The 57671-nt window shown below is 37.1% G+C and carries 52 protein-coding genes, 1 tRNA gene and 1 pseudogene (1 of these 54 running past the window's edge); 19 read left to right on the top strand and 35 right to left on the bottom strand.

Annotated features, from left to right (window positions below; all coding sequences use genetic code 11):
- The 6 genes from NC799_RS12440 to NC799_RS12415 all read right to left on the bottom strand — a co-directional run.
- Positions 1-467 carry the 5' end (the start) of an Rpn family recombination-promoting nuclease/putative transposase gene (locus NC799_RS12440; RefSeq protein WP_272446770.1) on the bottom strand. Its footprint begins 820 nt before the window's first position, so the window shows 467 of its 1287 coding nt (coding positions 1-467); it begins with the start codon at positions 465-467; its stop codon lies off the left edge, out of view.
- 583 nt (positions 468-1050) lie between these two features.
- Positions 1051-2871: a bifunctional diguanylate cyclase/phosphohydrolase gene (locus NC799_RS12435; protein WP_272446769.1), complete on the bottom strand. Its 1821-nt coding sequence runs from the start codon at positions 2869-2871 to the stop codon at positions 1051-1053.
- A 65-nt stretch (positions 2872-2936) separates the two neighbouring features.
- Positions 2937-3059 carry a hypothetical protein gene (locus tag NC799_RS12430; RefSeq protein ID WP_272446768.1) on the bottom strand — a complete coding sequence of 41 codons (123 nt, stop codon included), beginning with the start codon at positions 3057-3059 and terminating at the stop codon, positions 2937-2939.
- A gap of 13 nt (positions 3060-3072) precedes the next feature.
- Positions 3073-3657 (bottom strand): DUF5317 domain-containing protein, encoded by a 585-nt coding sequence (locus tag NC799_RS12425; RefSeq protein ID WP_272446767.1) that lies wholly within the window; start codon positions 3655-3657, stop codon positions 3073-3075.
- A 230-nt stretch (positions 3658-3887) separates the two neighbouring features.
- Positions 3888-5201: an ATP-binding protein gene (locus tag NC799_RS12420; protein WP_272446766.1), complete on the bottom strand. Its 1314-nt coding sequence runs from the start codon at positions 5199-5201 to the stop codon at positions 3888-3890.
- 484 nt (positions 5202-5685) lie between these two features.
- Positions 5686-5886 carry a cold-shock protein gene (locus NC799_RS12415; protein ID WP_272446765.1) on the bottom strand — a complete coding sequence of 67 codons (201 nt, stop codon included), beginning with the start codon at positions 5884-5886 and terminating at the stop codon, positions 5686-5688.
- Positions 5887-6027: 141 nt separating this feature from the next.
- On the opposite strand from NC799_RS12415, the gene NC799_RS12410 reads away from it, so the two are divergent.
- The gene (locus tag NC799_RS12410) at positions 6028-6669 is read left to right on the top strand and encodes a YczE/YyaS/YitT family protein (protein WP_272446764.1); all 642 of its coding nucleotides are present in this window, start codon (positions 6028-6030) and stop codon (positions 6667-6669) included.
- 27 nt (positions 6670-6696) lie between these two features.
- On the opposite strand, the gene NC799_RS12405 is transcribed toward NC799_RS12410, so the two are convergent.
- From NC799_RS12405 to NC799_RS12395, 3 genes are all read right to left on the bottom strand, one after another.
- Positions 6697-7296, bottom strand: a complete 600-nt coding sequence (locus NC799_RS12405) for a YitT family protein (RefSeq protein ID WP_272446778.1) — start codon at positions 7294-7296, stop codon at positions 6697-6699.
- Positions 7297-7397: 101 nt separating this feature from the next.
- Positions 7398-8525, bottom strand: coding sequence for a copper resistance D family protein (locus tag NC799_RS12400; RefSeq protein ID WP_272446763.1), 1128 nt, complete (start codon positions 8523-8525; stop codon positions 7398-7400).
- Between the two features lie 188 nt (positions 8526-8713).
- Complete coding sequence (locus tag NC799_RS12395) at positions 8714-8908, bottom strand: hypothetical protein (RefSeq protein WP_417006683.1); 195 nt, start codon at positions 8906-8908, stop codon at positions 8714-8716.
- Between the two features lie 354 nt (positions 8909-9262).
- Between NC799_RS12395 and NC799_RS12390 the strand changes: the two genes are divergently transcribed.
- Entirely contained in the window at positions 9263-9631 is a 369-nt protein-coding gene (locus tag NC799_RS12390) for a four-helix bundle copper-binding protein (RefSeq protein WP_272446761.1), read from the top strand.
- Between the two features lie 73 nt (positions 9632-9704).
- Here NC799_RS12390 and NC799_RS12385 read toward each other — a convergent pair whose 3' ends face one another.
- From NC799_RS12385 to NC799_RS12360, 6 genes are all read right to left on the bottom strand, one after another.
- On the bottom strand, positions 9705-11114 hold the full coding sequence (locus NC799_RS12385; protein ID WP_272446760.1) for a SpoVR family protein: 1410 nt from the start codon (positions 11112-11114) through the stop codon (positions 9705-9707).
- A 123-nt stretch (positions 11115-11237) separates the two neighbouring features.
- Positions 11238-11588 carry a rhodanese-like domain-containing protein gene (locus tag NC799_RS12380; RefSeq protein ID WP_272446759.1) on the bottom strand — a complete coding sequence of 117 codons (351 nt, stop codon included), beginning with the start codon at positions 11586-11588 and terminating at the stop codon, positions 11238-11240.
- 232 nt (positions 11589-11820) lie between these two features.
- Complete coding sequence (locus tag NC799_RS12375; protein WP_272446758.1) at positions 11821-11976, bottom strand: hypothetical protein; 156 nt, start codon at positions 11974-11976, stop codon at positions 11821-11823.
- A 76-nt stretch (positions 11977-12052) separates the two neighbouring features.
- Positions 12053-13426: a dipeptidase gene (locus NC799_RS12370; protein WP_272446757.1), complete on the bottom strand. Its 1374-nt coding sequence runs from the start codon at positions 13424-13426 to the stop codon at positions 12053-12055.
- Positions 13427-13486: 60 nt separating this feature from the next.
- A complete protein-coding gene (locus NC799_RS12365; protein WP_272446756.1) occupies positions 13487-13954 on the bottom strand; it encodes an S-ribosylhomocysteine lyase in 468 nt (155 codons plus the stop codon).
- A 168-nt stretch (positions 13955-14122) separates the two neighbouring features.
- Positions 14123-14890 (bottom strand): YhcN/YlaJ family sporulation lipoprotein, encoded by a 768-nt coding sequence (locus tag NC799_RS12360; protein WP_272446755.1) that lies wholly within the window; start codon positions 14888-14890, stop codon positions 14123-14125.
- 285 nt (positions 14891-15175) lie between these two features.
- Here NC799_RS12360 and NC799_RS12355 point away from each other — a divergent pair, with 285 nt between their 5' ends.
- The gene (locus tag NC799_RS12355) at positions 15176-15412 is read left to right on the top strand and encodes a YhdB family protein (RefSeq protein ID WP_272446754.1); all 237 of its coding nucleotides are present in this window, start codon (positions 15176-15178) and stop codon (positions 15410-15412) included.
- Positions 15413-15534: 122 nt separating this feature from the next.
- Here NC799_RS12355 and NC799_RS12350 read toward each other — a convergent pair whose 3' ends face one another.
- From NC799_RS12350 to NC799_RS12335, 4 genes are all read right to left on the bottom strand, one after another.
- Positions 15535-17100: a bifunctional GNAT family N-acetyltransferase/carbon-nitrogen hydrolase family protein gene (locus tag NC799_RS12350; protein ID WP_272446753.1), complete on the bottom strand. Its 1566-nt coding sequence runs from the start codon at positions 17098-17100 to the stop codon at positions 15535-15537.
- Positions 17101-17397: 297 nt separating this feature from the next.
- Complete coding sequence (locus NC799_RS12345; RefSeq protein WP_272446752.1) at positions 17398-18606, bottom strand: anti-sigma-I factor RsgI family protein; 1209 nt, start codon at positions 18604-18606, stop codon at positions 17398-17400.
- Entirely contained in the window at positions 18603-19346 is a 744-nt protein-coding gene (gene sigI / locus NC799_RS12340) for an RNA polymerase sigma factor SigI (protein WP_272446777.1), read from the bottom strand. The genes NC799_RS12345 and sigI overlap by 4 nt, the downstream gene beginning before the upstream one ends.
- A 438-nt stretch (positions 19347-19784) precedes the next feature.
- Positions 19785-20609: a S1C family serine protease gene (locus NC799_RS12335; protein WP_272446751.1), complete on the bottom strand. Its 825-nt coding sequence runs from the start codon at positions 20607-20609 to the stop codon at positions 19785-19787.
- A gap of 1214 nt (positions 20610-21823) precedes the next feature.
- Here NC799_RS12335 and NC799_RS12330 point away from each other — a divergent pair.
- A complete protein-coding gene (locus NC799_RS12330; protein WP_272446776.1) occupies positions 21824-22378 on the top strand; it encodes a beta-class carbonic anhydrase in 555 nt (184 codons plus the stop codon).
- Between the two features lie 121 nt (positions 22379-22499).
- On the opposite strand, the gene NC799_RS12325 is transcribed toward NC799_RS12330, so the two are convergent.
- The gene (locus NC799_RS12325) at positions 22500-23327 is read right to left on the bottom strand and encodes an aldo/keto reductase (protein ID WP_417006684.1); all 828 of its coding nucleotides are present in this window, start codon (positions 23325-23327) and stop codon (positions 22500-22502) included.
- A gap of 254 nt (positions 23328-23581) precedes the next feature.
- Here NC799_RS12325 and NC799_RS12320 point away from each other — a divergent pair, with 254 nt between their 5' ends.
- The gene (locus NC799_RS12320) at positions 23582-24028 is read left to right on the top strand and encodes a MarR family winged helix-turn-helix transcriptional regulator (protein ID WP_272446749.1); all 447 of its coding nucleotides are present in this window, start codon (positions 23582-23584) and stop codon (positions 24026-24028) included.
- A 40-nt stretch (positions 24029-24068) separates the two neighbouring features.
- Positions 24069-27176 carry an MMPL family transporter gene (locus NC799_RS12315; protein ID WP_272446748.1) on the top strand — a complete coding sequence of 1036 codons (3108 nt, stop codon included), beginning with the start codon at positions 24069-24071 and terminating at the stop codon, positions 27174-27176.
- Positions 27177-27389: 213 nt separating this feature from the next.
- On the opposite strand, the gene NC799_RS12310 is transcribed toward NC799_RS12315, so the two are convergent.
- Complete coding sequence (locus NC799_RS12310; RefSeq protein ID WP_272446747.1) at positions 27390-28460, bottom strand: undecaprenyldiphospho-muramoylpentapeptide beta-N-acetylglucosaminyltransferase; 1071 nt, start codon at positions 28458-28460, stop codon at positions 27390-27392.
- Positions 28461-29808: 1348 nt separating this feature from the next.
- Here NC799_RS12310 and NC799_RS12305 point away from each other — a divergent pair.
- Both NC799_RS12305 and NC799_RS12300 read left to right on the top strand, forming a co-directional pair.
- The gene (locus tag NC799_RS12305) at positions 29809-30087 is read left to right on the top strand and encodes a hypothetical protein (protein WP_272446746.1); all 279 of its coding nucleotides are present in this window, start codon (positions 29809-29811) and stop codon (positions 30085-30087) included.
- A gap of 26 nt (positions 30088-30113) precedes the next feature.
- Positions 30114-30521, top strand: coding sequence for a spore coat protein (locus NC799_RS12300; protein WP_272446745.1), 408 nt, complete (start codon positions 30114-30116; stop codon positions 30519-30521).
- A gap of 244 nt (positions 30522-30765) precedes the next feature.
- Here NC799_RS12300 and yhbH read toward each other — a convergent pair whose 3' ends face one another.
- From yhbH to NC799_RS12285, 3 genes are all read right to left on the bottom strand, one after another.
- Positions 30766-31923, bottom strand: coding sequence for a sporulation protein YhbH (gene yhbH / locus NC799_RS12295; RefSeq protein WP_272446744.1), 1158 nt, complete (start codon positions 31921-31923; stop codon positions 30766-30768).
- Between the two features lie 169 nt (positions 31924-32092).
- Positions 32093-33358, bottom strand: coding sequence for a 2-oxoglutarate dehydrogenase complex dihydrolipoyllysine-residue succinyltransferase (gene odhB, locus NC799_RS12290; RefSeq protein WP_272446743.1), 1266 nt, complete (start codon positions 33356-33358; stop codon positions 32093-32095).
- On the bottom strand, positions 33355-36207 hold the full coding sequence (locus NC799_RS12285) for a 2-oxoglutarate dehydrogenase E1 component (protein WP_272446742.1): 2853 nt from the start codon (positions 36205-36207) through the stop codon (positions 33355-33357). The genes odhB and NC799_RS12285 overlap by 4 nt, the downstream gene beginning before the upstream one ends.
- 559 nt (positions 36208-36766) lie before the next feature.
- Here NC799_RS12285 and NC799_RS12280 point away from each other — a divergent pair.
- Positions 36767-37579: an undecaprenyl-diphosphate phosphatase gene (locus NC799_RS12280; RefSeq protein ID WP_272446741.1), complete on the top strand. Its 813-nt coding sequence runs from the start codon at positions 36767-36769 to the stop codon at positions 37577-37579.
- A gap of 105 nt (positions 37580-37684) precedes the next feature.
- On the opposite strand, the gene NC799_RS12275 is transcribed toward NC799_RS12280, so the two are convergent.
- The 3 genes from NC799_RS12275 to NC799_RS12265 form a co-directional block, all read right to left on the bottom strand.
- Positions 37685-39580 carry a PrkA family serine protein kinase gene (locus tag NC799_RS12275; protein WP_272446740.1) on the bottom strand — a complete coding sequence of 632 codons (1896 nt, stop codon included), beginning with the start codon at positions 39578-39580 and terminating at the stop codon, positions 37685-37687.
- 566 nt (positions 39581-40146) lie between these two features.
- A complete protein-coding gene (locus NC799_RS12270; protein ID WP_272446739.1) occupies positions 40147-40620 on the bottom strand; it encodes a tRNA (cytidine(34)-2'-O)-methyltransferase in 474 nt (157 codons plus the stop codon).
- 197 nt (positions 40621-40817) lie between these two features.
- Positions 40818-41681 carry an amidase domain-containing protein gene (locus NC799_RS12265; protein ID WP_272446738.1) on the bottom strand — a complete coding sequence of 288 codons (864 nt, stop codon included), beginning with the start codon at positions 41679-41681 and terminating at the stop codon, positions 40818-40820.
- 197 nt (positions 41682-41878) lie between these two features.
- Between NC799_RS12265 and NC799_RS12260 the strand changes: the two genes are divergently transcribed.
- Complete coding sequence (locus NC799_RS12260; RefSeq protein ID WP_272446737.1) at positions 41879-42319, top strand: cell wall hydrolase; 441 nt, start codon at positions 41879-41881, stop codon at positions 42317-42319.
- A 32-nt stretch (positions 42320-42351) separates the two neighbouring features.
- Here NC799_RS12260 and NC799_RS12255 read toward each other — a convergent pair whose 3' ends face one another.
- The 4 genes from NC799_RS12255 to NC799_RS12240 all read right to left on the bottom strand — a co-directional run bounded on the left by NC799_RS12255 (position 42352) and on the right by NC799_RS12240 (position 46727).
- Complete coding sequence (locus NC799_RS12255) at positions 42352-43362, bottom strand: DUF3231 family protein (protein ID WP_272446736.1); 1011 nt, start codon at positions 43360-43362, stop codon at positions 42352-42354.
- Between the two features lie 103 nt (positions 43363-43465).
- Entirely contained in the window at positions 43466-44596 is a 1131-nt protein-coding gene (gene queG / locus NC799_RS12250) for a tRNA epoxyqueuosine(34) reductase QueG (RefSeq protein WP_272446735.1), read from the bottom strand.
- 28 nt (positions 44597-44624) lie between these two features.
- On the bottom strand, positions 44625-46331 hold the full coding sequence (locus NC799_RS12245; protein WP_334313864.1) for an ABC-ATPase domain-containing protein: 1707 nt from the start codon (positions 46329-46331) through the stop codon (positions 44625-44627).
- Between the two features lie 322 nt (positions 46332-46653).
- Positions 46654-46727: transfer RNA gene (locus tag NC799_RS12240), tRNA-Gly, on the bottom strand.
- A 387-nt stretch (positions 46728-47114) separates the two neighbouring features.
- Between NC799_RS12240 and dat the strand changes: the two genes are divergently transcribed.
- A complete protein-coding gene (gene dat, locus NC799_RS12235) occupies positions 47115-47966 on the top strand; it encodes a D-amino-acid transaminase (RefSeq protein ID WP_272446734.1) in 852 nt (283 codons plus the stop codon).
- A 57-nt stretch (positions 47967-48023) separates the two neighbouring features.
- Here the strand turns inward: dat and NC799_RS12230 are convergent, their stop codons facing one another.
- Both NC799_RS12230 and NC799_RS12225 read right to left on the bottom strand, forming a co-directional pair.
- Entirely contained in the window at positions 48024-48866 is an 843-nt protein-coding gene (locus tag NC799_RS12230) for an STAS domain-containing protein (RefSeq protein ID WP_272446733.1), read from the bottom strand.
- 163 nt (positions 48867-49029) lie between these two features.
- Positions 49030-49455: a DinB family protein gene (locus NC799_RS12225; protein WP_272446732.1), complete on the bottom strand. Its 426-nt coding sequence runs from the start codon at positions 49453-49455 to the stop codon at positions 49030-49032.
- 189 nt (positions 49456-49644) lie between these two features.
- Here NC799_RS12225 and hpaB point away from each other — a divergent pair, with 189 nt between their 5' ends.
- The 5 genes from hpaB to NC799_RS12200 all read left to right on the top strand — a co-directional run bounded on the left by hpaB (position 49645) and on the right by NC799_RS12200 (position 53322).
- Positions 49645-51078, top strand: coding sequence for a 4-hydroxyphenylacetate 3-monooxygenase, oxygenase component (gene hpaB, locus NC799_RS12220; protein ID WP_272446731.1), 1434 nt, complete (start codon positions 49645-49647; stop codon positions 51076-51078).
- 245 nt (positions 51079-51323) lie between these two features.
- Positions 51324-51914, top strand: coding sequence for a hypothetical protein (locus NC799_RS12215; protein ID WP_272446730.1), 591 nt, complete (start codon positions 51324-51326; stop codon positions 51912-51914).
- 75 nt (positions 51915-51989) lie between these two features.
- Complete coding sequence (locus tag NC799_RS12210; RefSeq protein WP_272446729.1) at positions 51990-52274, top strand: transposase; 285 nt, start codon at positions 51990-51992, stop codon at positions 52272-52274.
- Positions 52211-52831 (top strand): transposase, encoded by a 621-nt coding sequence (locus NC799_RS12205; protein WP_272446728.1) that lies wholly within the window; start codon positions 52211-52213, stop codon positions 52829-52831. The genes NC799_RS12210 and NC799_RS12205 overlap by 64 nt, the downstream gene beginning before the upstream one ends.
- A 113-nt stretch (positions 52832-52944) precedes the next feature.
- Positions 52945-53322: a hypothetical protein gene (locus NC799_RS12200; RefSeq protein WP_272446727.1), complete on the top strand. Its 378-nt coding sequence runs from the start codon at positions 52945-52947 to the stop codon at positions 53320-53322.
- A gap of 54 nt (positions 53323-53376) precedes the next feature.
- Here NC799_RS12200 and NC799_RS12195 read toward each other — a convergent pair whose 3' ends face one another.
- Entirely contained in the window at positions 53377-54039 is a 663-nt protein-coding gene (locus tag NC799_RS12195; RefSeq protein ID WP_272446726.1) for a hypothetical protein, read from the bottom strand.
- 646 nt (positions 54040-54685) lie between these two features.
- Here NC799_RS12195 and tenpIN point away from each other — a divergent pair.
- Positions 54686-55156: pseudogene (tenpIN, locus tag NC799_RS12190) on the top strand (type III toxin-antitoxin system TenpIN family toxin); the annotation flags it as partial.
- A 70-nt stretch (positions 55157-55226) separates the two neighbouring features.
- Here the strand turns inward: tenpIN and NC799_RS12185 are convergent.
- A complete protein-coding gene (locus NC799_RS12185) occupies positions 55227-55478 on the bottom strand; it encodes a hypothetical protein (RefSeq protein ID WP_272446724.1) in 252 nt (83 codons plus the stop codon).
- A 126-nt stretch (positions 55479-55604) separates the two neighbouring features.
- On the opposite strand from NC799_RS12185, the gene NC799_RS12180 reads away from it, so the two are divergent.
- Both NC799_RS12180 and NC799_RS12175 read left to right on the top strand, forming a co-directional pair.
- Positions 55605-55799 carry a hypothetical protein gene (locus NC799_RS12180; protein WP_272446723.1) on the top strand — a complete coding sequence of 65 codons (195 nt, stop codon included), beginning with the start codon at positions 55605-55607 and terminating at the stop codon, positions 55797-55799.
- A gap of 289 nt (positions 55800-56088) precedes the next feature.
- Positions 56089-57414 carry a TrkH family potassium uptake protein gene (locus tag NC799_RS12175; RefSeq protein ID WP_272446722.1) on the top strand — a complete coding sequence of 442 codons (1326 nt, stop codon included), beginning with the start codon at positions 56089-56091 and terminating at the stop codon, positions 57412-57414.
- Positions 57415-57671 lie beyond the last annotated feature (257 nt).

Genomic DNA, 57671 nt, shown 5'->3' with positions numbered 1-57671 from the left:
TATGCCATCCCTTTTTGTAACGGATCTCGATATATTCCAGCCCAATAGTAAATTGAACGCTTAATCATATCATATTTGTTTGTGAATTGAATTTCCACATTAATACTCTCATCTGCATCGGTAACAACTAATAAATCAAGTCTTGATTGCTTATCATCAACATATTCTCCGCCCGATTCTGTGTTCGTAAATGAAATATCTTTAATTCGGTTTCGACCTGTCGACTGCAAAATTGCATTCAAAAAAACAACCGTTATCTCTTTATTCTTTTCATTTCCAAAAAGCTGTTTAAAAGCATAATCTACCTTTAAATCCATTAATCGTTCAAGTGGAATTCGTTTGAGTAGTTTTGTTCTTTTGTTTTCATTTGATTTAGAGAACTGTTTACTGTAGTCATTAGGGTCTTCCTTCACCTGTTGAACAGAGAATGGTAGAGGCTCCATTTTTAAAAATGCAGTTTGAGGCATAATAACACATCCCTTTACGTTTTGAGGACTGACTGAGATATGTTTCTATAAATAGAATAGCACAAAAGAACACTTCGAACAAGTGTTCTTTTTTATTTATTTCATAAAGTTATTTGCTCTACAAAAGATTACCCTTTCTAGTTAAGAAAAATTTTAGATACTCGTGGGCATAAGGGTGGATAGGACGGATGGACAGGTCCCTCGTCCCATTTTCTTATATGAAGATTTCGGGTAGTGCCATTGTGAAGAATTGCACTTAAAGTAATTGGTGCTTTTGTTAAAGATTCGACTTATGAAATAATTAAATTAAAGAGGCTTGGTTCTAAAATCAGAACTGAGTCTCTTTTGATTTTTACTTGTAGTATAACTGACACTTTATCATACAAAATAACAGATTGAGAATATTCATTCCCACTCTGCTAAAAACATTGCTATTTATCTTTCTATTTTAACCACCAAAATACCGTAAATATTGATATATCAACAAAAATAAGGGCACAAACCGCATGTGATCTCGTACCCTATCTATATTGTTATTTTACTGTTTTGCACCCTTAAAGGGAACCCGTTAACAACAGGTGCTTTAGCTTTTTTTCTCTGATACTAATTCTTCAGGTTTTTGAATTTTCTCTTTGATATAGTCGATAAATCCTTCCACGTAAAACGGGTCAAATTGTGTTCCTGCACATGCTCGAAGCTCGTCAATAGCTTCCTCAAATGACTTTGTTTTTTGATACGGTCTTTCGGTTGTCATTGCGTCAAAGGAATCAATGATACATAAAATTCTTGCCAACTTAGGAATTTCTTCTCCCTTAAGTCCATGTGGATAGCCTCTACCATCATAACGTTCATGGTGTAGTTCGACTAGTGGCACTATATCTAGGAACTTCTTATTTACGGAAACTATATCTCTTCCCCAAATCACGTGCATTTTGATTAATTCCCATTCTTCTTGTGTTAGCTTCCCTTTTTTATTTATTACTTCTCGGGGAACTTCTAATTTCCCAATATCATGAATGAGTGCACCAAGCATTAATATTTTTCTCTCATAGTCTTCTAATTCAATTTTTTTACTAAATTCAACGGCATACATAAAGACTCGTTTACTGTGTCGGTATGTATAGACATCTCGCGCAAGAAATAACTTTAATTGCTGCTCCATTTCTTCCATTGGTTCCTCAATGCTGATGGAATCAATTTCTTTCCCATATATATGTGTATTGTTTTTCCCTTGTGCTTTTGCATAATACATCGCTTGGTCGGCATGGCTCAAAAATTCCGAACTATTTAAAATCTGCTGGTTCCATTCAATGATACCTGCCGAGAAAGATAAACAACCATACGGAAGTAGTTCGACTCCTTCAAAGTACGTATCATTTACTTTTTTCCTTAAGCAATCGATAAAAGCCTTAGCTTCAGACTCATTTGTATTAGACATTAAAATGACAAATTCTTCGCCACCATATCGGGCAACAATATATTCTTTCTCATTACATTCCTTTTCTATCAACTCTCCAAAAAACTGCAGAAGATGATCCCCTTTAAGGTGTCCATAACTATCATTGTATTTCTTAAAATCATCGATATCTAGCATGGCCAGACTAACAGTTCCTTTTGTTCGTTTAACCTCGTCCATTTTTTCAGATAACACTTCTTTAAAATACCCGTGATTTTTTAATCCGGTTAAGTGATCAATATTGGCTTTATTTGATATTTCTTTATATAACTCAAAGTGCTGTCTAAAGATAAATGAAAGTAAGATAGTAATAGATACAAATAATGACAAGCCGAAAATTGGATGTTCCTGAAGTAATCGACCTAAGACTAAAGATAATAATAATGTGCTACTATAAGCCTCTACTGTGCCAACAAGCATACCCTTAAGTAAATAGATAAAATTTTGACGTTTCTTTATCCAAAAGAAAATCCCTATGAGTAGAACGTTGGCTACAAAGTAAACAAATAATGCTAGGAGATATGATGGAAGCATTGTAACTTCAACATCACCAACAATCCCACCAGATAACGTGAAAACATAATAAGCGGAACTAATCATCATACAATAAATAGCAAAGTTAAAAGCATGTCTTAACCAATGAATATTTCTTTCATAGCTAAAGTGGATGAAACTACAATACAATAAAATTGTTAGGGTTGTTTCTAATCCAAATACAAATAGACTCGCCAAATATATGGCTGAGTCCATGGATAATGCATTACCTTCGGGTGGTAGGACTATTATATAGTGAATGAGTACCAAAGTGGCCCCAATTAACCCGTAACCAAGTACCCAATCTTGTAGACTATAAAATGTTAAGTTCCCGAAAGCAGCAAATATAATGGCACCAATTAAAACTACGAAAGACAGATAAATATTCTCTCTTCGCAATAAGTTTTGTCTCATAAGTATCACTCTTTTGTTTATATATTAAGTGTACGGAGGGTGGAAAGCACCCCCCTTTGTTGTTATTAATTTCCGCCTATAAGTCTGAATCCTGAAGTCAATCCACCGACTAAAGATGCGATGATTAAAATGTTAATTACAACCCCTGTTAATTTGATTCCCATTGAACTGTTCATAGCTTTTTTCATTTTAGTTTCCTCCTTATATTGTTTGAGATTTAATAGAATTTAATTTTTCTTCGTTTTTATGTGCTAGCATTTTTTCTTGGATGTAAAGAAAGATACCTATATTCATAATTACGTCGCCGATACTGATCACTTGTGACCTAGGATATGGAGAGGTAATCGGAATAATGTCGCCAAGAAAAGGTACTAAAGTTGACTCTGTTAACAGAGCATGTTTTGCATAATACCCGTTCTTAATTGCTTCCACGTACATCGGATCTAGAATAAGAGATGCTTCCTCTGAAACTGGCATCCTTCCACCATTTACTGCCATAACGATGAAATTCAGTAACACCCCGGCAAAAATTATGTAAAAACCTTGTTGATCTCGGTTGGTCCACAGAAAGAATAGTCCGATAATATAAACTAATACAAAAAGATAATTGCTTATACCACCCAACCAACTAAATTGGTTTTGAAAACTAAACGTTATAAGTTGGACGAGCAACAATATCGGAAACACCCAACCGTACTTAAATAACTTAGGATTGGTAATCCAGCTCAAGCTACCTTTTCTAAGAAGTCCGATGACTAGAGAGATAATAATTCCATCAATGACCATTAACTTTGCCACCCATTTATTTTTTAATCACTAGTAATTAACTATCTCTACTATAATCAAAAACTAAAAATATAGCAAATTGATTAATAATACGACATTTCCCCAAAAATAGGTCTATCATTCTACTAATACCCCCTATTTTTTACAAATTACACAGGTTAAATTACCCAAGTCGCGCAAGCGCCTTTACAATAAATTAACATATTTTTACAATATTTGTAAAAATATGGTTATAATTCATCATTTTCAGTGTCCCTATACTCCACTATAGGTAATTTAATGGTAAACGTTGTTCCTGCTCCCTCTTTACTTTGTAAATCTATGGTGCCACCATGACTTCTAATGATATTAAAGGAAATAATTAGTCCTAAGCCAGTGCCTTCTTTCTTCGTTGTAAAAAACGGTTGACCAATATTCCCCAAAATGTCTTTTGGAATACCTGGCCCCTCATCTTTAATTGACAGAACCGCAAGATTATCATTTTTCTTAACAGAAATATGAATTGTACCATTTTCCATCACTTCTATTGCATTTTTCACTAAGTTAATAATGACTTGCTTTACCTTTGTGTCATCACAATAAATAAAAAGTGGATCATCATCAATAGTTGTTTTTATTTGGATACTCTTCATGACTGCCTGTGAATTTAATAGAACTCCTACCTCCGTAACTAAGCTAACTAAATTATGCTTTTCCCGTTGTTTTGAATGCGGCTTTGCTAGAAGCAATAATTCACTCGTAATTTGTTGGATTCTATCAAGTTCTTGATCGATAACTTGATAGAATTTCGTATTGGTTTGATCCTCTTTTATTAACTGAAAAAAACCCTTTATCGTTGTTAGCGGATTTCGTATTTCATGACATATCCCCGCAGCAAATTGCCCAGCAAAGGTTAACTGCTCTGACCGTAAGCGTACGTTATCTTCTATTTTCTCCAGGTTTATTTGTTTAACAATTGATGGAGAGGAATTTGTTTTGTCTTTATATAAATTGGAAGGGACTAACTGGTTGTCTGTCATAAAGTATTCATAATTAGCTAAAAGCTCTGTTAAGAAAACTCCCGAAATGTTATTACCATCGTAGGCACAAACAGTAAATAGTTTGTTTTCACTTGAATATACATCACAATTTTTTTCATACTGCAACAAGCCATCAGACGGATTTGTTACCACTTTCCCCCAAGTTCTAACTGGATGATTCTTCTTTATCGCAGTTTCAATTAATTGTTTTATGGTTGACAAGGTAGGGAGGTTCGTGCCATTTTCCCTGTAAAGATATTCATCCGATACGAAGGTAACGTTGTTGATTAACGTATCAGATAGATTATTTTCTTTTAAACGCAAAACAATAAAATCTATTATTTCTTGTGAATCAGCATAAATTACACCCTCATTATTCTCAATGCCTTCGACGATGTAGTTTACAGCATTTTCTATATACTTTCTTTTGTCATCGTAGACATAAAGAATATGGCCACCTCGAGACAGACTATTATGATACTGAGTAATATTTGACTCGCCTATTTCGTCATTTAACAACACCATTTTGATAGCCTTCACCTTTCTTCTTTCAATAATCAAAATTTTCGACATATTTAATTTAGTATATCAAGGAATAATAAAGTTTAAAAGATTCTAAACTTCAGGAAATCCTCCTAATCAACCGTCTTACTACACATAACCTACGAACAAAAGCGCTGAAGCTTGACGTGGCTACCGCTGAATGTTATCTATACTTGGATTTTTTAAAGTTTCTTATCTTTAAAAAAGATACTATTAGCCTGTACTACTTAACAAGTATATTCCAATTTATGTCCATCTCTTGAAAAGGGTCAACAAGACATCGGCAAAAATTGTCCAATAAGAAAAGCGAAAATCGCTCCTTGCCCAGCCTAAGGCAAGCTTAGACAGCTCTTGCATTTTTTATACTTTCTTATCAAAAAATAAAGACAGAGGGCTTTTCCACCCTCTGTCTTTAGAACTCTATCATTGAAGAGAACAAATGTTATCATTTGTGTAAAGCATGTTGTTATGCTTTACGTACATTAGCTGCTTGAGGCCCACGTTGACCTTCTTCAATATCAAAAGTTACTTCTTGGCCTTCATCTAAAGTTTTGAAGCCTTCTCCTTCAATAGCTGAGAAATGTACGAATACATCTTCTCCACCTTCACGTTCGATGAAACCAAAACCTTTTTCACTGTTAAACCATTTTACTTTTCCTTGTTCCATTAAATTGTTTCCTCCTAGCTGTAACAACTATATAAAGATTGCAATGTTACTTGCAATCTTATAATAGCCTAAAAAGGTTAATAATATACACAATTAGGCTAAATTCATTTACATATTCCTAAAACTTTGAAGAGATAATAAATGGGGAATTACGATTTTTACAAATCAAAAGGTCATAAAGGTGGGATTCACATTAGCTTAACAAAAAGAATCTTCAGTTACATACTTGGTCTTGTTGTTCTTTCATTCGGGATTACCTGCACCATTAAAGCGGGCATTGGCACGGGGGCGTGGGATGCTTTAAATGTTGGCCTTTCAAAGCATTTATTTACGGTAGGAACTTGGGTTATTCTTGTTGGCTTCATTCTCATTCTAATCAATGCGATCTTACTAAAAGCAAAGCCTGATTTCTTTGCGATTTTATCGATTGTTATTGTTGGATTAGGAGTTGATTCCTGGTTATTACTCCTCACTTCATTTTCCATTGAATTTTTCATATGGCGTTACCTCATTTTTGGTGTTGGCGTTTTTTGTTTAACACTTGGAATTGCTATTTATTTGCAGGCAAATTTTGCACCTGTCCCGATTGATAATTTAATGATTGCTATTCATAAACGGTTTGGACTTCGCATGGGTGCAGCAAAAACGGTTGGTGAATTACTCGCACTTACTTTAGCCATCGTTTTCAAAGGTCCGATAGGTGTAGGTACAATTATTGTGACGTTTGCCATCGGTCCTCTTCTTCATTTTTTACATCCTCTTGTTCAAAGAATCGTTAAATAAAAAGCAGGCATTAGCGCCTGCTTTTTGTTATAGTTCATTCTTATCAACGTATGTAGCTTTCCACGTGCATAAGCTTGTAAAGATACCAACAAACAGGATAGTAACAATCGACAATAGAAATGCATCAAAAGAGATTAGTAATCCACCAAGACTAATGACAAAAGCATCTACCACAAAAATTAAAACCCCTACATTGACATTGATTTTAGTTGCCAGTAATTGTGCTAATAAATCAGTCCCACCTGTACTCGTTTGATATCTAAGCATGATTCCGATTCCGATACCAATCAAAATTCCGCCAATTATCGAGCTAGCAATTGGAGGTAGCCATTCATCTGTGAGATAAGGAAATGGGGTAGATGACAAAAAATCAATTGAAAATGAAGAAAACAACATTCCATGCATACTGTTATAAAAATACGCACGCTTGTACACCCATGCAATCGTAAAGATAGGTATACTAATGAAAATAATGAACAAACCAGCTTGAACGCCTGTTAAATAGTTAGCAATCAATCCAAGTCCAATAACGCCCCCATCAAGCAGGTGGTACGGGACTAGAAATATGTTTACCCCAATCGATAAAAAGATACTCCCTATAATAATTGATGCGATTTTTTTTGTTATAAACACAAGTACCCATCCTTAATTTTGTGGACATGTACTATTCATATGTCAGCTACTACACGAAAAAGACCATAATTTTAAAAAAGTTTAGATTGGCTTTCCTATTGAACAGCAGAAACAATAGCAATAAAACTAGTTACAATGAACACTACCCCAAAGACAATCGAAACGAGCGGCGATTCTTTTTTCCGAGCCGAATAAACCATCAACCAGGCTGCAATCAAAGAGCAAAGTAAAAGTAAATATTGTTTGATTTCAAAGACCAAATCGACCTTAATAGGCAATGGTGGTTGGCCACTGTTTATTGCTTGTAATAATGGGGAATATCCAGTTGATTTAACTAATAGATCAACCTGATGCGGCGGATAGTCTAGCTCTAAGAATGCGGTGACAATTAAGACTAGTAATATGAAAATACTTTCTGCCCTTATCCATTTGATTGGTAGATAGGAAGCATTTTCGTTTAAACGGTTTCTAAGAACAATGGAATTGATAAAAGCAAACACGAGCAATGGGATAAAGATAATATGTTTTAACAGGAGCGTTAGCCCATAATTAACCACTAAACCATTTTTATACTCATCTACTATGGAAGCGTTTGGGTCATCATAGGAATTGATATCAATTGCCATAGTAATTAGACCGGCAATGATTAGAATGAACATACATATCAGTGCTAGTGGCGAGAAAATTTTGAGAAATTTAGACCAATTTGTTGCATCCTTTGAAAACCATGCAACGATTAGAACAACACCTGCCCAAACGACTACTGCTAAGAAGTGGAAGGAGTGTGATAAGAATCCTACCCATTTCGTAATAGACGATGCATGACCTGCATATCCAGCCGAAAAAATTAGAAACGACGTAAGGATGAATGCATTCCAAACGGCAGATGGTTTTTTCTCCAAATCATTAAAAAGTAGATATAAGAGTAATACAAGAGATGTTAGTGTTGTAAACATCCAAGCTTTCCCAATCTCAAAGGTTAGGATAACGCTTTTTAAAGCAACGAATAATCCTACATCACCGCCAAGAATTGTCCCGATTTCAAGTAATGGAAAAAAAGATAAAACAGGAATCAATATAACGACCGCTATTCGAGTATTGTTTGGAAAGTAAATGAATGGTTTACTTGTCTTAGGTATGGCTTGGAGTACTAATGATCCCATAAGCAAAGCAAAACATATGTACAAAATTATTTCAGTTGCTACAACGAATTGATTAATCATTACTGTCTCTATTTCCCCCTCTGAAGCTAAAAAAAGCTAAGAGATTGTTATCTTTTGGAAACGTTACCCGTACTTGGTCAAATACCAATTAGATTATATCCACTTATAAGGTAGAAAACAAGCGAAACTAAAAGAGTTCTTTAACAGGAGTATTTTTTCTACTTGGAGCTTTTATTTATCCGCAGATTTTAGGAAAACCATACTATATAGACAACTAACGCAACAATCGAGCCTAGAATCGCGACAATATAAATCAAAGACAAGTGACTAATATTCTGTTTGGCAGCTTGGTTATAGCCTTCATCACTTTTCCCCGCAACCAAAAGTGTCAGTACAAGCGCAATAATAGATATTAACACAATTAATATGATTGCTGTCCACAAATTCCCCACCACCCCATTCTTAACTTCTCATCCATTGTATCATGAATCGTGAAAAAACAAGAACAGTCTTAACCTTCCGTGGTTGCAGCTGTTAACGGAAGGAAGATCTTTATGGAAATGTGGATTGTTTTGTTATGATTTGAAAATTTTATAAGAATAAAACTTTTTAATTCGAGATGAAACAGAGCAATGACAAGAAGGCACATTTTCTTCAATTTAACTTTACTTATTGTCCAGGCTTTACGGAAATTATTTAGAAAAAATCAGAAGTAGTGACATTCGCCTAACACCCCTAAACAACAGTCACATAGGCTATAAACGTAACAAAAAACAAACGAAGGAGAGAGGAACAATATGCCACACTCTTATAACCCATATCAAGGAATTCCATATGAAGGTGATACGCACCATCATTTACTAATGTCTGTACAGCATTGTGAAGCAACATGTGAACAAATGATTTCTATGTTAGTTACTAATAGTCAAGGATTCGAGGCTAGGGAACAACAGATTCAGCTTCTCCGTGATTGTTCAGACATTTGTACATTAATGGCAAAATACTTAGCGAGGGGAACCAATCTATCGCTAGCTTTAGCAAACACGTGTGCTTATATATGTGAAATTTGTGGAACAACTTGCTCACAGTTTCCAGATTACCATTCCCAACACTGTGCACAAACATGCTTAAATTTTGCAAACGAATGTAAAGCATTAGCTGGATAAGAAAAGCGCCCGGAGCTAGACAAAGAAAAGTGCAAAAGGTGTTCTATGATAAATCCATAGAACACCTTTTCACTTACAAATACTTCTTCAAAACTTTGTTTCCTTCATATGTGAATAAAACTTCCTTTTCTTCCACAACGGTTTCCATGTGAACCGTTCTCCCCCATAGCTGGTGGATGTAAGGCAACGTTTTCTCAAGATAAGTTAAGTCAAGCCCCACTCCCTCAAAATGGTGTTTCAAATATAATTCCCCATTATGGTAGAAATCACCATTTTGGACAGTAATGTATGGGAAACCTCCATTTAACCGCATCGTAATCAATTGGTCACGAACATTTTCCCAGTTTTTGTCAGTGACCTTGTATTCGTTTCCTTGCTTTTCAAAGAGATACAGATCCTCACGGTCCACAAAATCCTTTGTTAAGTAATTACGTAGGAAGGAAATATCTGACTCAATTTCCCTTACTTCAAAGATTTTCTCCCGACCAGAGCCTGGTTTCATTCCTAATCTTTGCATTTCTTCGGTTGGATTATTATATCGTTCCTCAATGTCTTCAAACATTTTTATCCCTAAATAATAAGGGTTAATTTGTGTCTTAGATGGCTGGACTACACCTGCGTTTAACGAGGCAAATTCAATTGCTTCATCAGACGTTAAATCCATTTCTCTTAAAATACGTTGATGCCAATAAGACGCCCAGCCTTCATTCATTATTTTTGTTTCTAACTGTGGCCAGAAATATAGCATTTCTTTACGCATCATCGTTAAAATATCCCGTTGCCATTCTTCTAAGTGACGACTATATTGTTCGATGAAAAGCAACAAATCTTTTTCTGGTTTTGGTGGGAATGGCTTTCTTTTTTTTCTTGGTTTTGGCGCTTTCGATGGTTGGTCTAATTTCCAAAGATCGTCATATGGTGTAGTTCTTTGAGGCGGTGTGTCATAATCATCATCGTCTTCTAGGTCCCAATCTAGCTTCGGCTTTAATAAAGAAGGATCAATGTGTTCCTGTATAGCAAGAACGGCATCGAGAAATGACTCTACCTCTTGAATTCCGAATTGTTTTTCGTATGCTGCAATTCGGTCTGCTGTAGCAGCCATACTCTCAACCATATCCCTGTTAGTATTTTGAAAGCGAACATTGTTTTTAAAAAAGTCACAATGTGCAAGAACATGTGCTACGATTAATTTATTCTGTATTAAACTATTAGAATTTAACAAAAATGCATAGCATGGGTTAGAGTTAATCACTAGTTCGTATATTTTACTTAACCCAAGGTCATATTGGAGCTTCATCTTATGAAATTGTTTACCAAAACTCCAGTGTGAAAAGCGTGTAGGCATACCGTATGCACCGAATGTGTAGATAATCTCTGGAGGACAAATTTCGTATCGCATCGGATAAAAGTCAAGGCCAAATCCTTCGGCGATTTCTGTAATTTCAGAAATCGCATATTCTAGTTCACGAGCATTTGTCGTCAATTGCGTTTCCTCCTATCTTAGTTCCACTTTATATAACGTATGATAGGAAGGATAAAATGATGAAAAATAAAAAAACTATTAAAGGTTGTTTCCCCTTAATAGCTAAATAAGTATGTTAACAGGTTATCCTTTGCATTTACAGTTAGTTAAAGAGTACCCAACAACACGATATCCTTTATTCTGCAAGTAGCGTATACCTAAGTTTTTTTCCATTTTATCTGCAGCAATTAGATGAATCTCTTTACTGGGAATTTCATGATGATACCTTTTTATATAAGCAATTGGCATTTCAATCGATCCATTGACCTTTTGTTTAGCAGAAACGTTATAATCACGAATATCAACTTTCACGTGCGGTTGAAGCAATTCCGTCTTACCTAAATCGATACAAGGAACCCCTTTGATTGGGAAATATCGTAAATACATCAGATAAAAAACAATACTTAAGACAAACAGAATAACTATTGCAGACATAAGATTCCTCCTAACGACCAATAACTTATAAATATTCGCTTATTATGCTTCATTCAACTTAGTATTATCGTTCGTTTGAAGAAAGATAACAAAAATATCTTATGCCCTAAAAGGTATTATTGTCAACTATATCATCCTTTGGGGATAATAATTTTTCTACTTTTTCTTGCGAGATTTTTGAAAAAAATACTGCTGCTTGGGAATTTTTCCAAGCAGCAGCTAGCTATTAGGGTTATTTGCGCCCAATTGGACCAGGACTATTGCTATTGTTACGTGTGTTATCCTTATAGTTAATTTGTTTTTCCCCATGCTCTTCATCGCCTGGATACATACTTTTGTGGTTCTTTTGTGCTTTAATAAATTTATTAAAATCTTGGATATCTGCCATTTGGCATCCCTCCTGATTATAGTATCCCGCAGAAGCACAGGAGCATACTCAAAAGAAATACCATATGTTTTAATTATTACTTGCAACTTGCAACTTCTTGCCAATAATAAACTAGCGTTTTCATCCCTTTATCGAAATTTTCTAATGGGAAACTTTCATTCGGAGAGTGTAACTTGTCATCCGGTGTACCAAACCCTAACAAGACTACTGGAATTTTATAGATTGCGTCAATCCATTCAACAACTGGAATGGAACCACCCATCCGAACGTAGACAACTTCTTTGCCAAACGCTTTCTCATAACTTTTAGCAGCCTTTTCAATTAAAGGATGATTTGGATCTACTTTGTATGCTTTAGCAGATAATGGTTCGCGTTTAACCGATAACTTAACACCTGAAGGAATGTGATTTTCTAAATGTTTAATCAACAATTCTTGGATTTCATCAGGATTTTGACCTGGTACTAATCGACAGGTTAACTTAGCTGTAGCTGATGAAGGAATAATTGTTTTTGTTCCTTCCCCCTGGTACCCACCGAACAGTCCATTAATTTCAAGTGTAGGTCGTGCCATGGTGTGCTCTTTTGCCGTATATCCTTTTTCTGAGACCGTTTCAGGAACACCAGTTGACTGAATAAAATCTTCACTAGGAACATCTTTAATCAACTGTCTTTCCGCATCATCTAGCGGTATGACATTATCATAAAATCCCGCCACTTGGACAACCTCGTCCACATCCTTCATTGTTGAAAGTAGATGAGCCATTGCCATTAATGGATTTCGAACAGCACCACCATACATTCCTGAATGAAGGTCTGCATTCGGTCCATGGAGGGTAATTTCAAGTCCAGTAAAACCTTTTAGGCCATATAAAATGGTTGGTTGCCCGTTATCAACCATACCGGAATCTGATATGACAGCAAAATCTGCTGAAAACTGCTCTTTTTTATCTGCTAAGATTTCGTATAAATTTTCACTACCAATTTCTTCTTCACCTTCGATACAAACCTTTATGTTTACTGGTAGTTTCCCTTCTGTTTTCATGTAGGCTTCAAACACAGCTAATTGCATAAACACTTGTCCCTTATCATCACTTGAGCCTCGGGCAAAGAGTCTGCCATCTCGAACTTCCGCTTTAAATGGCTCACTATCCCACAATTCTAACGGTTCTGCTGGTTGAACATCATAATGTCCATAAAATAGGGCAGTTGGAACGTTGCTTTTTGCTCCTAACCATTCCCCATAGACGAGAGGATGCCCCTTTGTTTTTTTGATTTCGACTTGATCAAAGCCGATCTCTTTTAAATAATCGGCCACGAAGGTCGCTGCATCTACAACATCTTGCTTATGTACACTACTGGTACTTACACTTGGAATGGCTAAAAATTCAGTTAACTTGTTTAATAACCTTTCATGGTTGTTTTGAAGATAATCTAACACTTTTTTCGACATACCTTCACTTCCCTCATTATCTTGTACTTATCTAAGTGACATTCAGCTCAATCTAACCTTTTATTCGGCAAACACAATAGGCCATTCGTCTTTCCCTTTCAGCATTTCGGCTGCTATTTCCTTTGCCCCTTCAAGACTATGATTCGCAGCCCACCCACACTGAACCTCGTTGCAAGCAGGTACATCTTCAGCAGCTAGCACATCATTCAATGTTTTTTCTAGCGCTACAGCAATATCCTCGAAACTGTCATTATTTAAAATCGCCAAGTAAAACCCTGTTTGGCATCCCATTGGCCCAATATCTAAAACATTATCTAGGTGATTGCGGATATTTTCAGCCATTAAATGTTCAATGGAATGTAGTCCTGGCATATCCATATGGTCTTTATTTGGTTGGCAAAAGCGAATATCATATTTGTATACTTTATCACCTCGTTGACCGGTTGTTACCCCTACTAAGCGAATATAAGGCGCTTTTACTTTTGTATGGTCTAAATTAAAGCTTTCCACGTTCATTTTTTTTACCATTATGCTTAACTCCTTTTTTTCAAAAAAATGTATATTTACGTTAATTGGCGACTGTTGTTATTATTTTATCATAGTTTAAATGTCTTTTCCCAACAAAAGTGCGGGTGCCTTCTCTTGGGATTTTATTATTCAGAGAAAAGCGAGGGCTAGCGCCCTCGCTTTAGATGACTATTTTGCATCAGGAAAAATTCGGTCAATCATTTCACCCATTTGATCAAAGAACCCTTCAACAGGCTCGCCTCGTTGGGCATCTCTTGCATAGTTGTTAGACAAATTAACAAAGTCTGGGTTTGTTGAAACATAGACGTTATCGATATCCTTTTCAACCGATTTAACGACACGGGAGATATTACGCTTTAAGCTATCACTCACATCTCCATTAGTCGTACGATTGTTCGTTTGGTTATCGATTTCTGCTGCGACATATGCGTTATTATCAGTTGTAAACACATAGACACGTTCGATTTCATTCATCTCGTTTGTAATTCTTTCAGCGACACGGTCTGCAACCTCAAAATTATTTTGGTCATTATTAACATTTAGACGTTGGTTATTTATATTTTGGTCGTTGTTATTACGAACGTTTACATTTTCCTGATAACGATTGTCACGTGTGTCTATTCCACGAGTGTTTCCAAAATCAAGGTGCTCATCTGTGTTATCTGCGTTTATTCCAGGATTATAATCACTGTCTGGGTTTGCAAAATCCCCTCGATTTGTTACCCCATCTGCTCCGGGATTATATCTTGCTGGCGTATTGCCGTAACGTGTATTTTGGTAATAATCGGCATAGTTTTCACCAACTGAGTTGTATCGCATTTCTTGGACATTTTCATTGATACTTCCTTGTCCTAAATCTTGACCATTGCCATTCGTTCCACAAGCAGATAACGTTAGAGCTGCTACTGTTGTTAAACCCATCGTTTTCCAATTCATTGGCATTTCCTCCTTTAATTTTAAAGAAGTCCTTGTTATTATGCATCTCAACCTAAAGCCTATACGATATGAGTCAAACCAATGATTGGATAAAAAAAGGATAATTTTGAAAAGAACGTTTTTGCATAATTTTAGTGGTGAAAAGAACAAGTTAGTAGCACACGTCATATAAATAGTTAATGGATGGGTGGCGTAAAGTCATGGAAAAAAAGCCAAAAAAATCAACGGTTGTTCAACTGCATTCGGACCATACTATAAATACCCTTTAAGAAAGGGAGGATTTGCATGTATATCCCGGACTACGATAAAGCTTTGTATTTTACCTTATGGGGTCAGTGGGATGATTTATTAGTGCTAATGGTAAGGACAAACGATGATCTATTGTCCAAAAAAATAGAAATGTTCTTGCATGCCTTTCATTATACAAATAGTGAGCAAGCAGTAATGGAGCGTCACGAAGATCTGCTTCATTATATTGATCACGCAATGGGTCATACCCCAATTGCAGTCATGGAAGTATAAGAATAAAGGAAACAGAACAAAACGAGAGCAGTTTTCGTCTCGTTTTGTTCTTTATTTAACCGCAACTGTGTTCGGTCCTGCACCTCAAGATTACTAAAAATATTGGACACATTCGTTTTCACTTATTTCCCCATAGGCTTGTATACAGTTTCTAAGCCTTTATAATTGATTTCAAATAGGTCACTTCTACGATCTATCAGCTGATTTACTGTGCCAGATTTACGTTGCCGACGCAAAATTTCAAGGTCAACATCCCCAACCACGACCGTTTCGATATTCGGGTGACACTCACCAACAATACCATCACGAGCAAACTCAAAATCAGATGGAGTAAAGATTCCTGATTGGGCATATTGAATGTCCATATTTTCTACCTGGGTAAGATTTCCGACTGTTCCAGCAATAACGGTGTATACTTGGTTTTCAATCGCACGGGCTTGGGCACAGTACCTGACTCGCAAATATCCTTGTCGGTCTTCTGTACAAAACGGAACAAAAATAATATTTGCACCTTGGTCAACGGCAAACCTTGAAAGTTCAGGAAATTGGATATCATAGCATACTTGAATAGCTATTTTTCCACAATCGGTATCGAATACTTTTACCGTATCTCCTGGTTGAATTCCCCACCACTTTTTCTCATTCGGTGTCACATGGATTTTATATTGCTTTTCAATCGTACCATCACGTCTAAATAAATAAGCAATATTATATATGTGCTCATCTTCTTCGACAAAGTGGGAACCACCAATAATGTTAACATTATATTTAACTGCAAGTGATGTAAACAATTCAATGTAATCTTCAGTATAATCAGCCAAACGTCGAATTGCTTTGGATGGGACTTTTTCTTCTAAAAATGACATTAACTGGGTGGTAAAAATCTCAGGAAAAACAGCAAAGTCAGAACCGAAATCGGCTGCAACATCAACGTAATATTCTACTTGTTTTGCAAACTCTTCGAACGATTCGATATCTTTCATCATGTATTGGATAACCGTTATTCGCACAGGGTATGCCGTTTTGAAATGGCGCTTCGTTTTCGCTTGATAATCAATGTTATTCCATTCCATCAAAGTGGCAAATTGGGCAGATTGCTCATCATCTGGTAAATAGCCAGGATTAATCCGCATCACTTGGAACCCATTCATGATTTGGAATGTAAGAACTGGATCATAAATGTTTTGATAGCTCACTTCCTCCACGTACTCCCGTGGACTTAATTCATCTTTATACTTATGGTAATTCGGGATTCTTCCCCCGATAATAATACTTTTTAAGTTTAATTCCCGCGCCAATTCCTTTCGCGCTTCATATAGCCTACGTCCAATTTTCATGCCCCGGAAATTAGGATCAACCATGACCTCTATCCCATACAGATTATACCCTTCAGGATTGTGGTTTGTAATGTAGCCTTCGTCAGTAATGTCATCCCATGTATGTTTGTCATCATATTCGTCAAAATTGACAATTAAACTTGAGCAGCTACCAATTATTTTTCCATCGTACTCAACACAAAACTGTCCTTCCGGAAAAATAGTTAGATGACTTTTAAGATGCTGACGCTTCCATGGTTCCATATTCGGAAAACATACCTTCTGCATTTCAAGCAACTGACCAATATCTTCCATTCGAATATTTCTTACTTCAATCTTTTTCTCAAAACTCGATAAATCGATTTTTGACACAAAATTTTCTCCCTTCTATATCTTCAGCTTCCATTTGTTAAGATAACCGCTGCACCTAAAGATTGTGTAAAAATACAACAAAAAAGTTAAGCGTTCTAATATTTCCTTTCAAAACTATCCTTGTACTTCTTCTATTATACCACTTTACACAGGACTAAAAAAAACGTACGGACTGTAACTTGGTGAAAACTAAAGACGTAATCCAGTCGATTGTATCCGAATTCCTCCCGGAAAATATCAGGGGCTTAGCAATAGAAAAAACAGCCCGGTATGGACTGTCTCATCAAACGTGTTTGTTTATTTAAAAAAATTAAACGGGAACCTTTGCTTTTGTTTATCTTCTTGCTTAGGTAGATAGTCCTCCAACTTTTTTCGAATTCCTGGAGGCAGGTCTTCTAGTTTTTCTTCCAACTCGGTAGGAATAACTGTCTCACCGGTATTTAGATATGGCGCAATTTCTTCTAAATTACTTTTTAGTTTAGGGTCTTTTAACTCTTTTTCTAGTTTCTTTTCTAGACCTGGTGGTAATTCTTTCTTCTTGGTTTCTTTATCATCCTTATTCTGTGGGTTCGGTTGTTTTGAGCTGTTATTTTTTTCATTACTACGTTGTTCAGATTTATTCTCTTTTTGTTCCTCTTTGACTTCTTGCTTCTCTTCTTTTCTTATTTCTTTTTCCTGCTTTTTTTCTTGCTTTTCTTCAAGTTTTTCAGTAGCCTTTTCCACTTTTGGCTTTTGTTTTACAATCGTCCGCTTTTTATTTGATTCTTTGTAATAGGCTTCGATCAACTCTTTTTCTTCTTCATCAATTTTTGCTTCTTCATCTATTTCTTTCTCTTCTACATCCGTTTTAGCTTGAGTAATTGAATCAGCCAATGATTGATTCATCGATACTTTTTTTTCTTCAGCATCCTCACGTACTTCATCAGGTATTTCAAATGTAGCTATTTTCATGTCTTCTTTTGGTTGCTTTTTAAAATATTCATCAATCGTCTCTGTTACTAACTTATTTTTATCTGGGTCTCGTTCATAATGAATTCCAATTAAGACGGTGTTCATTGTTGTCACCCAATTAAGTTCTTTTGACTTAGAAATAATCTGATCTGTTACGTAATCTACTGGATTTCCTTTTAAATTATTCAGTTGTTGAAGTAATAACTCAGCATCCTTATTTAGTGGTGTAATATCCTCCACCATCATATCTCTATCTATAGCTAATTCTACACTCGGATTAATATCAATGTTCACGTAGGCATAGACAGAATTTTGATTGAACATACTGTACACCGGAAAGATTGCCAATAAAAGAATCACAGCAATCGCTACTACTTTCCTTTGAAAAAAGCTTTGTGCAATCACACTTTGATATCGAGATATTTGTTTAGGAGTAAAGGACGTCTCTACCCCAATAGCAACATCTTCAATGGGGGCGGCTTTGTGAAACTGCCCTTGTTGGTCCATAATAACCGTATATCGTTTATGTTGTTTAACAACAATCCCTCTGTTCACTGGCCCACCCCCTTTAAATAATCTTTTAAGTAAACGTAATCCTCACTTAGTACAATGAACATAGCTAATATATACTTCCTATTTCTTTCCAAAGTTTTTTTACTCACATCCACTAAAGGAACAAGCTTCTTAATTGGGACTTTTTTCTTTTTTAAGACATATGACTTTAGTTCTTCATCATCACAAATCATTCTTGCAATTCGGATGGCAGATTCTCTAGCATCTGCATGCTTTGGTGAAATACATGTTAACTCTTCAAAGGTCAATTTATACTCCTGTAGTTTAATGCTTAACTCAGCAATTTCTTCCCGTCGATTCCATTCATCTGTTTCTTGTTGATATAAAGTCTTTGACAGCTTTACTTCGGCTGGATTTTCCATTTGGTCTTCTTCTGAGTAAACATCTAAGGAAGCGACAACAGGTTTGTTGCTTTCTTTACGAATAAAATCAATTACTTTTCGCTTAATAACAAGTCGTGCAAACGATAAAAAGGAACTCCCTTTATCGGCCGAGTAAGAGCCCATCGCTTCATTAAAAGCAAATAAACCAATGCTGAACTCATCATCCTTTGTTTGACTGATGTACCGTTTGCAAACTTCAGAAACAGTTTTCGCGACAAATGGTTGGTATGCTTTTAACAATTGGTTTTGCAACTCTATGTCGCCATGTTGCACCATAAGGACCTGTTGTTCAATTGGCAAACCTCCGTCATCAAGCTGGCGATTTAACAATTTGATCACCACCAGTACTATACATATTCGGGATACTAACATCGTTTTTGACTGTTATATGTATAAATTTAAAAAATATTTTTAGTTGTTTCCCTACTTTTTTCATTATTATAATCTCCATTTATATTTTTCATAGTAATCTTACATAAATTTATAAACTTTTACTAGCAATTTTTAATTACAACTTTGTTAAAAAAATAGTATTATCCAGTACATTTATACTACTTTTTGTAATAAAATTGTTAGGATTGCTTGGGTTATTGTTAGTTTATTAAGTAACATATAAAAAATATGAATAAGAAAAGCGCAGGGCGCCTTGTTAGACTAAGGCAGGCATAAGGCAAGACCTGACGTAGCTGTCGCTAGTAGTTATCCACGCTTGGATTTTCTCTTCTAATCTTTTTTAAAAAGATACTGCCTGTGAATGTACCAAGCAGTATCTTTCTTTTAGTATTTCTCTTGATAGGCTTCGTGGAAATAATCGATAGGTACCGCTAATCCGACGCGACCTCTGTCTTTATCGTTTAATGTAGCAAATACTACTCCAATAACTTGGCCATTCATCGAAATAACTGGACTACCACTGTTCCCCTTATATATAGGGGCATCAAGCATAAGTATTTGCTTATCCCAATCATCTAATTCCGTATAACCAATCACTTCGCCTTCATTGGCAATTCCTTGGAACCTTAGCGGATTACCGATAAAATAAATCGGCTCTTGTTGTTCAAAGGTTGTTTTATCCGCTAATTCCAAGAAAGGTAAATTATTCCCTTCTACTTTGAGTAATGCCAAATCAATATCCGGATAAGTAGCAATAACGTCTACATCAAACAATCCGTCTTCTGGATAGGCTGCCATGATGTTAGTTTCATCCTCGATGACGTGATGATTAGTAAGAATTAACCCGTCCTCAGAAATGGAAAAGCCAGTCCCTCGACTGTTGCCTGCTTCTATCACAACGACAGATTTCTGATACTCTTCGATCACATCTAATGTGGAAAGCCTTGCTGATGTAACAAGAAAATCTATCGCGGGTATTGAAAACGTTTTTGGTATGATGGCAATAACCTGAATAACCATCGCAGAAGCAATTAACCAAATAACCCATTTTGGAAAAATCCGCCTTGTTTTTTGTTGGTTATCACTAGTTCTTTGTTTTATTTTTTTGCGTTGCTGCTCGATCAACTCATACATTTCTTCATCATCTATTTCTTCATACAAATCTTCGTCAATAATATCTTTTTTATCTTCATAGTCTGAATTACCCATCGTTTCACCTCTTAGGACTAAAGGTTAATTCGTTATCTCTCTTTCATTATACCATTTTTACCTTTAATTTCGGTCAACCTTTAGGATGTTTTAACGACAAGCAATTTCAAACAGGAATCGCCATTTCCCGGGAAATATCTCAGTTTTACATTGCACCATTCGACAAGACTAATCTTATCTTTTAAGAAAAGCACAAATTTATTGCACTAATCTATCGGCTATCTTTCCATTCCTCTTTTAATAATTCTGCCTTCTTTTTGCTTTGGAACTGATTCATAGTCAAAACACCTTTCTTTTATATTAAATTAATTTGATTTTGATACAATGAAGACCATTCGATCAATTACTGGACTATTTTCTTTGAATTGAACAACAAAAATAATTTTATACCTACGTAGAAATTCGTTAAAAAACCAATCTAGCTTTCTAAGTTTTCTAAAAAACATTTTATCACCTATTCTTTTTGATTTGTTGCTGTTCAAAAAGATAGATTGAAATCAATAGATTGGATACATAACATCGATTGACTTATCTCTTCTTTTTGAACATCCTCTTTCTGATTAGCTTCCTCTCGTTTTTTTGATGTAGTAAAGTAATTCCTCTCATTGGTATTAACATCATTTCATCTCTCCTTTTAAAAGGTTATAAATTATCTATATTAAAACTTGCATAGCAAGCATTAATCCCGTAAAACACAAAAACACATACGTCCTTGGACGCATGTGTTTTCTCAAATAAGAAAAGCGTAGGCACCTTGGTCAGACCCGAGGGGCTAGGCGCAGAGCTAGACAGCTCTTGGAACTTTTCTCTTATCTTTCAAAAAAGGTCACGGACAGTTATGCGTGACCTTAATACTCCATTTAAAATAAAGACACTATTCCCTTTTTGGAATAGTTTACTTTAAACAATCGTACAGGAGGTCACTCGTCTATTAAATTGATTTGTATTTACAGATACAATCATATGTTTGAACATTGAAATGACCCCTTTTGTGATTTAATGATTTTATTATATTACCTTGATTTTGGTTCGTCAACTTCATTTTTCATAGTATAGCAAATTTTACCTTTTTCGAAACTACTACTGTCAATACCAACCGCTACTGATTTTGTAGCGAAAAGTTAACGATGTTGAATTAGCCCACTATGATTGCATCAAAATCGATTATCGATTATAGTATAAAAAAACATACCGATAAGGGAGATGAGGAATTTATGTTATTGGATGATGTTTTAGCTTATAACAAAAAATTTGTAGAAGATGAACAGTATAAAGCTTACGAGACGGATGTTATTCCAAATAAGCGAGCGGTCATCTTCACTTGCATGGACACACGTTTGGTGGAATTATTGCCAAAAGCACTTAACATCAAAAACGGGGATGTAAAAATGGTCAAGAATGCCGGGGCTATTTTGCGAGATCCGTACGATAGTGTCATGAAAAGCTTAATTGTTGCTACATATGCGCTTGAAGCTGATGAAATCTTTGTGATCGGGCATCACAAATGTGGGATGACTGGCTTCAATCGCGAGAAATTAGAAGGATTACTATCCAAAAGAGACATGCCGAAAGAAACACTCAACCAACTAGAAGCAAATGGGATTAATGTTGAAGATTGGATTAAAGGGTTTGACAAGGTCGAGGACTCTGTCAAAAACAGTGTTGAGGTTATTCGCAATCACCCAATGCTTCCGCCGTCGATTCCTGTTCACGGTCTCGTCATTGACCCTGAAACAGGTGGACTTGATTTAGTCGAAAACGGTTATTAATTAAAATAAGCAATTTGGCAACCTGTATCCTATTCATTTTGTCATGATAGAAAAAGAGCATATGGCTAATCGTATGCTCTTTTTCTATCGATTCTAATTTCTGCTTTATACATCGAAATATTTAATAATTAAATTCATCTGGATGTGGACCAGTGCGTTTATCTTGATTCAATCCATCGACTTTTTTCATATCCTCTTCTGTCAGTTCAAAATCAAAAATATCAGCATTTTCTTTTTGTCTTGTTGGCTTTACGGACTTCGGGATTGTTACAATATCACTTTGATATTCCCATCTAATAATAATCTGGGCGGCTGTTTTATTGTATTTTTCAGCAAGCGATTGAAGGACTGGATCATCTAAATAGCGCGCTTTCGCTAATGGAGACCACGCTTCCACAATAATATCATGCTTTTTACAAAATTCTCTCGTTTCCGTTTGCGTTAATTGTGGATGCAGTTCAATTTGATTGGCCATTGGTTTAATTTCGACATCTGTTAATAAGTCCTCTAAATGATGCGGTAGGAAGTTACTAACACCGATAGCGCGCGCCTTTTTAGCTTTATAAAATTCCTCTAATGCCTTATAAGTTTCTTTGTATTTACCAGGGACTGGCCAATGAACGAGGTATAAATCAACATAATCCAATCCTAGTCGTTCCAGACTTGCTTGAAAGGCTTTTTTCGTATTCTCATAACCTTGCTCATCATTCCATACTTTTGTCGTTACAAAGATCTCTTCTCGTGGAATTCCACTATCACGAATCGCTCGCCCTACTCCTTCTTCATTTTGATAAAAGGATGCCGTATCAATGTGGCGATACCCTATTTCTAAAGCAGACAAAACAGCGTGATAAACATCGGTGCCATCCTCCATTTTATACACACCGAGACCAAGTCTTGGAATTTGGACACCATTATGTAAGGTTGCAGTTGTTGTTAAGCTCATTATTATAACCCCTTCCCTTTTATTTTTACTACTTATTATTTTAAAGGATGGAACTAAAATAACAAAGAAGAACAACTCATGCTGAAGAAATTCACTTGTCCAAATTCGAACTACATTCGGGGAAAATAAGCGGGAACCGACTCCTAGAGTGAACAAACTACTTTGCTACTTGCTTTTCCATGTAACAGATGGTATTTTAATATAGTTCACCTATCAAACTATTTAATCATTAAACCTTTATGGAGAGGAGCGAACCAATGAATAAGGATGAGCTACATGACCTCGTTGAGCTATATACGTCGGCAATGAACGAAGTAACCCGCCGTGTCAACCAATTAATGAATGCAAAGGTCCATCAAGAACTTACAACTGACCAATTTTCCACATTACGGTTTGTTCTAAAGAGACAGTCATGTACGAGCACAGACATCGCACAAGAATTCTCGATAGGTAAAAGTGCTGTAACCGCCCAGGTCAATCGCTTAGTAGAAAGAGAACTACTTCACCGCAAACGCGATGATGAAGACAGACGGATTGTCTATCTATCCTTAACCCCGAGCGGTGTTGCATTGATGGAAGAAGCGTCCGAGCGATTGTATGAAGTACTTGGTAAAATTTTATTGAATTTTGACCGAGCGGAAGTAGAAACCTTTGTAAAAACGTTAGAAAAGCTCGTAGGTATTTTGCGAAATCATAAAACATAAGAGTCATCTCGTCTAGATTCCCGATAAGGAGAGAAAATACATGAGGAAAGTTATTCAACTAAGATGGCCAATCTTTGCACTATGGATTGCAGCTGTCGTTTTATTTATGCTCTTTTCCCCTAACTTACAAGAGTTAGTTAGAGACAAAGGGGAAATTGGTGTCCCTGACGGTTATTCTTCGTCTAATGCCGCAAAATTAATCGAACAAATGGCAGAGAACAATGATGAAAACACTGTTTCAGGGGTAATGGTTTTTCATGAAGATAAACCACTTACCGAGGACCAAAAACAAGCCGTTGCAGATGCGATTACAACTCTTTCGGACAACAAAGAAGAATTAGCTATCTCTAATATTCTGTCTTTCACGGAAGACAGTCGTATCGAAGAACAGGTTGTTTCAAAAGACGGTACCACGATTCTTGTACCAATGGACATTTCAATTAGAGACCGGTCAATAGATGAAGCAAAGTCACAAATCTATCAAGCTATAGAAGATACGGAAATTGATCACGCCCTTACTGGACAGGAATTCATTTCCAATGACGTTATTGTTAATTCAGAAAAAGGACTGAAGAAAACGGAATTTATAACAGTTGGATTTATTCTGTTAATTTTATTTGTCGTTTTCAAGTCGCTTGTTGCACCCTTTATACCGTTAATCACTGTAGGTATTAGTTATTTAGTTGCTCAATCGATTGTTTCTATATTAGCTAAAACAGCTGATTTCCCTTTATCAACCTTTACGCAAATATTTATGGTTGCGGTTATGTTTGGAATTGGAACAGATTATTGTATTCTACTCATAAGTCGCTTTAAAGAAGAGCTTGGCAACCATGAGACAACAAAAGAAGCAGTGATTGCTACGTATCAATCAGCAGGGAAAACCATTTTTTTTGCTGGCATAGCCGTCTTAATTGGCTTCTCAACCATTGGGTTCTCAACCTTTTCACTTTATCAATCTGCCGTAGCAGTTGCCGTCGGGGTTGCTGTAGTATTGATTGCCTTACCTACGCTTGTTCCGTTTTTCTTAGTTGCGTTCGGCAAAAAGCTGTTTTGGCCATTTGATAAAGATGTAGCACACCGTGAAAGTGGACTTTGGAAGATGGTAGGTAATTTTGCTTGGGCAAGACCTGCTCTGGCTATCTTAATTGTCTCAGCTATTGTTGTTCCTAGTTTAATCGTTTTTGATGGTCAAAAGTCTTACAACTCACTAGAGGAGATTGGTGATGACTATGATTCTGTTAAAGCGTTCAACTGGCTATCCAACAGTGTTGGACCTGGGCAGGCTATGCCAACTTCAGTAGTATTTGAGACGGATGAATCAATCGAAGCGGCAGAAGATTTTCAAGCAATCGAGTCAATTTCCTATCAATTATCAAAAGTTGAAGGGGTTAAATCGGTTAGAAGTGCAACACGTCCTACCGGTGAAATTATTGAAGATTTTAAAATCTCCAATCAAACCGAACAACTAGGTGACGGAATTGGAGAAAGTGTTAATGGGATAAATGAAATTGAGTCAGGCTTGTCTGATGCTTCATCACAACTACAAAGCTCACAGCCGCAATTAAAAGAAGCTGAAAATGGGGTTACACAATTACTATCTGGGACAGAACAAGCAAACAATGGAATCGGTGAATTGCAAACAGCACTCGTCCAAATTGAAGATGGAATTTCATCCGGTGCACAGGGTGCTGGCGAAATAAAGACGAATTTGCAATCAATTCAAACGAATTTACAAAAGACCATTGATGGTAACAAAGAACTATTAGCAGGCTATCAAGAATTAGAAGCAGGCCTTACTCCTATTGTTAAAGGTTACCAAGGATATACGCAAGTCTTGCAAGGTTCGTTGCAAAATTTAGACGTTACTGAACAAAACAATCCTGAATTACAAACAGACAAAGCGTTTCAAACTGCAAAAGGACAGATAGATATTGCTTTAAATGGTGCAGATGACAAACCTGGCTTGCTAGCACTTAATCAAACACTTGAAAACAAAGTGATGACAGGAATAACTGCAGCTAACTTGGGGTATCAGGAAACCATTAACTCTCAACAACAGCTTTCTAATGGTTTAACACGATTGAGTCAAGCGATTGGAGAGTTGCAACAAGGCTTAAACCAAGCGGCAGGCGGACAACAACAAGTAGTAAGTGGCGTGCCTGAACTTCAAAATGGACTTGAACAATTGTATGGTGGTCAAGCAGAATTAAAACAAGCATTTATCGATATGCAAGACCAAATCAAACAATTAACAGATGGTTTAGATGAAGGCACAGACGGGTTGCGCCAAATTTCTGATGGACTTAATGAAGCGCAAAGCTTCCTTGGCGATTTCTCGACAGAAGGTACGACGGCCTCTGTCCACATCCCAGCAGAAGCACTAGAGAATGAGGATTTCATTGACGGGATTTCACCGTATGTATCAGATGACCGAAAGATAACTAAATTTGAAGTTGTCTTAGAAAATAGTCCATACTCGACGGAAGCAATGGAGACCGTTGAGGCAATCAATGATTCCATCGAATCGATTGTTGCTGGTACTGTTTATCAAGATAGCAATTTCGCGATTGGTGGTGTGTCAAGCACAAACAATGACTTACGACAAATCTCTGATGGTGACTATGCCCGCACCGTTGTTTTAATGCTCTCAGGTATCTTTATCATCTTAGTAATCTTATTAAGATCATTGATTATGCCATTGTATTTAATTGGTTCGTTAATTCTAACTTATTATACAACGATGGGTATTTCTGAAATTATTTTTGTGAATATCCTGGGTTATGAAGGGATGAGCTGGGCAGTAAGCTTCTTTGCTTTTGTTATATTAGTAGCACTAGGGATTGACTACAGCATTTTCTTAATGGACCGCTTTAATGAAAATAAGCAAATGCAGATTAAAGATGGATTAATCCATGCGATGAAAAACATGGGAACAGTCATCATCTCTGCAGCTGTCATATTAGGCGGAACATTTGCTGCCATGATGCCATCTGGTGTCCTATCTCTGTTACAGATTGCCGCTGTAGTATTAACTGGCCTTTTCCTGTATGCATTTATTATGCTTCCGTTGTTTGTACCAGTTATGGTTAAACTATTCGGCAATGCAAACTGGTGGCCATTTCCAATAGACAGAAAAAAACAATAAGAAAAGCGCAGGCGCCTTGGTCAGCCCCGACAGGCATAAGACGAGACCTGACGTGGCGCTCTTTGCCACAGAAGGGATTGACTTATGACCCGAGGGGCTAGGCGCTGGAGCTAGACAATAAGAAAAGCGCAGATCGCCTGGTCAGCCATTGATTTTTTAAACTTATTAAAGAAACGTGTCAGTGATTTGCTACTGACACGTTTTTTAAATCTATCATTTACCTGCATCCTTAATTATGTTTATCACTGTATCTTTCGCTTGATGGCTTTCATACGTTCGCATACTTTTTAACATCGTAGTCTTTCCATCTTTTAATTGCTTCAATTCCTTAACTAAACGTTCACCGGTTAACTCTTCTTCTTCTAAAACATTAGCATAGCCTTGTTTCTTAAACGAATTAGCATTTAAAATTTGGTCGCCCCTGCTTGCATTTCTAGAAAGGGGAATGAGTAGCATCGGTTTTTTCAATGCTAGAAACTCAAAAATCGCATTAGACCCAGCCCTAGACAGGACAAAATCAGTTGCAGCAAACACATCTGGTAACTCTTCATTAATGTAATCAAATGGAGCGTATCCTTCTGCCCGTGCCTTGTCATCTACATTACCTTTTCCACAAATATGAATAATTTCAAATTCATCAAGTAAGACATCTAAGTTCTTTCTTATCGCTTGATTTATTTTTTGAGCTCCACCGCTACCACCCATGATTAATAGGACCGGCTTATTTCCTTGTAAACCAGCAAACGATAGCCCCTTTTGCTTACTACCTTGAAACAATTCACTACGGACTACAGCACCAACCCATTCCGACTTGTTTGCTGGTAAATATTGCATTGTTTCCGGAAACGTTGCTAACACTTTTTCAGCAAATGGAATGGCAATCTTATTAGCTAAACCAGGTGTATAGTCGGATTCATGGATTACAGCAGGAACGCCTCGAAGCTTTGCAGCAATTAATACTGGGACAGAAACAAACCCTCCTTTAGAAAAAATCACAGCAGGTTTCCGCTTACCTATAATTTGATAGGCCTGCATTGTTCCTTTTAACACCTTAAATGGATCTTTAAAATTTTCTTTAGAGAAATATCGTCTAAGCTTTCCCGTAGAAATAGGATGGTATGTAACTCCTTCTAATTTGCTAACTAATTCACGTTCAATCCCATTTTTCGAACCGATGTAATCTATCTCCCATCCTTCTTTTTGAAAAGTTGGAATAACAGCAAGATTAACAATTACGTGACCCGCTGTTCCACCACCAGTAAACAAAATACGCTTGTCACCCATATAGAAACGCCCTTTCTATCTTAAGCAATTATGATTTGACACACTTATATTCAGTTTATCTTAATTTAACAAAAAGGGAAGTGTAGTTTTATCCATTACTTATTTTAGTATCAATTGTGCACAGGTATGCACTTTTTTTGGTAATCAATCTCTATGTTTTTATCATCAGCAAAACATCCAATTAAGAAAAGCGTAAGCGCCTTGGAAGACTAAGGCAGGCTACGAAGTGGAGCACAATTGACTACCGTTTGACACTTAACAGGGGGCAACCGGGCGTTAATATCGGTCTTTGACTACCGTTTGACCGCTTGCAGGGCTCAATCGGGCGTCATTAGCGTTCTTTGACTACCGTTTGACCGCTAGAAGGGCTTGGTCGGGCGTTAATATCGTTCTTTGACTACCGTTTGACCGCTAGAAGGGCTCGGTCGGGCGTTAATATCGTTCTTTGACTACCGTTTGACCGCTAGAAGGGCTCAATCGGGCGTCATTAGCGGTCTTTGACTACCGTTTGACCGCTAGAAGGGCTTGGTCGGGCGTTAATATCGGTCTTTGACTACCGTTTGACCGCTAGAAGGGCTTGGTCGGGCGTTAATATCGGTCTTTGACTACCGTTTGACCGCTAGAAGGGCTCGGTCGGGCGTTAATATCGGTCTTTGACTACCGTTTGACCGCTAGAAGGGCTTGGTCGGGCGTTAATATTGTTCTTTGACTACCGTTTGACCGCTGGATGGGCTCGGTCGGGCGTTAATATCGGTCTTTGACTACCGTTTGACCGCTAACAGGGGGCAATCGGGCGTTAATATCATTCTTTAACTACCGTTTGACACTTAACAGGGCTCAATCGGGCGTTAATATCGTTCTTTGACTACCGTTTGACCGCTAGAAGGGCTTGGTCGGGCGTTAATATTGTTCTTTGACTACCGTTTGACCGCTAGAAGGGCTTGGTCGGGCGTTAATATCGGTCTTTGACTACCGTTTGACACTTAACAGGGCTCAATCGGTAATCAAAAAGGTATCCTGAATCTAAGATCCCCTATAAAACCCAGGAATGCACTTGCCCACCCATAAAAATCGTAAGACAAGCCGCGGAATGGCGGTCTTTTCCATGTAAAGTATTGTTTTAGACTCGGGAGGGTTAAGTGTGCCCTGCACTAGACTGCTCTTGGTTTTTTTATACTTTCTTATCTTACGAGGATACCGACATCCTTATTTGTAAAAATCACCCTTTCAGCATCTAGTTAATTGATATACCTATTTTTTGTAGGACTAGGTGTGTTGCCCTTCCCTTTTTTCACCAAAATACTATATATAGTACTGTAAGACTTAGCAAGAAAAAGGAGGGAAAGAATTGGGAGATTTGTCAAACAATTTATCCAATATTTCAAACAGTCTCATCAAACTAAAGGTTAATAGCTTATTAAACCGTTACAACTTGTCCAAGGAAAGTAAAAAGTTAGCAAGATTATCTGAAAAAGACAAAAACAATGTCAGAGATTCCATTGCAGCTCTACAGGAGCAGGCAGAGAAGTTTTTGGAAGATCAATATAATAAAAACGGAGAACAGATGAGCACATCGATTGAAGCAATTATGAAGAAGCTTCAAAAGGTTGATGGAAAGTCTAATTAATAAAATCTATTAAGGAGGAATTTTTCATGGCGAAAAATGTCAATGGAAAAAGTGTTAATGCGAAAAATGTAAGTCAATATCAAGATCAAATTGCGGGGTTAGAACAGTCGTCTAACGAGGCGATTTTCGTATTAAATTCTACGGATGTGAATGTTGATACTACCGATACGCAAATAGCTGTATCACTACAAGCAGCTCTTCAGGTTGCGATTGCAATTGTCGTGCAAATTTCAATTGCTGATAGCTCAGAAGCGAAACAAGTAACAGAGGATTTACTTGCATATGCACAAATCGAGCAATCAAACCGTCAACTAATTGTTGTCGATGGTTCTGAAGGTGTAACAATCACTTCTACTGACACAGATATTGCTGCGTCTATCCAAGTACTATTGCAAATCCTTCTAACACTAGTCGGCCAACTAGATATTCTTTAATCAGGCATAAAGTAGAGATATCTCACTAGTAGTCTATTCACCCCCATGTAAATGGTTACTAATTTAATACACGTAGCCCATATTTTTAAAAATATGGGCTACCCTTCTAAGAAAAGTGCAGGGCGCCTTGCCCAGCTTAAGACCTAGAGGGGGTAGGTGCCCGGAGCAAGACAGCTCTTGGATCTTTTTATACTTCCTTATCTTTATAACAAAGCCTCAAGGTATATACCTGGAGGCTTATCTATTATACTATTTCTTCTACTTGTTTATTAAAGAATTTTTTCATTGCGTAGAAAACATCTGCTTGTTTTCGTAACACATAGTAATTTAATCGCGGGTCTTCAATTTGTCTAAATACCTGCATTAAAGTAGAATGGCGATTAAACTGGTTAACCTCACCATAACCAAACATACTTGATACTTCGACTAATTCTTTAATTAGCGCTACACATCTTCTGTTATCTGATGTTAAATTGTCACCATCAGAGAAGTGAAATGGATAAATGTTGAAACGGTCAGGCGAGTATTTTTTCTCAATTAACTCTAATGCTTTTCGGTAAGCAGATGAACAAATGGTTCCGCCACTTTCTCCTTTTGTGAAAAAGGATTCTTCGTCAACGACTTTTGCTTCGGTATGGTGGGCGATGAATTCAATCTCAACAGTCTCATATTTAGAACGTAAAAAACGAGTCATCCAAAAGAAAAAGCTACGGGCCATATACTTTTCCCATTGCCCCATCGAACCACTTGTGTCCATCATCGCTAATACGACTGCCTTTGATTCTGGTTTTTGAATTTCATCCCAAGTTTTAAATCGTAAATCGTCAGGATAAATCGGGTTGAACTGGGCTTTTCCTGCCATGGCATTTCGCTTAAAAGCCTCGAGCATTGTTCGCTTTTTATCAATGTTTCCAATTAAACCTTTTTTACGAATGTCTCGAAACTCGATATCTGTTGTAACAATGTTATCTTTTTCTTTTTCTTTTAAATTCGGTAATTCTAACTCATTAAAAAATGCTTCCTCAAGTTCCTCAAATGACACTTCTGCTTCATAGTAATCTTCACCAGCTTGATCTCCTGCACCTGAACCTTTTCCTGGTCCCTTTTGTGGTGTACCGTCTTTGGCAACGACATCACCAATATCACTGTTACCATTTCCCTGGCCTGCGTGTTTGTTCTTGTCTTGACTATAACGGATTTTGTACTCATCGAGTGAGCGAATTGGAATACGAACGACATCTTTCCCTCTAGACATGATGATGTTTTCTTCACTTACTAAGTCGGGGAGTTTCTTCTTGAGGACATCTTGCACTTTGTCTTGATGGCGCTTCTGGTCATCATATCCTTTGCGGTGGAGGGACCAATCTTCTTCTGAAATCACAAAACTTTTGGAGTCAGTCATTTTTCCCCTCCTTACTTGTATTAATCTATCCTATGCACGTACATTCGGTTTGATTAAACTTTTTTAAAGAAAATTCAAATAGTTGGATAAGAAAAGCTCCTGGATTTTTTATAACTTTCTTATCTCTCGAGAAAAGAGCGATACCACGGGGCATCGCTCTTTTTTAATCTTATCCTTCTAGTAATAAATCATATGGGTCTTCGAGCAATTGCTTAATGCGGACTAAGAACTGAACAGCATCTTTTCCGTCTACTATCCTGTGGTCATAGGATAGTGCAATATACATCATCGGACGAACTTCAATGGAATCGTCAGGCATGACAATTGGACGCTTTTGAATCGAGTGCATTCCTAGAATACCAACCTGTGGTGTATTTAGGATTGGCGTTGATAACAGCGATCCAAAAATCCCACCGTTTGTAATTGTGAAAGAACCACCTTGTAAATCTGAAAGTTGTAACTGTTTATCGCGAGCCTTTTTACCGAGGTTCATGATTTCAGCTTCTACTCCTGCAAAATCTAGACGATCAGCATCACGAACAACCGGTACCACAAGCCCATCATCAGTAGATACGGCAATACCAATATCGTAGAATTGCTTTAATACAATCTCGTTATCTTGGATTTCAGCATTGATATACGGAAACTCTTTTAATGCTCCTACAACTGCCTTTGTAAAGAATGACATAAAGCCAAGCTTTACTCCGTGTTTCTCCGCAAATTTATCTTTTCGTTCACTACGTAGCTTCATAACCGCCGTCATGTCTACTTCGTTAAAAGTAGTGAGCATGGCTGCGGTGTGTTGAGCCTCAACTAAACGATTGGCAATTGTTTGGCGGCGTCTAGACATTTTTTCTCTAACTACAGGTTTTTCAAACTCTACCTTTTGAGAAGGCTTTGACTCTTGTTTCTTGCTTGTTTCTTGCTTGTTCGCCTTCTCTTTAACATGAGCATCAACGTCTTCTGGACGAACCCGACCTAGTGGGTCATGCGTGAGAACATCTTCGAGATTAACCCCTAACTCGCGCGCCCGCTTTCTTGCTGCAGGTGAAGCTACAACATGACCTGTTTTAGCTTTAGAATCTGCTTGAGGTGTTGCTTCTTCCTTCGCTTTTGCTGGTTCTTCTTTTGGTTCTTCTTTTGGTTCTTCTTTCTTTTCTTCTGCTTGCTCTGGTGCTGCTTCAGATCCAGATGCAGCTCCACTTTCATCTACTTTAGCAATAACATCCCCTACTTCAACATCGTCGCCTTCTTCTTTTAAAAGCTCAGCAACAAACCCAGAATAATCAGCGTTTACTTCCACGTTGACCTTATCTGTTTCTAATTCAACGATTGGGTCGCCCTTTTGTACTTGATCACCTTTTTTAACTAGCCACTGGGCAATGGTGCCTTCTGTAATAGATTCTGCTAATTCTGGGACTTTTATTTCCTTCACTTGGAATCTCCTCCTTTAGACAACTCTAGGGCTTCTCGAACAATGCGATTTTGCTCTGTTTTGTGTATGTTAGGTTCCCCTACCGCAGGTGATGAACGTTCACATCTACCAACATATTTTAATTCTAATTTTCCATCTAATAATTTATAAAGTGGCTCTTTAATAAAGTTCCAACTTCCCATATTTTTAGGTTCTTCTTGAACCCACACAACTTCTTCTAAATTTGGACAGCTATTTATAATGCTTTCCATTTCTTTCAGTGGTAAAGGATAAATTTGTTCTAAACGTAAAATATGAACGTGATCGTACTTGTCTTCATCCTTACTCATCGTTTCTTCAATATCAACCATTACTTTTCCACTACCAATAACGAGACGCTTAGCTGACTCAGACGTTCTAGCTAAACCTGGTTGCGGAATAAGCGGACGGAAGTTGTTATCTGTAAATTCTTTTGGCTCAGACGCAACACGTTGATTTCTCAACAAACTTTTTGGAGACATAACAATCAATGGTCGTGCCGCATCGCTATTTACTAAGGCTGCTTGACGACGTAACAAATGGAAAAATTGAGCACTAGTTGTTACATTGGCAACAATCCAGTTATTCTCGGCAGCAAGCGTTAAAAATCTCTCTAATCTTGCACTAGAGTGCTCTGGCCCTTGACCTTCATAACCGTGTGGCAATAAACAAACCATGTTCGACTTCTCGCCCCACTTCGCTCTGCCAGCTGCAATAAATTGGTCAAAAATCACTTGTGCAACGTTCGCAAAATCACCAAACTGTGCCTCCCAAAGCACTAATGTCTTCGGAGCTTCTACACTATAGCCGTACTCAAAGCCTAAAACAGCCACTTCAGATAGCGGACTATTATGAATATCAAAGGTAGCTTTTGCTTGCTCTATTCCATGCATTGGGCAATATGTTTCACCAGTTTCAACATCATGAAGCACGAGATGTCTATGGGCAAAAGTACCACGCTCTGCATCTTGGCCTGAGAGACGAATTGGAATACCATCTGCTAATATGGAAGCATAGGCAAGCGCCTCTGCTGTAGCCCAGTCAGCTTTATTGCCATCTTCTAGCGCATCTTTTCGTTTACTTAAGATTTTCTCTAACTTTTTAAAACTATTAAAACCTTCTGGACGTTTTAACAATCCTTCATTTAACGCCTTTAACTGATCTAACGGTACGGCTGTTTCTATATCATCCAAGCCATTTCGCAATGCTTCAGGAACAGGCTTTGCTTCTGGTTCATTGGTACTGTTCTCTTTCATGTTGTTATAAATATCTTGAAGCTTTTGCTGAACAGCATCTTTCATTACTTGAAGAGCATCTTCGTCTATTATACCTTGCTGTTGTAGTTGCTCTCCGTAAATTGCGGTAATGGTCGGATGATTATCAATATCTTTGTATAGCTGCGGCTGCGTCGTTCTTGGTTCATCCATTTCATTATGACCGAAGCGACGATAGCCAACTAAGTCAATCAAGAAATCCTTGTTAAATGCCTTGCGATACTCATATGCCAACATGACAGCAGATACACAAGCCTCAGGATTATCTGCGTTTACGTGAATAATCGGAATCTCAAACCCTTTGGCTAAATCACTAGCATATCTAGTAGACCTTCCTTGGTCTTGACTTGTAGTGAAACCTACTTGGTTATTGGCAATAATGTGAATCGTTCCCCCTGTTTGGTAACCAGGTAACGCACTCATATTCAATGTTTCTGCAACAACACCTTCACCAATAAATGCAGCATCCCCATGAATTAATATGCTGAACGCTTTATTTTTATTCTGTTTTGGATAGCCTCTTTCAAAACGAAAATCTTGAGCTGCTCTTGTAAATCCTTCAACTACTGGATTAACAAATTCCAAGTGAGAAGGGTTATGTGCAAGTGTAATTCTTGTTGGTGATGGCTTTTCTTCTCCTGCTTGGCGTTCTGCCCCAAAGTGGTACTTAACATCGCCAGTCCACCCGTAAGTAATTGCTTGTGAACCTGCTGATGGAATCAATTCCTTATCAGAGCTATGGTGGAATTCAGAAAACAATTTGTCAAAAGGTTTTCCTAATATATGAGTAAGTACACTTAACCTACCACGGTGTGCCATCCCCATTAAGATGTTTTCTGTTTCATCATAGAATGAATTCTGAACAATTCGATCGAGCATAGGAACCATAATTTCTAAACCTTCAATAGAAAACCGTTTTTGTGCAACAAATGTCTTTGCGAGGAAATTCTCAAATCCTTCGACATCTGTTAATTTTTCAAGTAATTGCTTTTTATCCTCAGGTGAGAAATCATATTTAAATGAACCCGATTCAATTTTTTGTTGAAGCCACTTTCTTTCTTGGTCATTATTTACATGATCATATTCAAAAGAAATTGGTCCCGCGTACTGTTCTTTCAGGTGATTAACAACATCTAAAGCTGTCTTTACATAACTTGGCGATTCCTCCCATACCCAATGTGAAGGAATCGCTTCCAAATCACCTTTCGTTAGTCCGTAACTAGTCGGATCGATAAGTGCTGATTTTCTCCCTTTTTCTAAACCAACCGGATAAATATCTGCTTCTAGATGACCATAACGACGAATAGCCTCAACAAGTTTCAGTGCTGAGGTTAACTTCTTTATATCGTTATAAGAATTTGCTCCAGCAGTAGCTTTACTAGACACCCCTGATTCTATTAGCCAAGTTGGAGCACCGTGTTCGTCGAATAACTCTTTTAAAGATAAATCAACACTCGTTGGATCTTCTAAATAAGCTTCATACTGTTCTTCTACGTACCCCATATTTGGACCATGAAAATTTTTCCAGAATCTTTCATTAGATTCTTGCTGTGTCACGTCTTATACCCCCATTAGAAGTTCACTTAACAATTGCTTTCACACTGTTCCCCATCCATTAAAGGATTGTGCTTTTTCTACAACAACTAATATACCTTATTTTTTGTAGGTAGACAACAACTTAACTTGGATTATTCAAAGGATTTTATAAATTTATTATTAGGCTAAAATTACACAATGAAAGAATCCACATTTGGGTAAGAATGGATGAAAGTAAACTAATTCATTATGTTTTTCATTGTACCCGCTATTGTGTCTTGTCAAACTGAAATTATTAGATATTCTCCGTTGTTTTTTCCATGCTTTTTACAAATTCATTATAGGTGTCTGTACACAGAAAAAAATAATCGTCTATTCCAATCTAAAACATATTCCAATGTTTCATAAACCAGTGTACAATCTTATTACTTGTTAAGAAAAGTGCAGGGCGCTCGGATCTAGACAGCTCTTGCATTTTTTATACCTTCTTATCTTGTTAAGAAAAGCGCAAGTCGCCTTGCTAGACCCGACAAGCTCTTGGGTTTTTTATACTTTCTCATCTTGAAAAGGGGAAATACTTATGTGGGAATTATTTGTAGCGTTTGTACTAGGTATTGTTGAGGGATTAACAGAGTTTGCTCCCGTCTCATCAACAGGCCATATGATTATTTTTGATGACATGCTCCTTCACTCGAAAGCTCTATTTTCTCAAGAAGTTGCTAACACGTTTAAAGTTGTTATTCAACTTGGATCCATTCTTGCTGTCGTTATCGTCTTTCGTGACCGGTTTGTCCAAATCCTTGGATTGAAAAGGCAATCTAAACAGAAAGAAAAGCTTTCCTTATTACATGTTTTAGTTGGAATTATTCCTGCTAGTTTGTTCGGTGTGCTGTTTGAAGATTATATCGATCAATATCTTTTCTCCATCAAGACCGTTTTAATTGGCCTCGTGATTGGTGCAATGTTAATGATTGCTGCTGACTTACTTGGACCAAAGCACCCACCCATTCAGTCAATAGATCAAATCAGTTTAAAGAAGGCATTTATGATTGGCGTTTTCCAATGCTTTGCCCTTTGGCCTGGCTTTTCTAGATCAGGTTCGACTATATCTGGTGGGGTGTTATTAGGGGTAGCCCATCGACCTGCAGCTGATTTTACGTTTATTATGGCTATACCTATAATGGCTGGAGCAAGCTTTATCTCTTTGCTTAAGAACTGGGAGTATTTCACTGTCGATACCATCCCATTCTTGTTGGTCGGCTTCATTAGCGCCTTTATTTTCGCTATGCTCTCCATTAAGTTTTTCTTAAAGCTAATTAAACAAGTAAAACTTGTACCCTTTGCAATCTACCGAATTGTACTAGCACTTATTATTCTCATGATGATTAGTTAAGAAAAGCGAAAGTCGCGCCTTGCTAGACAGCTCTTGGATTTTTTTAACTTTTGTATCTTTTAAAAAAGTGATCTCCCCACTCTATAGGAAGATCACTTTGTTTATTTAACGATTCAATAAACTACCAACGTATCGAAGTAGTTCATTTGCAGATGTTGTATTATACCCGTACTCATCGACCAATGTTGCAACGACCTCATTAATTTTCTTGAGTTGCTGTTCGTCTGGTGTCTTTGTTGACGTTGTAATTTTAACAACATCCTTCAAATCTGCAAACAGCTTCTTCTGAATAGCTTCACGTAAGCGTTCATGCGACTGATAATCAAATCTTTTACCCTTACGTGCGTATGCAGAGATACGGATTAAGATTTCTTCACGAAAAGCCTTTTTAGCATTTTCCGAAATGCCGATTTGTTCTTCAATGGATCGCATTAGCTTTTCATCCGGTTGCATTTCTTCACCAGTTAGTGGATCATGAATCTTTGTTTTATTACAAAACGCTTCGACATTATCTAAATAATTATCCATTAACGTTTTCGCAGATTCCTCGTACGAATATACGAACGCTTTTTGCACTTCTTTCTTCGCTAGTTCATCGTATTCCTTTCGTGCAACAGAAATAAAGTTTAAATACTCTTCTCTTTGCTCCTTAGATATGGACGGATGATCATCAAGACCATCTTTCAACGACCGTAGTACATCTAAGGCGTTGATTGAAGTCATCTCTTTTTTAATAATCGTAGAAGAAATTCGATTAATAACATATCTCGGGTCAATGCCGCTCATCCCTTCATCTGGGAACTCTTTCTTTAGCTCACGGACATCTGTATCGCTAAAACCCTCGACATCTTGGCCGTCATATAAATACATTTTCTTAAGCAACGTGATATTTCCACGGTTTGATTCCTTAAGTCGAGTTAAAATCGTGAACATTGCCGCAATTTTTAGGGCGTGTGGTGCAATATGAACATCCTTCATATCACTTTCATTGATCATCTTTTCGTAAATCCGCTCTTCTTGGCTAACCTTTAAGTTATAAGGAACTGGCATGACAATCATCCGGGAATGAAGTGCCTCGTTTTTCTTATTTGCGATGAATGAGCGATATTCTGATTCGTTTGTATGGGCAACAATTAATTCATCAGCGGAAATTAATGCAAACCGTCCTGCTTTGAAATTACCCTCTTGTGTTAAGGATAACAAATGCCATAAGAACTTTTCATCACACTTTAGCATTTCCTGAAATTCCATCATTCCACGATTTGCCTTATTTAGTTCACCATCAAACCGGTATGCACGAGGGTCTGATTCGGAACCGTACTCAGCAATTGTTGAAAAGTCTATTGATCCAGTTAAGTCAGCAATATCTTGTGATTTAGGGTCTGAAGGACTAAAGGTACCAATCCCTGTTCGTTTATCCTCGGAAAAGAAAATACGCTCGACCATAACATCTTCAATTTTCCCATTATATTCCTTTTCTAACCTCATCATATTTAACGGGGATAAGTTGCCTTCAATCTTAATACCATACTCTTCTTCAAACTCATCTCGTAAATTTGGTGGAATGAGGTGAAGTGGGTCTTCATGCATAGGACAGCCTTTAATCCCATAGACAGCCCCTTCATCTGTATGCGTGAATTTCTCTAATCCACGCTTAAGCAGTGTAACTAGGGTTGATTTCCCTCCACTAACAGGGCCCATTAACAATAGAATTCGCTTTCTAACGTCTAACCTTTTTGCCGCAGGATGGAAGTATTCTTCAACGAGTCTTTCTAATGGCTCTTCAAGACCAAACAGCTCATCACCAAAGAACTTATATATTTTTCTGTCATCCTCTTCAACTACACCCTTGTGCTTGATCATGTTATATACCCGTGAGTGAGCTGATTGGGCTAAGTATGGACGCTCTTTTAATAACTTTAAATAATCTGCCAATGTCCCTTCCCACTTAAGCTTTTCCTGTTCTTCTCGATAATTTTGGACTTTTTGTAAAATATCCATAGGGTCCCTCCCAAGTAAAGTGAAACTTTCCTTATTGTTGTAGATCAAGCTGATTAATTTAATTTTATGTTACAATATGATAGAAAATGATAAAGATAGACAAACAGATTTAGTTATTGAAAAAAGTAAGTGATTAAACTTAGGTGTCCCAACGCTTCTAGGCTTTACTTAAAAATTCTAAAAATTTATATTATTTTTACGGATCACACTTCTACCTGCTATAGGTTCACAAAAAAGTTTTGATTCGGTATAATGAAATAAATAAGTCGATACATACTAAAAAGATAATATGGTTAGCTTAAAGGAGGATGCCCACATGGGAGTGGTTTTAGTATTAGGAGTTACAGTCGCATTTTTAACTGCTATCTTCTCTGCCGGATATGAATCAGACAACGTAACAAAGAAGTAAGAAAAGCGAAAGCGCCTTGCTAGGTGCTGGAGCTAGACAGCTTGCATTGTTTTATGCATTTTTCTCATCTAGCCAAAAAACGTGTAGGGAATTCTCTTCCCTACACGTTTTTTAAATGTCACAGCTGCTTAATTTAGATCGCCTTATACCTTATTTTTTAGTCTAAGCCCGGAAATCCTTGTTGCTTTAATACATCATAAATAATAATAGCTGCCGTGTTCGATAAGTTTAATGATCTCACCTTATCCGTCATGTGAACTCTTAAACACTTTTCCTCTTTACCTTCTAGCAATTCTTTAGGAATACCATTTGTCTCTCTGCCAAATACAAAAAACAAGTCTTGTTCGGTACCACTAAAATCATAATCGGTATAATATTTTGTACCGAAGTTTTCGATATAATAAAAATCTCCCTGCGGAAAGCTCAAGTATAGGTCATCAAGAGAATCATAGTAGTTAATATCTACATCATGCCAATAATCAAGTCCTGCTCTTCGTAACATCTTATCATCTGTTGAAAATCCAAGTGGACGAATCAAATGAAGGGCTGTATTTGTTGCAAGACAGGTTCGAGCAATGTTTCCTGTATTCGCTGGAATCTCTGGTTGGAATAAAACGATGTGATTTGCCACGTTACTCACCTCTATTTCGCTTGTTAACTTGACCATTATAGCATACCCGAGTCGAGTTGTAGCTAACAATAAGCAACCCATAAAGGCTCTTTATCGCTTTCCATTATCCTCCAACTATACCGGTGTAGTGATAGTGAAGACCCGAACAGAACAGGGTATTTTATTGCAGAAAGCTTGAGAATACACAACTTTCACTTCTATTCGCCTATTTGAAAAAATTTATACTGAATTTTCTCTGTCCACGCGTAGGAATCCTCATAGGACCAATAACGATGTCGACTGTTATCTGTATGAGCGTTTACAAGTGGCATATTATTTTTATCTTTATCAACTACAATCGTCGTATGATTCCATTTTCCGTCACCTTCAAAATCATAGCAAATCACGTCACCTGGGCGAAGATCCTCTGGTTTATCAACTTCTTTCCCCGTTAATCCTTTATTCGACCCACTTAAGTACCAACGTAATGAATGTGCTACCGACCAGCTATAACTCCAGTTATTATTTTCATACCACCAGCCTTCTGCTCGGTTTGGCGCACCACGCATCGGGGCACCACCAGCATGAAGACATTGTGAAATATAATTGGTACAATCGACATCAAACTTCTCGTATTCAGGGTTATAGTCATCCCACCATCTTTCAGCATACTGAACAGCTGCCCGGCGGTCATAGTTAAACCGGGAATCATCTGCCCCACTTCTGTCTAGCGGCTCAATTTTCGGAGCAGATTCCTCTTGATATTCTGGAATCATTTCCTTATCTTCCACTAATGTATCTTTATAAAAAACTGCTTGATGGATTCTAGCTTCTTCTTCATGGAAAAACGTGTCCCCATCTTTAACAAAAAAGGTAACTAGTAATCGGTAGTCTACCTTTGTCTCGTCATTTTCAGCGCGGTAATCTTGAAAAACAGTACCTTTGCCGGTGATTCTAGGCACTTGTTTCCCTCTTGTTTCATGTAATCGTTTTTTTGCTAAAATCCAATTTGGAAGCCTTTCCTCATTAGTTGGGTCTAATTGATTTTCCCAAAAGTTTTTGATTTGTTCACTATAGGTCATTGTTGTTCACTCCTTCCAACTTACCATATGTTAGTTAATCTTGGCACATGAATGCTAGACAAGCTGAATTTTTTAAAATTTATACAGAAAAAATTTACAACCTTTCATTACATACAAGCCCATTTAGATAAAAATGCTCAAAAGCCTACATCATTAGTAGCCTTTTTTAATACACTTTTTTATAGAGGTGATAAAAAATGCCAAGAGTAAAATATACCGACAGTGATATTGATTTAATAGCGAGAATGATGAGAGCAGAAGCAGAGGGTGAAGGTAGACTAGGAATGTTAATGGTTGGTAACGTCATCGTTAACAGATTGAAGGCAGATTGTTTGGATTTTAAAGACTTGAAGTCAATCAGGGACGTTGTTTATCAAGTCCAGGGTGGCAATTATTCTTTTGAAGCAGTCCAAAAAGGTAACGTTTTTTACAACCGAGCAAGAGGTGTCGAAAAGAAGCTTGCGAAACAGGTGTTAGACTATTGGCGCGAACATCCTTCTAAATACGCACTTTGGTACTTTAATCCATATGGTGAATGTCCTCCAACATGGTACAATCAACCACGTACCGGCCAATATAAACAACACTGCTATTATGAACCTGCTGCAAATACATGTGAAGGTGCTTACAGATGGTAAGAACAGCCCCGATGTGGGGCTGTTCTTATTTTTTAGTGCTTGGATTTCGCCCGGTCTGGGGATTGGGGAGGCTGCTCTAGAAATTCTTTTTTGATCATGAGGTCAAACCCATCCTTCGCATACACAGCTGCCTCTGTCATCAATCTTACATAGGTAGTAGCAACATCTGCTCTTAGGCTTGCTGCAGAAGATGTTGCATAGTTTGATATACTCGAGGCATTGATTAAAGAAGTATGGAACACCATTAATTTATCTGAAAACGGACTAACTTCACTATCTGTAACTTCTATATCCCAAGGCATCGGTGCAGGTAAATCGTTGCCAGTGAGCAGCTCGGCAAAGACTTTCACATGCTTTTTCGCTATTTCTTTCCCCCTTTTACAGTATTTCTTAACGATTTCTGATTCGGCAACTTGAGCAAACCCAGTAAGCAATGCACTGCCAATTTGATTAGCTTCCACATTTGCATTTATATGGGTAATCTCAATGACATTTAATGGGCGATTTTTATGTTGCAAGTTAAACATACTGCCAAGGTAATCTTTATCATGAATAAATTCCGTATGATCGCTAGTGGTAACATAAGGGGAGCGTACATATAACCCCTTTTCTAATAACACTTCAGCCGTTTCATTATATAAATCAGTCGATTCTTTAATTGCATTACTTAGAAATTGGCGAACATCATCTTTCGCAGCAGTTGATAGTGCTACACCATAGACAGACAACCCTACCTTAGCCATATTTTTTAAATAATATAAATAAAAGGCATCAGAAAATAGACGCGGTGCATTGACCGTTACATCGTCATCGGTGAAGCCGATAGGAATTGGCTGGTTATCCGTTTCAAGAAGTTTTCGAGCTATACTCATCGTTTGTTCGGAAATATCCAATGAAAGTTGAACAACTTGTTTGGTTTGTTTGTCATCGACATTGTTTAAGAAATATTTCATCACACAAGCAGAGAAACTATTGTTCATATAGCTACTCCAAACAGCAGATAGTTCAGATGAGGTTAATCGTGTTTGTTCGTGATTATTCATAGCATCCTCCACATCCTCCATAAAACATTCATTATTGTTTTAATATCCCTTAAACATGGAGGAGTATTCACCTTTCTTATCTTTTAAAAATGCTATAAATAAATCAGAGCTCTATCCTTAGTCCTTTATCCATCTCATCGATTACTGTTTTATCTTTCTCCTGTTCACGCGCTTTCTTGACTGCTTGTACACCTTCCTCAGTCCCTATTTTCCCTAATGCCCATGCTGCTGTTCCTCGGATGACCGGACGCGGGTCTGTTTCCATTAGCTCAATCAACTTATCAACAGCTGATTTCTCTTTATAATGAGCAAGCGCCAAAATAGCATTCCGCTGAATTGGTTTTTTGCCGCGCCAAGATCCTGCCATTGGACCGAATCTTTCTTTAAATTCTTTATTTGACAGATTCAATATAGGAAGAAGCCTTGGTTTTACTAAATCTGGATCGGGTTCAAATTCTTCATGCAAATGGAAATCTTTTCCCTTATTTTTTGGACATACCACTTGACACGTATCGTAACCGTACAGTTGATTTCCTATTTTACTACGGTAATCATCTGGCAAATAATCTTTCGTCTGAGTAAGAAAGGCTAGGCATTTTTTTGCATTTAACCTACCACCTTCTTCTAAGGCACCAGTTGGACATGCATCGATACAAATCCGACAGTCACCACAACTATCACCAACTGGGCTGTCTTGCGGAAATGGAACATTCGTAATCATTTCCCCTAAATACACATAAGAGCCAAACTCAGGCGTGATAATGGCACAGTTTTTTCCGCTAAAACCAATCCCTGCCCGCTCTGCGACAGCTCGGTCAGCAAGCTCTCCAGTATCGACCATTGGTTTAAACTGAAAACCATCAAGCTTTGTTGTGATAAACTCTCCTAATAATTGTAATTTATCTCTTAATACGTAATGATAATCCATTCCCCATGAGGCACGACAAAACTTTCCTCTTCGGTCACCAACGACACTTTTCGGCTCATTACTTAACCGGGAAGGATATGCAAGGGCAATGGCAATAATTGACTGGGCAGCTGGCATTAACCGAACTGGTTCCGTGCGTTGTTCGATTGTTCCCTTCTCAAAGCCTGATTGAAATCCGGATTCCTGTTGCAACTTCAAGCGGGATTTCATTTCTGAAAACTCATCTGTAGATGTAAAGCCAATTTTGTCAATACCAATTTTTTTACTGTACGCAATGATTTCTTGTTTGAGTTGTTCGTATGCCACATGATATCCCTCCCTTCTTCTTTTAATTTTAGGACATGTCTTTGATTTTTGCTGTCCTCACTCGGTTTAAGGCTGCTGCAATTTCAAAGCGGCGTGGTCTTGCTAGTTCGCCTGGATGTTGGTTTGGATAAGGAGAAAAAGAATGTAATCCTTGTTGGTCGATTTGATAATCCAATTTATCCAATAACTCGGAAAAGGATGCGGTTTTGCTTAGTGTATCTTTTTTAGCTAAGTAGTGAATAATTTCAGCTATCATCCGTGTTTGCGACGGATCGATAAGTTGTTCAATATAATGTAACGATACCTCCGTGCGTCCCATTACAATGGTGTGTAACCCTTTTGCTTGCACCTTCGTTTTTTTTCCATGTCTTATATCGAGGCTATTCGGAAGTAAGCAACGTTTCGGAATCTTTCCAAACGATTGTTCCCCATCCTTTTGTCTTGCATTTGGAGTTTGTTGTGCAATTCGTTTTGCTTTGTCAGTAACTTGCTGTGGTAAATATTGGTCCATCATAATTACTTCATCAGCCACATCAAAATAATCACCAGACCCACCCATTACCATAATAGTTGAGACGTTAAGTTCCTGTTTCATTTGCAAAATTTTATCAATGAAAGGTGTAATTGGTTCCTTTTCTTTGGCCACTAATTGCTGCATCCGACTGTCACGAATCATAAAGTTTGTCGCGCTAGTATCTTCGTCAATTAACAAACTTGATGCGGAAGCTTCTAATGCTTCCATAACATTTGCTGCTTGCGATGTACTCCCACTAGCATTCTCAGTAGAAAATAAGTTGGTGTCCTGTTGATGCGGTAAGTCATTGATAAACGGCGAAATATTTACACCGGACACACTTCTTCCATCCTCTGCCCGTACTTTAACCGCGTCGGAGTCAGTAAGTACATACTCCCGACCGTCCCCTTTGATATGAGGGTACACCCCTCGCTCGATTGCCTGCAATAGGGTGCTTTTACCATGGTATCCGCCACCAACAATTAGTGTAATCCCTTGGTTAATAGCCATCCCTGTTAAAGGTTGGTCTCGGTATGGAATACTTATTTCCACCCGGTTTTCCTTTGGACTTTGAAATCGAATTGCATTTGCTAAAGGTTCGTCACTTACTCCGCTCTTTCTAGGCAATATCGAGCCGTCTGCTATAAATGTGATCCAGCCCTTCTCCTTCATTTTTTGGCGAATTACTTGGTGTTGGTCTGCCAATGTAATCACATCATTTATTTCATCATCAAGTTGAAAAATGGAGTTTCCTAGAATTTGTGGAATGGCATCAAAAAACATTTTTGCTGCTTCACGGCTATTAATTTTACGTCCATTTGCCGGTAGCCCAACTGACATGCAGATGGTGATATTGTCTGATTGGATAGTAACAGCTGTTCTGTCAATTATTTCTTGTCCTGGTGAATCTATCATGATTAAACCACTTTTACCAGAGCCTTTTCCTTGGTCCTTATTCGCTTCGATTGCTTTTTCAACTTTGCGAGTAATTAAGTCCTCAACATAAAGTCGTCGATGTTTATCTGTTTTCCATTCTGGTTTCATCCGTTTATAAGCATCCGGAATGATTACTCTAATCTTTGATGGTGAGGCAAATGGATCGCCTTGGACATAGTCAATTACTAGTTCAAAACGGTGAAAGGAATATCTCCCTTGGATTGATTTATATGCTTTATACCCTTTGCCATCTATATCCTTTAATAGATTCTGTAATTTATTCAAGATCATCACCCCTCATTTAACACCTTGCTTTTGACATAGTAACAGAATACAACCTCATTCCTCCCCATTTCAAGCAATCTGAAAAAGAGATATTTTTTAAGAAAAGCGAAGGCAGCCTTGGTCACCCCCGACAAAGCGTAATACAAGCCTCGTAATGGCGATCTTTGCCATGTAGAGGATTGACTTACGACTCGGGACGGGTAGGCGCTGAAGCTAGACGTGGCTGTCGCTGAATGTTATTCATGCTTGGATTCTTTTATTCGAATATTAAAAAACGCAATGCTTCGTTGTCTAATCAACGAAACACTGCGTTGCTCACAGTTGGAGCGGGTGAAGGGAATCGAACCCTCGACATCAGCTTGGAAGGCTGAGGTTTTACCACTAAACTACACCCGCATCTAATAAGAAATTTTTCAATAATGACTCACGTATTTCATGTCCCTGCATCTTCTAGTTTACTCAGTGATGTAAATGCTTCGGGCCAACTCGTAGTTTATTCAAGATGTTATGCTCGTGGCTGAGGTTTTACCACTAAACTACACCCGCATAATTATCATTTGGTAATTTGTATGAAGTAATAGTTAAAACTTATGAAGTGATGTTTTTTATTATAACAACGGATTTTGTTCGTTGCAACAGAAAATTCACTTTTTTTGTCGAAAAATTAACACAATTTTTTTTAGATTGGTTTGCAGATAGGCTAACTTTTATCATTAGGCATAGGATATTACGGAATAATTTGTTATAATGTTTCCATCATTTTACTAAAGAGGGTGAATAAATATGACAGTATATCATCAATTACTAACTCAAGACGGTTTTGTTGGTAAAAATGACTTACATTATCCATTCGAGGAACGAGGACTTCAATTTGGTGATGGAATCTATGAAGTCATTCGTATTTATCAGGGAGAATATTATCTATTAACTGAACATGTGGAGCGGTTATATCGGTCGGCAGAGGCAATAAAGTTAACATTGCCCTTCTCTAAAGATGACATGTATCGTTACATGAATCAATTATTAGAGGTAAATTCGGTTACGAGTGACGCAAAGGTTTACTTACAAGTGACACGGGGTACTGCACCAAGAGACCACGTGTTCCCAGAAAATGTTCCCTCAAACTTATATGCATACGTACAAGATTTACCAAGACCAGTGGATAGTCTAAAAAATGGCGTCTACGCTATTATTCGTCCTGATGAACGCTGGTTAAATTGTTATATTAAGACATTAAACCTACTGCCGAATGTTTTAGCTAAGCAAGAAGCTAAAGAAAATGGATGTTTCGAGGCAATCTTACACAGAGAAAATACGGTAACTGAGTGTAGCTCTTCCAATGTGTATATTGTAAAAGATGGCGTTATCTATACACACCCGGAAACAAAACAGATTTTACATGGCTGTGTTCGTCAAAGGATTAAAACGTTAGTGGAGAACGAGGGTATTCCTCTAAAAGAAATGGCGTTTACGATAGAACAATTAAACGATGCAGATGAAGTATTTTTATCAAGTAGTACAGCAGAAGTAATGCCAATTGTGAAAATCGACGGGCGTACAGTGAAGGATGGTAAACCAGGAAAGTTAACACAATCCATTCAACATGCTTATAAAAAAGACGCAAAATTAATTTAAATAGTACAGCGAAGCTATAGTACTAGAAAAGTCCTCTTTTCTAGTACTATTTTGACATTAGTTAGTTGTTTGCTTAAACCCAATTTCGCTCAATGCCTGTGCTAAATTAGCTAGTGTCTTAACTCCACCAAATTCAATGCCTAACGAAACAACGGTGTGGGCAATTTCAGGCCTTATACCAGTAATAATTGCTTCTACCCCGATTAATCTTAATGCATTAACAACTTGAAACAAATTATGAGCAACGACAGTATCTACAATTGGAACCCCTGAAACGTCAATAAGCATGTAATTCAACTTTAATGCTGTACTTTGTGCTAGTGCGGTTTCCATAATTAATTTACTTCGATATGTATCAATTTCACCAATTAAGGGCAAAACTGCGATATCCTTTGATAACGGAACAACAGGAACAGACAGTTGTTGAAGCGTATTTTGAGCTACTTCAATCATTTGCTTGTTATTCTCAGCAAAAATCTGAGTGAAAATATAATTCGCTTCGTCGATGAGCGGATCGATTATTTTGTTTACATCTAATACGGTGATTGCTGCAAACTTTTCCTCTCTGATTTCTTCAGAAAACGTATCCCAGATTATATCACGGTAGATGGCGAGAGATTTAATCGATCTATCTAATGAAATACCATTATCATTAGCAATAGTTCCCATTTGATTTGCCCATTTTCTCAATTTCTCCATCGATTCTTCAAATTCGCTATATAATGATTCTCCCAAAATATGAAATAATTCGGTTCTCCCTTGAAACACAACGTCTTGACTAATTGATGATCGGTTTAAATGTTCGGTGTATTCGCTATTTTGCATATCCAACGTCAAGCCAGTTAATTTTTCTTTATTTGCTACAATCCTCTTACCAATAAATTCTAACTCTTCTTTCATCTTGAAACCCCTTTTACATCGTTTTAACTTACCTAAGATGACCAAATCCGCCTATTCTTCCTTGTATTAAAATTGTTTTTTTATTCTTAAATCAGTTGATTCTCCGTATGTCGAATTATACCTTATTTCAAACAAAATTTCTCGCTTTTGAAGATATCGACTATTACAGATATTTCTCCTTTATTAAGTTAATGTGATGAATTTCATGTCCGGCGATGACATAGACAAGTGCTCGCGCGGAAATATCATGACCGTTTGCAATACCAGTTTGAAGCCACCTACTCGTTTCGATCATGTTGATAAATGTTAAACTTGCTTGTCTAACCGCCCGGTAATCTTGAACGATGGTTGATATATCATAAGAATTAAAGGCTGCAACCTTCACATATTCTTCTTGGTCATACCCTGGAATTGGAGTTTTATCACCTCTTGCAATTCTTAATAATCGATTGGCAAAAATTCGTTCATTATCAATGATATGTCCACCTATTTCTTTTATTGTCCATTTATTTTGCTCATATCGATACGTTAATTTTTCACTTGGAATTCCAAGTAGAAATTCTGACACTTCCTGCATCTGACTACGCAAAAAAATCCTAATATCCTTGTCCGGGACCAAACTAATATAACGGCTATAAATAGGAGGCATATTCTCCATTCATTGGTTTAGCTAACAAAACAATTCCACCTTTTTTTACTATCATTATACACAATGGAACATATTTTAACTTATCAAATAACATGATAGTAGCCTATTCTAATTAAGGGGTGAGATAAAATGCCAGCTATCACTGGGCAACAATATATCAACCGGATTGACAATAGACAAACGGAAATCTGGCATAACGGGAAAAAAATAACCTCGAAAATTTCTGAACATCCAGCTTTAAAAGGAGCAATCCATAGTCAAGCAAAGTTATATGACTTGCAACATAAAAAGGAATTACTAGACGTGATGACGTATCCTTTACCATCTACCGGTGAACGGGTTGGTACTTCTTTTCTTCAACCAACAACCATCGATGAATTAATTAAACGAAGCAACATGGTTCAACAATGGGCAAAAGTGAGCGGCGGGATGCTTGGCCGAAGCCCTGATTACATGAACACAGTATTAATGACGTTTGCTGCTTCGGCAGAAATTTTGGAAGGAAAAGACAATTGTTACCCTAGCCACTTGGTCAACTTTTATGAAAAAGCACGAGAAGAGGATCTTTCCTTTACGCACACATTTATTAATCCACAAGTGAATCGATCACAGTTATACTTTGAAGATTCAGATGAACCAATTGCCGCCAAAGTAGTTGGTGAAAATGACGATGGAATCATCGTTAAGGGGGCACGTCTGCTTGCCACTCAGGGTGGGATGACTGATGAGGTTATCGTCTTTTCCCCTGGTGGCATTACTGACAAAGCATATGCCTTTGCTTTCGCCATTCCTAGTGACACAAAAGGATTGAAATTTTTAAGTCGTGATTCGTTTGTTGATGGCGATTCAACGTTTGATTATCCGTTAAGTTCAAGGTTTGAAGAATTAGACAGCGTTGTAGTGTTCGATAACGTGCTAGTCCCTTGGGAAAGGGTGTTTTTTTATAACAATATCGAGGTCGCAAATACCTTCAAAAGTAAAAGTGCTTTTCTACCGTTTACGTTGCACCAGGTTGTTAGTAGACAAATTATCAAAGCAGAATTTATCCTTGGCTTAGCAGAGTCAATCGTTGAAACAATAAATATAAGTGAATATCCCCACGTTCAAGATAAAGTTGCTGAAATCATCGCTGCAGTTGAAACGATGAAAGCATTACTGACTAAAGCTGAAACAAATGCAGCAATCGATGAATTTGGTCTGATGCGTCCAGAATTGATACCACTCCAAGTTGCAACATCCTCTTTTCCAAAGCTATATCCGAGACTAACTGAAATCGTTCAATTGCTTGGTTCAAGTGGGATGGTCTCAATTCCTACCGAAGCAGATTTTCAGTCAGACATTAGAGAAGACCTTGAGCAATATTTACAAAGTGCTGCACTAGGCGCTAAGGACCGCGTTCAATTATTTCGCCTAGCCTGGGATGCAACAATGAGTTCATTTGGGAGCAGACAGACACAATATGAGCGATTTTTTCTTGGCAGCCCAGAAAGACTTCGAAGTGAGCTTTACAAAAGCTACAATAAGCAACCACATGTTGATTTTATTCGTGAGTTTTTACGCTGAACGCCTTACTTCATTTGAAAAATTGACAGAAGAAAACGCATGGATTTATTTTTTAATCCATGCGTTTTTCTTTTCGAAGCTTTCTTGGCGTACCTTTTGAAAGTCTTTTTTAAAAGATAAGAGAGTATAAAAAATCCAAGAGCTGTCTAGCTCCGGGCGCCACGGTCAGTCACGGTAAAGAAGGTAAAGGGAATCGTTACAGACTTTTATTTCAGTTAGACCAAGTAATCAGTGATGAAGCGAAAATGAAAGGAATCATTGAGCTTGTAGCAGAGGATTTAAAAGAAAAAGGATTGCCGGTTGATATTCAGGCTAAAAACCCATTACAAGTAGTTCGTGGTGGAATAGATTCAGTATTGATTGACCCTAACAATAAATTAGACACTTACGCTCTTCTGGAGAGAGTAAAAAGAAGAAACCAGAAAAGGCAGCAAGAACTATACAAAGAGTTTGAAAAAGAACTACGTCCTGTACCTTTTGAAGAATTAAAAGCAATGGCGGAAACGATTGGCCATATACCTAGCGGATCAGGACAAGGAGACTTATGGAAAAGGTTAGTTGTAGGGATTAAACATTATTCTAATACTGGCTATATCTCACAAGACGAAGGATTTGAACTCTTCGACATTATCAGTGGCGGAGAACAATCACAAAGATCATGGGAAACATTGCGTTCGAGTGGACAAGCTACAGTTAAAACACTTATCTATGAAGCCAAGCAAAAAGGTTACAAAGGGAAATATACTTACTATGCTAACGAAGAAGCTCCAGAAACCTTTGAACGAGAATTAATAAAAGAGCGTGTTCAAAAAGCCCTTAAATTTTATAAAAAATAAAAATGCCCTCAGCTAAATATGGTAAAATAGAAGTGGCAAAACAACCAAAAATACCAATTTGCGAGGTGCATTTTCATGGAATTACAATTGGAACTAATTCCTTTCCACTATTATAACACACTCGGGTTTGATGTTGAACTGATAGATTACATAGATCATGTAGACGATTCCATTGTATTAGAGAAAATCAAACCACTTTATAAGGACGGCGGTCGTCCTCCTGTGGATCCGAGGGTATACTTTCGGATGCATTATTTGTATTTTACTTGCCCAGAAGTTACGTCTTTTCGAGAATTATGCAGACAGCTCGTAGAACCCAAAATCAAGCTTGGTGCAACTTCATTGGCACACCAAACATAAAGGATGTGCCTGCTCACAGTAGCTTAAGTCATTTTCGTAAATATGTTACACCAGAATTGTTTTATGAAATATTATTTAATCTCATTGGTCAAGCATTAAAGTTGGATGACTTTTTACAACCAACGCTTGCTGGCATTGATTCTAGGCCAGTTTATGCACTTGTGAATGGATATAAAAAGAAACGCTTTAACTGCGAAAACAAAGATACTTGCGAGTGTGAGAAAACATATTCGGATCCCGACGCCAAAGTGGGAGTTCAACGTAACAAGGCAAATCAAAACAAGTTTTTTATAGGGTATCGTAAACACTCTATCGTATGTCCTACACCAACGGGGCCCGTCGTACTTTTGTCCATCATTCTGCCACCAGATACCGCTGACATCGATGTTTTACTTCCATTGGTTGAAAAACTCAAGCAAATTGGCGATCTAAAGGTGGACTACCTAGTAACTGATTTAGGGTATTTTAGTAAAGAAGACCAGGCGACATCCCTAATAGTATCCCCACTATATCCATTTTCATTCATCGTGGTGGCTGATAAGCCATGGGGGTTTTGAACATCCTCTTAAAATCGTTTTTAGTTTAAAAATTAATAAAAACGTAATTTTTGGTAGGAATTTCCTTGTTTGGTATAGAATTAGTTCTTATAACTTTTTTAGGAGGTGATTTTATGTCATTAAAGAAAACTACTTTGTTGATAGCTTTACTTTTTACTCTTGTATCTCCTTTAAATGTTTTCGCTGGTAGTGGCGAATGGGATTATAAAGGAGAACAAAACATTTCTTTTATTTATGTTAAAGATACTTTCACAGACGAATATGTTGCAACGGATGGTGGTAATTTCAAATTAGATATTACCAGCTATGAAACAACATCTAATTCTTTTAGTGCAACAATTTATATTGATGGCGAACCTCGGAATTCAAAAGCTATAACATATTATGGGACAGGCACTATTGAATTTAGCAACATTCCAGCTGGTAGTGTAGTAGATTTCTATATTGGAGTTGAAAAATACGATTCCATTAAAATCGAATTTTATGACTAATGAGATAAACGTCTGCTAAATAGGGATCTTCGTAGACGTTTATTATTTTAAATCTTAATCATTTGTGTTATTTATATATATTTCATAAGATTGAATATTGGAGACAGATTTAAGTTCTGGTGAATTCAATAATTCTTTAGCCTTCTTTTTTATTTCTTTCATTTTTGATTGAACATCTTCGTCAGTTCCTTTGATTTTTGTTTCTATTGTTATGGATTTTTGATAGTCTGCTTTTATATTTCCTACTTCATCATAATCTTGAAGTCCCTTTGATAAGGTTCCTGTTATGGTGAACATTTCTTTATGAAATTGTCTGAATTTTTCTTCCTCTGTAGAATGAGATTGCCTAGTGACAATAACTAAATGTTCTTCAAGAATTGTTTGCTCAATTATTTTTTTTACTGAATTCTTAACATTTCCTTTAACAGAATCAAAATATCCTTGCGTTCCAACTACTTTTATTACAATTTCGTTAGAAGGGTGCGAACTACTTACCGTAGCGATATTATAACCGGATAGTAATAATTCTGTTTTAATATCTTCTAAAGTTTTGTTAATTTCTTTACTCGTTTCTTCACTTAAAGGTTTCGGTTTTGGGTTTTCTGTTGTAGTATTAACGTTATTTACTATGGATTTATCAAAAAAATTATTAGAACTGAATCCTACTAAAGAAAATGTTATTAAAATCCCAGAAAATAACCCAATAATTTTTTTCATGGAACTCCTCCTTTATGAAAAACCTTCCTTTTAATTATTGTTATTCAGCATATACAAATTTATACAATCATTAATATTTCATCTCGAAAAAGCCAGTGATAATTTTTTCCTAATCTTTTTTAATTGTTAAGTAGCATTTCGCTTCTATTTTAGCAACCCTGAATTTTATGTTTTTTACGTTAATTGCCTGAAGGCAAAAGACTGCCATTAAGGCAGTCCACTGTTGGTAAGTATATTCTTTCTTTAGCAACTACTGTTTTAATCAATTCTCCATTCAGTCCTTAGAAAAAGAAGAGTATTTTTTAGTTTTTGCAAATCGAATTAATTTTATACTGTGAAAATTTAATTGATACGATTTCCTCGAAACCCAGCTAGTACCTTGACTTTTCCGGAATTACAAACATATAATATATATAGATGCAGGAGGCAAGTCTGCGCAATATGTTTTTCCCCTTAAAAAAATAAATAAAAAAAGTCCTAGTAAAAATACTAGGACTTTTTTTGATATCTCACAAGTTCATTTTTTAATCATTCAATGGGATTTCTTTTTTTTACGTGGGGCTACCCTACCTCCAACATCATTCACTAGGGATTTTCTTTTTTTTACGAGGGGCTATTCCTAAAGCTACACCAGTTAACACAAGCTTTTTATGATGAACATGGCCATTTAGTTGAAGTTGCTGATAAAAATAGAGATGGAACTTTTAATGACAAAGGTCGAGGTTATGACATTTTGATGGTTAACGTAAAAGGATACCAGTTTGCAATCCCTTTACGTTCATCAATGAATCATAAAGAAAATTTCACTACAAAGTTCGTCCAAGAAAGAGGTAAGAAAGTAAGAAAAGGCTTAGATTATTCCAAAGCTGTGATAATTACAGACAAGCGTTTTGTTTCTTTGCATCCGTTTAAGATTCAACAAGACGAGTTCTTAAAAATAGTTAAAGCAGAGGTTCATATCATAAAATCGTTTAAAAAGTACGTTGATCGATACATTGAAGCTTATAAAAAGAACGATTCGAATATTTTGCGTAAATATAAGTTCTCTACGTTGCAAAATTATCATGACGAATTAGGATGTAAGGTCGAAATTACCGAAATATCAAACGAATCTTAATTGCTGCATCTCCTAAACCGGTTTGGTTAGCCCCTCGGGTCTGACCAAGGCGCGACGACTTGCGCTTTTCTTATTCTGCCTTGCTACTCGGACGGTTACCAACTAGTGTTTGAATGGTTTCTTCCATTAACGCACTAGTTAACCGTTCTTTATAAACAATTTCAGCCAGATCATATACAGCGTTGATTTTTCCTGTGTAATACATTTTATGTATTGCTGTACTCGCTTCCTTTTCTTTTTGTTTGTATTCTCTTAGAAGTTGTTTTTCTTCTTTACTTAGAAACTTTAACTTTTCTACTGGAAATGCCATTTTCTTTTCCACTCACCATCATCCTATCAATAATTCTCTACCCACATTATTGACCAACAATAGCTAGTTAAAACGAATTTAAGTACATATTTTTCATCAAGATTAAATAAACGTATAGGAAAGAAAGGAGTGAACTGCTTGAATCCGACATTATTGCTATACCTTGCTTGTATTTTTGCTGGTTTTTCAATCATAGAAGTTCCTTTAACTGGATTGTTATCATCGTTAGCACCACTTACCTTACTTATCGGCGTCATTACAATTCTCGTATTCAGTTGTGTCATCATTTATCAAGGATTCATGGTTTTGTTTGGCAAAAAAAGAAAACTGTAATACCGAAAACGGGAGAACGCTTATTACGTTAGTCATTATACAGCCTCTCCCGTTTTGATTACTTTGCAATTGTCTGACCTCATTACCTACGATTTATGCTAATCCCAAGCTCTTTCTGTCGATGACATACTCCTTTATCTACTCTTTTTATTAATCTCGAGCTCATTTAGTCGATGGTCTGCCCCTTCATTTAATCTTACTGTATCCAGAATCTAGTAGTGAAAAAGCTAAATATATGGTATTATGGGCATGCTTATACATGGATGAAAATCAAAGGAGTCTCCCTTTTATGAGTCAAATCAAAGAAAAAATTAAGTTGAGTCCACCACAGTTTTTACTAATAATTTTTATATCGTTTATTATAATTGGATCACTTTTATTAAAACTACCATTTGCAACATACAAAGAAATAAGTTGGCTTGATTCCTTTTTCACTGCAACATCTGCCATGACAGTTACCGGGTTAGCAGTGCTTGATACTGGAACAGTTTTTACATTGTTTGGACAACTCGTTATCTTAGGTTTAATTCAAATCGGCGGTCTTGGGATTATGACATTTGCAGTATTTATCTTTTTAATTGCCGGACGTAAAATTGGTTTTAAAGAAAGAATCCTCGTCTCTCAAGCGTTAAACCAATCTTCAATAGGAGGGATTGTTGGATTAGCTAAACGATTGTTTATCTTTTCTACCATCGTTGAAGGAATAGCATTTATTGCATTAGCAGGAAGATGGATCCCTACATTAGGTGTTAAACAAGGGTTGTATGCAAGCTTTTTTCATTCCATTTCATCATTCAACAACGCAGGTTTCTCGATCTGGTCCGATAGTTTATCCGATTATGTCGGAGACCCAGTTGTGAACCTTGTGATAACCTTTTTGTTTATTGTTGGCGGGTTAGGTTTTACTGTTATCTTTGACCTTTGGAAAAAAAAGGATTTCCATAAACTTAGTGTCCATACGAAGCTTATGATTATCGGAACGCTAGTTATCAATGTCGTTGCAACGATTACAGTCTTTATACTCGAATACCATAATCCGGCAACAATTGGTAACTTATCAACTTTCGAGAAACTTCAAGCCTCCTACTTCCAAGCTGTTACGCCTAGAACTGCTGGCTTTAATACACTTGATATTGGTAGCTTACAAGAAGCAACATTGTTTTTTATCATTCTTCTTATGTTTATTGGTGCCGGTAGCGCTTCTACTGGAGGAGGGATTAAGCTCACTACGTTTTTTGCTTTAATCTTTGCCGTCTTTGCTTTTTTAAAAGATAGTGAGGATGTCGTGATTTTCCGACGGGCAATCACTTTTTCAACCATCGTTCGCTCCCTTGCGATTTCGATTATAGGTTTATCCTTCATCTTTTTATCAATTTTCATCCTAAACATAACAGAAGACGCACCATTTATTGATATTGTCTTTGAGTCGGTATCTGCATTTGGTACAGTAGGTCTTTCAACAGGCATAACCGGGGATTTAACATGGATTGGTAAATTAATCATTATTTTTATGATGATGATTGGTAAAGTAGGACCATTAACACTGGCCTTCTCTTTTGCTAATCCAAGAGAAACAGGAATTCGTTATCCAAAAGAAGACCTATTAACAGGTTAACTGTAAAGAAAGGTGTTAGGTTGCTAACACCTTTCTTTTTTCAAAGCTTTTTCATAAGATTTGTAGTTTTAAGGCATCGCAAACTCCGCTAAATCCTCTTTTAACTTACAACTTCAGCTATAAAAATAGCTGTAATTGTCAACTGAAAATTCCCCCACATAGTCATTTAAAATTCCCCCACCTATAATTTTAATATTGGATAGGGGAATGGGAGTTATCAAAACGGTGTGATGCCTAGCTCTTGCTCTAATTCTGAC

The sequence above is a fragment of the Aquibacillus salsiterrae genome (genome assembly GCF_028416595.1).
Taxonomy (GTDB): Bacteria; Bacillota; Bacilli; order Bacillales; family Amphibacillaceae; genus Aquibacillus_A; species Aquibacillus_A salsiterrae.
This window is presented reverse-complemented; position numbering and strand designations above follow the sequence as displayed.

What these genes read in the sequence shown, in the direction of transcription:
- NC799_RS12435 (WP_272446769.1), bottom strand. Translation starts at nt 2,871, where the DNA reads ATGAGACAAAACTTATTGCGAAGAGAGAATATTTATCTGTCTTTCGTA.
- NC799_RS12430 (WP_272446768.1), bottom strand. Translation starts at nt 3,059, where the DNA reads ATGAAAAAAGCTATGAACAGTTCAATGGGAATCAAATTAACAGGGGTT.
- NC799_RS12425 (WP_272446767.1), bottom strand. Translation starts at nt 3,657, where the DNA reads ATGGTCATTGATGGAATTATTATCTCTCTAGTCATCGGACTTCTTAGA.
- NC799_RS12420 (WP_272446766.1), bottom strand. Translation starts at nt 5,201, where the DNA reads ATGGTGTTGTTAAATGACGAAATAGGCGAGTCAAATATTACTCAGTAT.
- NC799_RS12415 (WP_272446765.1), bottom strand. Translation starts at nt 5,886, where the DNA reads ATGGAACAAGGAAAAGTAAAATGGTTTAACAGTGAAAAAGGTTTTGGT.
- NC799_RS12410 (WP_272446764.1), top strand. Translation starts at nt 6,028, where the DNA reads ATGGGGAATTACGATTTTTACAAATCAAAAGGTCATAAAGGTGGGATT.
- NC799_RS12400 (WP_272446763.1), bottom strand. Translation starts at nt 8,525, where the DNA reads ATGATTAATCAATTCGTTGTAGCAACTGAAATAATTTTGTACATATGT.
- NC799_RS12390 (WP_272446761.1), top strand. Translation starts at nt 9,263, where the DNA reads ATGCCACACTCTTATAACCCATATCAAGGAATTCCATATGAAGGTGAT.
- NC799_RS12380 (WP_272446759.1), bottom strand. Translation starts at nt 11,588, where the DNA reads ATGTCTGCAATAGTTATTCTGTTTGTCTTAAGTATTGTTTTTTATCTG.
- NC799_RS12375 (WP_272446758.1), bottom strand. Translation starts at nt 11,976, where the DNA reads ATGGCAGATATCCAAGATTTTAATAAATTTATTAAAGCACAAAAGAAC.
- NC799_RS12370 (WP_272446757.1), bottom strand. Translation starts at nt 13,426, where the DNA reads ATGTCGAAAAAAGTGTTAGATTATCTTCAAAACAACCATGAAAGGTTA.
- NC799_RS12365 (WP_272446756.1), bottom strand. Translation starts at nt 13,954, where the DNA reads ATGGTAAAAAAAATGAACGTGGAAAGCTTTAATTTAGACCATACAAAA.
- NC799_RS12360 (WP_272446755.1), bottom strand. Translation starts at nt 14,890, where the DNA reads ATGAATTGGAAAACGATGGGTTTAACAACAGTAGCAGCTCTAACGTTA.
- NC799_RS12355 (WP_272446754.1), top strand. Translation starts at nt 15,176, where the DNA reads ATGTATATCCCGGACTACGATAAAGCTTTGTATTTTACCTTATGGGGT.
- NC799_RS12335 (WP_272446751.1), bottom strand. Translation starts at nt 20,609, where the DNA reads ATGGGTAATTCAGACTATGAAGATAAAAAAGATATTATTGACGAAGAT.
- NC799_RS12330 (WP_272446776.1), top strand. Translation starts at nt 21,824, where the DNA reads ATGTTATTGGATGATGTTTTAGCTTATAACAAAAAATTTGTAGAAGAT.
- NC799_RS12320 (WP_272446749.1), top strand. Translation starts at nt 23,582, where the DNA reads ATGAATAAGGATGAGCTACATGACCTCGTTGAGCTATATACGTCGGCA.
- NC799_RS12315 (WP_272446748.1), top strand. Translation starts at nt 24,069, where the DNA reads ATGAGGAAAGTTATTCAACTAAGATGGCCAATCTTTGCACTATGGATT.
- NC799_RS12310 (WP_272446747.1), bottom strand. Translation starts at nt 28,460, where the DNA reads ATGGGTGACAAGCGTATTTTGTTTACTGGTGGTGGAACAGCGGGTCAC.
- NC799_RS12300 (WP_272446745.1), top strand. Translation starts at nt 30,114, where the DNA reads ATGGCGAAAAATGTCAATGGAAAAAGTGTTAATGCGAAAAATGTAAGT.
- yhbH (WP_272446744.1), bottom strand. Translation starts at nt 31,923, where the DNA reads ATGACTGACTCCAAAAGTTTTGTGATTTCAGAAGAAGATTGGTCCCTC.
- NC799_RS12280 (WP_272446741.1), top strand. Translation starts at nt 36,767, where the DNA reads ATGTGGGAATTATTTGTAGCGTTTGTACTAGGTATTGTTGAGGGATTA.
- NC799_RS12275 (WP_272446740.1), bottom strand. Translation starts at nt 39,580, where the DNA reads ATGGATATTTTACAAAAAGTCCAAAATTATCGAGAAGAACAGGAAAAG.
- NC799_RS12265 (WP_272446738.1), bottom strand. Translation starts at nt 41,681, where the DNA reads ATGACCTATAGTGAACAAATCAAAAACTTTTGGGAAAATCAATTAGAC.
- NC799_RS12260 (WP_272446737.1), top strand. Translation starts at nt 41,879, where the DNA reads ATGCCAAGAGTAAAATATACCGACAGTGATATTGATTTAATAGCGAGA.
- NC799_RS12255 (WP_272446736.1), bottom strand. Translation starts at nt 43,362, where the DNA reads ATGAATAATCACGAACAAACACGATTAACCTCATCTGAACTATCTGCT.
- dat (WP_272446734.1), top strand. Translation starts at nt 47,115, where the DNA reads ATGACAGTATATCATCAATTACTAACTCAAGACGGTTTTGTTGGTAAA.
- NC799_RS12230 (WP_272446733.1), bottom strand. Translation starts at nt 48,866, where the DNA reads ATGAAAGAAGAGTTAGAATTTATTGGTAAGAGGATTGTAGCAAATAAA.
- hpaB (WP_272446731.1), top strand. Translation starts at nt 49,645, where the DNA reads ATGCCAGCTATCACTGGGCAACAATATATCAACCGGATTGACAATAGA.
- NC799_RS12215 (WP_272446730.1), top strand. Translation starts at nt 51,324, where the DNA reads ATGAAAGGAATCATTGAGCTTGTAGCAGAGGATTTAAAAGAAAAAGGA.
- NC799_RS12210 (WP_272446729.1), top strand. Translation starts at nt 51,990, where the DNA reads ATGGAATTACAATTGGAACTAATTCCTTTCCACTATTATAACACACTC.
- NC799_RS12205 (WP_272446728.1), top strand. Translation starts at nt 52,211, where the DNA reads ATGCAGACAGCTCGTAGAACCCAAAATCAAGCTTGGTGCAACTTCATT.
- NC799_RS12200 (WP_272446727.1), top strand. Translation starts at nt 52,945, where the DNA reads ATGTCATTAAAGAAAACTACTTTGTTGATAGCTTTACTTTTTACTCTT.
- NC799_RS12195 (WP_272446726.1), bottom strand. Translation starts at nt 54,039, where the DNA reads ATGAAAAAAATTATTGGGTTATTTTCTGGGATTTTAATAACATTTTCT.
- NC799_RS12175 (WP_272446722.1), top strand. Translation starts at nt 56,089, where the DNA reads ATGAGTCAAATCAAAGAAAAAATTAAGTTGAGTCCACCACAGTTTTTA.